The organism is Rhizorhabdus wittichii, assembly GCF_017607425.1.
Classification (GTDB): Bacteria; Pseudomonadota; Alphaproteobacteria; order Sphingomonadales; family Sphingomonadaceae; genus Rhizorhabdus; species Rhizorhabdus wittichii.
Map to the genome: position 1 here is coordinate 112911 of NZ_CP059320.1, position 55275 is coordinate 168185.

General features: G+C 62.1%; 55 protein-coding genes and 4 pseudogenes (2 of these 59 running past the window's edge). 32 read left to right on the plus strand and 27 right to left on the minus strand.

Going from position 1 to position 55275, the window contains the following annotated elements; all coding sequences use genetic code 11:
- The 6 genes from HRJ34_RS27975 to HRJ34_RS28000 all read left to right on the plus strand — a co-directional run.
- Window positions 1-1010: the 3' portion of a DUF5983 family protein gene (locus HRJ34_RS27975; protein ID WP_208634451.1), read on the plus strand. It extends 94 nt beyond the left edge of the window; 1010 of the gene's 1104 nt are visible here — the last part of the coding sequence; the start codon falls outside the window, past its left edge; its stop codon occupies window positions 1008-1010.
- Between the two features lie 179 nt (window positions 1011-1189).
- A complete protein-coding gene (locus HRJ34_RS27980; protein ID WP_208634452.1) occupies window positions 1190-1399 on the plus strand; it encodes a hypothetical protein in 210 nt (69 codons plus the stop codon).
- 111 nt (window positions 1400-1510) lie between these two features.
- Complete coding sequence (locus tag HRJ34_RS27985; RefSeq protein WP_208634453.1) at window positions 1511-2143, plus strand: hypothetical protein; 633 nt, start codon at window positions 1511-1513, stop codon at window positions 2141-2143.
- Between the two features lie 44 nt (window positions 2144-2187).
- Complete coding sequence (locus tag HRJ34_RS27990; protein ID WP_208634454.1) at window positions 2188-2625, plus strand: hypothetical protein; 438 nt, start codon at window positions 2188-2190, stop codon at window positions 2623-2625.
- Entirely contained in the window at window positions 2622-3740 is a 1119-nt protein-coding gene (locus HRJ34_RS27995; protein ID WP_208634455.1) for a hypothetical protein, read from the plus strand. Before HRJ34_RS27990 ends, HRJ34_RS27995 begins: the two co-directional genes overlap by 4 nt.
- 3 nt (window positions 3741-3743) lie before the next feature.
- On the plus strand, window positions 3744-4235 hold the full coding sequence (locus HRJ34_RS28000) for a hypothetical protein (RefSeq protein WP_208634456.1): 492 nt from the start codon (window positions 3744-3746) through the stop codon (window positions 4233-4235).
- Window positions 4236-4262: 27 nt separating this feature from the next.
- On the opposite strand, the gene HRJ34_RS28005 is transcribed toward HRJ34_RS28000, so the two are convergent.
- Window positions 4263-4835 (minus strand): hypothetical protein, encoded by a 573-nt coding sequence (locus HRJ34_RS28005; RefSeq protein ID WP_208634457.1) that lies wholly within the window; start codon window positions 4833-4835, stop codon window positions 4263-4265.
- A gap of 293 nt (window positions 4836-5128) precedes the next feature.
- Here HRJ34_RS28005 and HRJ34_RS28010 point away from each other — a divergent pair, with 293 nt between their 5' ends.
- The 10 genes from HRJ34_RS28010 (at window position 5129) to HRJ34_RS28055 (ending at window position 12467) form a co-directional block, all read left to right on the plus strand.
- Entirely contained in the window at window positions 5129-5605 is a 477-nt protein-coding gene (locus HRJ34_RS28010) for a hypothetical protein (protein WP_208634458.1), read from the plus strand.
- A complete protein-coding gene (locus tag HRJ34_RS28015; RefSeq protein WP_208634459.1) occupies window positions 5602-5907 on the plus strand; it encodes a hypothetical protein in 306 nt (101 codons plus the stop codon). The genes HRJ34_RS28010 and HRJ34_RS28015 overlap by 4 nt, the downstream gene beginning before the upstream one ends.
- Before the next feature lie 94 nt (window positions 5908-6001).
- Window positions 6002-6349 carry a hypothetical protein gene (locus tag HRJ34_RS28020; protein WP_226949229.1) on the plus strand — a complete coding sequence of 116 codons (348 nt, stop codon included), beginning with the start codon at window positions 6002-6004 and terminating at the stop codon, window positions 6347-6349.
- 253 nt (window positions 6350-6602) lie between these two features.
- The gene (locus HRJ34_RS28025; RefSeq protein ID WP_208634460.1) at window positions 6603-7136 is read left to right on the plus strand and encodes a 5' nucleotidase, NT5C type; all 534 of its coding nucleotides are present in this window, start codon (window positions 6603-6605) and stop codon (window positions 7134-7136) included.
- 154 nt (window positions 7137-7290) lie between these two features.
- Complete coding sequence (locus HRJ34_RS28030; RefSeq protein WP_226949230.1) at window positions 7291-7620, plus strand: DUF7673 family protein; 330 nt, start codon at window positions 7291-7293, stop codon at window positions 7618-7620.
- A gap of 337 nt (window positions 7621-7957) precedes the next feature.
- Complete coding sequence (locus tag HRJ34_RS28035; RefSeq protein WP_226949231.1) at window positions 7958-9058, plus strand: hypothetical protein; 1101 nt, start codon at window positions 7958-7960, stop codon at window positions 9056-9058.
- 1076 nt (window positions 9059-10134) lie between these two features.
- Complete coding sequence (locus tag HRJ34_RS28040) at window positions 10135-10638, plus strand: DUF736 domain-containing protein (RefSeq protein ID WP_142639658.1); 504 nt, start codon at window positions 10135-10137, stop codon at window positions 10636-10638.
- Window positions 10639-10710: 72 nt separating this feature from the next.
- Window positions 10711-11745, plus strand: a complete 1035-nt coding sequence (locus HRJ34_RS28045) for a DUF2493 domain-containing protein (RefSeq protein WP_208634461.1) — start codon at window positions 10711-10713, stop codon at window positions 11743-11745.
- Window positions 11746-11855: 110 nt separating this feature from the next.
- Complete coding sequence (locus HRJ34_RS28050) at window positions 11856-12002, plus strand: hypothetical protein (RefSeq protein ID WP_208634462.1); 147 nt, start codon at window positions 11856-11858, stop codon at window positions 12000-12002.
- Between the two features lie 51 nt (window positions 12003-12053).
- The gene (locus HRJ34_RS28055) at window positions 12054-12467 is read left to right on the plus strand and encodes a single-stranded DNA-binding protein (RefSeq protein WP_208634463.1); all 414 of its coding nucleotides are present in this window, start codon (window positions 12054-12056) and stop codon (window positions 12465-12467) included.
- A 255-nt stretch (window positions 12468-12722) separates the two neighbouring features.
- Here HRJ34_RS28055 and HRJ34_RS28060 read toward each other — a convergent pair whose 3' ends face one another.
- On the minus strand, window positions 12723-12947 hold the full coding sequence (locus tag HRJ34_RS28060; RefSeq protein ID WP_208634464.1) for a DUF6437 family protein: 225 nt from the start codon (window positions 12945-12947) through the stop codon (window positions 12723-12725).
- Between the two features lie 515 nt (window positions 12948-13462).
- Between HRJ34_RS28060 and HRJ34_RS28065 the strand changes: the two genes are divergently transcribed.
- From HRJ34_RS28065 to HRJ34_RS28080, 4 genes and pseudogenes are all read left to right on the plus strand, one after another.
- Window positions 13463-13756 carry a ribbon-helix-helix domain-containing protein gene (locus HRJ34_RS28065; RefSeq protein ID WP_037489186.1) on the plus strand — a complete coding sequence of 98 codons (294 nt, stop codon included), beginning with the start codon at window positions 13463-13465 and terminating at the stop codon, window positions 13754-13756.
- Window positions 13743-16048, plus strand: a pseudogene (locus tag HRJ34_RS28070) (type IV secretion system DNA-binding domain-containing protein). The gene HRJ34_RS28065 and the pseudogene HRJ34_RS28070 overlap by 14 nt, the downstream one beginning before the upstream one ends.
- A gap of 3 nt (window positions 16049-16051) precedes the next feature.
- Window positions 16052-19150, plus strand: coding sequence for a MobF family relaxase (gene mobF, locus HRJ34_RS28075; RefSeq protein ID WP_208634465.1), 3099 nt, complete (start codon window positions 16052-16054; stop codon window positions 19148-19150).
- Window positions 19151-19290: 140 nt separating this feature from the next.
- The gene (locus HRJ34_RS28080) at window positions 19291-19695 is read left to right on the plus strand and encodes a thermonuclease family protein (RefSeq protein ID WP_226949232.1); all 405 of its coding nucleotides are present in this window, start codon (window positions 19291-19293) and stop codon (window positions 19693-19695) included.
- Window positions 19696-19738: 43 nt separating this feature from the next.
- Here HRJ34_RS28080 and HRJ34_RS28085 read toward each other — a convergent pair whose 3' ends face one another.
- Window positions 19739-20209 carry a hypothetical protein gene (locus HRJ34_RS28085; protein WP_208634466.1) on the minus strand — a complete coding sequence of 157 codons (471 nt, stop codon included), beginning with the start codon at window positions 20207-20209 and terminating at the stop codon, window positions 19739-19741.
- Window positions 20210-20363: 154 nt separating this feature from the next.
- Here HRJ34_RS28085 and HRJ34_RS28090 point away from each other — a divergent pair, with 154 nt between their 5' ends.
- Window positions 20364-20555, plus strand: a complete 192-nt coding sequence (locus HRJ34_RS28090; RefSeq protein ID WP_208634467.1) for a hypothetical protein — start codon at window positions 20364-20366, stop codon at window positions 20553-20555.
- A gap of 33 nt (window positions 20556-20588) precedes the next feature.
- Here the strand turns inward: HRJ34_RS28090 and HRJ34_RS28095 are convergent, their stop codons facing one another.
- Window positions 20589-21140, minus strand: a complete 552-nt coding sequence (locus HRJ34_RS28095) for a MucR family transcriptional regulator (protein WP_208634468.1) — start codon at window positions 21138-21140, stop codon at window positions 20589-20591.
- Window positions 21141-21414: 274 nt separating this feature from the next.
- Here HRJ34_RS28095 and HRJ34_RS28100 point away from each other — a divergent pair, with 274 nt between their 5' ends.
- The 3 genes from HRJ34_RS28100 (at window position 21415) to HRJ34_RS28110 (ending at window position 23636) form a co-directional block, all read left to right on the plus strand.
- A complete protein-coding gene (locus HRJ34_RS28100) occupies window positions 21415-22017 on the plus strand; it encodes a hypothetical protein (protein ID WP_208634469.1) in 603 nt (200 codons plus the stop codon).
- A gap of 89 nt (window positions 22018-22106) precedes the next feature.
- Window positions 22107-22685: a hypothetical protein gene (locus HRJ34_RS28105; protein ID WP_208634470.1), complete on the plus strand. Its 579-nt coding sequence runs from the start codon at window positions 22107-22109 to the stop codon at window positions 22683-22685.
- Between the two features lie 15 nt (window positions 22686-22700).
- Window positions 22701-23636: a nucleotidyl transferase AbiEii/AbiGii toxin family protein gene (locus tag HRJ34_RS28110; RefSeq protein ID WP_208634471.1), complete on the plus strand. Its 936-nt coding sequence runs from the start codon at window positions 22701-22703 to the stop codon at window positions 23634-23636.
- A 32-nt stretch (window positions 23637-23668) separates the two neighbouring features.
- On the opposite strand, the gene HRJ34_RS28115 is transcribed toward HRJ34_RS28110, so the two are convergent.
- Window positions 23669-24130 carry a DUF1810 domain-containing protein gene (locus tag HRJ34_RS28115; protein WP_208634472.1) on the minus strand — a complete coding sequence of 154 codons (462 nt, stop codon included), beginning with the start codon at window positions 24128-24130 and terminating at the stop codon, window positions 23669-23671.
- A 453-nt stretch (window positions 24131-24583) separates the two neighbouring features.
- Between HRJ34_RS28115 and HRJ34_RS28120 the strand changes: the two genes are divergently transcribed.
- A complete protein-coding gene (locus HRJ34_RS28120; RefSeq protein WP_208634473.1) occupies window positions 24584-25786 on the plus strand; it encodes a tyrosine-type recombinase/integrase in 1203 nt (400 codons plus the stop codon).
- A 16-nt stretch (window positions 25787-25802) separates the two neighbouring features.
- Here the strand turns inward: HRJ34_RS28120 and HRJ34_RS28125 are convergent, their stop codons facing one another.
- The 4 genes and pseudogenes from HRJ34_RS28125 to HRJ34_RS28140 form a co-directional block, all read right to left on the minus strand.
- Complete coding sequence (locus tag HRJ34_RS28125; RefSeq protein WP_404947179.1) at window positions 25803-26162, minus strand: type II toxin-antitoxin system VapC family toxin; 360 nt, start codon at window positions 26160-26162, stop codon at window positions 25803-25805.
- Window positions 26163-26224: 62 nt separating this feature from the next.
- The gene (locus HRJ34_RS28130) at window positions 26225-27598 is read right to left on the minus strand and encodes a hypothetical protein (protein ID WP_127692131.1); all 1374 of its coding nucleotides are present in this window, start codon (window positions 27596-27598) and stop codon (window positions 26225-26227) included.
- Window positions 27599-28069, minus strand: a pseudogene (locus tag HRJ34_RS28135) (recombinase family protein); the annotation flags it as partial. It lies immediately after the preceding gene.
- Between the two features lie 55 nt (window positions 28070-28124).
- The gene (locus HRJ34_RS28140; RefSeq protein WP_001389365.1) at window positions 28125-28889 is read right to left on the minus strand and encodes an IS6-like element IS6100 family transposase; all 765 of its coding nucleotides are present in this window, start codon (window positions 28887-28889) and stop codon (window positions 28125-28127) included.
- 65 nt (window positions 28890-28954) lie between these two features.
- Between HRJ34_RS28140 and HRJ34_RS28145 the strand changes: the two are divergent.
- The 3 genes and pseudogenes from HRJ34_RS28145 to HRJ34_RS28155 form a co-directional block, all read left to right on the plus strand.
- Window positions 28955-29305 (plus strand): annotated as a pseudogene (locus tag HRJ34_RS28145) (recombinase family protein); the annotation flags it as partial.
- Window positions 29306-30679: a hypothetical protein gene (locus tag HRJ34_RS28150; RefSeq protein ID WP_208634475.1), complete on the plus strand. Its 1374-nt coding sequence runs from the start codon at window positions 29306-29308 to the stop codon at window positions 30677-30679.
- A 171-nt stretch (window positions 30680-30850) separates the two neighbouring features.
- Window positions 30851-33364: a TonB-dependent receptor gene (locus HRJ34_RS28155; RefSeq protein WP_208634476.1), complete on the plus strand. Its 2514-nt coding sequence runs from the start codon at window positions 30851-30853 to the stop codon at window positions 33362-33364.
- A gap of 70 nt (window positions 33365-33434) precedes the next feature.
- Here HRJ34_RS28155 and HRJ34_RS28160 read toward each other — a convergent pair whose 3' ends face one another.
- The gene (locus HRJ34_RS28160; RefSeq protein WP_208634605.1) at window positions 33435-34346 is read right to left on the minus strand and encodes a Ppx/GppA phosphatase family protein; all 912 of its coding nucleotides are present in this window, start codon (window positions 34344-34346) and stop codon (window positions 33435-33437) included.
- 44 nt (window positions 34347-34390) lie between these two features.
- On the opposite strand from HRJ34_RS28160, the gene HRJ34_RS28165 reads away from it, so the two are divergent.
- Window positions 34391-35155: an IS6-like element IS6100 family transposase gene (locus HRJ34_RS28165; RefSeq protein WP_001389365.1), complete on the plus strand. Its 765-nt coding sequence runs from the start codon at window positions 34391-34393 to the stop codon at window positions 35153-35155.
- A gap of 36 nt (window positions 35156-35191) precedes the next feature.
- Here the strand turns inward: HRJ34_RS28165 and HRJ34_RS28170 are convergent.
- A pseudogene (locus tag HRJ34_RS28170) lies at window positions 35192-35416 on the minus strand (recombinase family protein); the annotation flags it as partial.
- A 140-nt stretch (window positions 35417-35556) separates the two neighbouring features.
- Between HRJ34_RS28170 and HRJ34_RS28175 the strand changes: the two are divergent.
- Entirely contained in the window at window positions 35557-38526 is a 2970-nt protein-coding gene (locus HRJ34_RS28175; protein WP_007015734.1) for a Tn3 family transposase, read from the plus strand.
- Between the two features lie 95 nt (window positions 38527-38621).
- Here the strand turns inward: HRJ34_RS28175 and HRJ34_RS28180 are convergent, their stop codons facing one another.
- Together HRJ34_RS28180 and HRJ34_RS28185 are read right to left on the minus strand one after the other, a co-directional pair.
- Window positions 38622-38870, minus strand: a complete 249-nt coding sequence (locus HRJ34_RS28180; RefSeq protein ID WP_208634477.1) for an AbrB/MazE/SpoVT family DNA-binding domain-containing protein — start codon at window positions 38868-38870, stop codon at window positions 38622-38624.
- A gap of 742 nt (window positions 38871-39612) precedes the next feature.
- On the minus strand, window positions 39613-40530 hold the full coding sequence (locus tag HRJ34_RS28185) for a GGDEF domain-containing protein (RefSeq protein ID WP_208634478.1): 918 nt from the start codon (window positions 40528-40530) through the stop codon (window positions 39613-39615).
- A gap of 107 nt (window positions 40531-40637) precedes the next feature.
- Here HRJ34_RS28185 and HRJ34_RS28190 point away from each other — a divergent pair, with 107 nt between their 5' ends.
- Complete coding sequence (locus HRJ34_RS28190; RefSeq protein ID WP_208634479.1) at window positions 40638-40871, plus strand: helix-turn-helix domain-containing protein; 234 nt, start codon at window positions 40638-40640, stop codon at window positions 40869-40871.
- Between the two features lie 94 nt (window positions 40872-40965).
- On the opposite strand, the gene HRJ34_RS28195 is transcribed toward HRJ34_RS28190, so the two are convergent.
- Window positions 40966-41235, minus strand: coding sequence for a hypothetical protein (locus HRJ34_RS28195; RefSeq protein ID WP_208634480.1), 270 nt, complete (start codon window positions 41233-41235; stop codon window positions 40966-40968).
- A 63-nt stretch (window positions 41236-41298) separates the two neighbouring features.
- Here HRJ34_RS28195 and HRJ34_RS28200 point away from each other — a divergent pair, with 63 nt between their 5' ends.
- Window positions 41299-41511, plus strand: a complete 213-nt coding sequence (locus HRJ34_RS28200; RefSeq protein ID WP_208634481.1) for a hypothetical protein — start codon at window positions 41299-41301, stop codon at window positions 41509-41511.
- A gap of 9 nt (window positions 41512-41520) precedes the next feature.
- Here the strand turns inward: HRJ34_RS28200 and HRJ34_RS28205 are convergent, their stop codons facing one another.
- The 13 genes from HRJ34_RS28205 to HRJ34_RS28265 all read right to left on the minus strand — a co-directional run.
- Window positions 41521-44322 carry a conjugal transfer protein TraG N-terminal domain-containing protein gene (locus HRJ34_RS28205; protein ID WP_208634482.1) on the minus strand — a complete coding sequence of 934 codons (2802 nt, stop codon included), beginning with the start codon at window positions 44320-44322 and terminating at the stop codon, window positions 41521-41523.
- Between the two features lie 19 nt (window positions 44323-44341).
- Window positions 44342-45796, minus strand: coding sequence for a conjugal transfer protein TraH (locus tag HRJ34_RS28210; protein WP_208634483.1), 1455 nt, complete (start codon window positions 45794-45796; stop codon window positions 44342-44344).
- Complete coding sequence (locus tag HRJ34_RS28215) at window positions 45796-46569, minus strand: conjugal transfer protein TraF (protein ID WP_208634606.1); 774 nt, start codon at window positions 46567-46569, stop codon at window positions 45796-45798. The genes HRJ34_RS28210 and HRJ34_RS28215 overlap by 1 nt, the downstream gene beginning before the upstream one ends.
- Window positions 46570-46684: 115 nt before the next feature.
- Window positions 46685-48526 carry a conjugal transfer protein TraN gene (locus tag HRJ34_RS28220; RefSeq protein WP_208634607.1) on the minus strand — a complete coding sequence of 614 codons (1842 nt, stop codon included), beginning with the start codon at window positions 48524-48526 and terminating at the stop codon, window positions 46685-46687.
- A 29-nt stretch (window positions 48527-48555) separates the two neighbouring features.
- Complete coding sequence (gene trbC, locus HRJ34_RS28225; protein ID WP_208634484.1) at window positions 48556-49305, minus strand: type-F conjugative transfer system pilin assembly protein TrbC; 750 nt, start codon at window positions 49303-49305, stop codon at window positions 48556-48558.
- 10 nt (window positions 49306-49315) lie between these two features.
- On the minus strand, window positions 49316-50329 hold the full coding sequence (gene traU / locus HRJ34_RS28230; protein ID WP_208634485.1) for a conjugal transfer pilus assembly protein TraU: 1014 nt from the start codon (window positions 50327-50329) through the stop codon (window positions 49316-49318).
- Window positions 50326-50601, minus strand: coding sequence for a hypothetical protein (locus tag HRJ34_RS28235; RefSeq protein WP_208634486.1), 276 nt, complete (start codon window positions 50599-50601; stop codon window positions 50326-50328). The genes traU and HRJ34_RS28235 overlap by 4 nt, the downstream gene beginning before the upstream one ends.
- On the minus strand, window positions 50601-51227 hold the full coding sequence (traW, locus tag HRJ34_RS28240) for a type-F conjugative transfer system protein TraW (RefSeq protein WP_208634487.1): 627 nt from the start codon (window positions 51225-51227) through the stop codon (window positions 50601-50603). The genes HRJ34_RS28235 and traW overlap by 1 nt, the downstream gene beginning before the upstream one ends.
- A 17-nt stretch (window positions 51228-51244) precedes the next feature.
- On the minus strand, window positions 51245-51766 hold the full coding sequence (locus HRJ34_RS28245) for a S26 family signal peptidase (protein WP_208634488.1): 522 nt from the start codon (window positions 51764-51766) through the stop codon (window positions 51245-51247).
- Window positions 51750-52319: a type-F conjugative transfer system protein TrbI gene (locus tag HRJ34_RS28250; protein ID WP_208634489.1), complete on the minus strand. Its 570-nt coding sequence runs from the start codon at window positions 52317-52319 to the stop codon at window positions 51750-51752. The genes HRJ34_RS28245 and HRJ34_RS28250 overlap by 17 nt, the downstream gene beginning before the upstream one ends.
- Window positions 52316-52555: a hypothetical protein gene (locus tag HRJ34_RS28255; RefSeq protein WP_006952526.1), complete on the minus strand. Its 240-nt coding sequence runs from the start codon at window positions 52553-52555 to the stop codon at window positions 52316-52318. The genes HRJ34_RS28250 and HRJ34_RS28255 overlap by 4 nt, the downstream gene beginning before the upstream one ends.
- Window positions 52556-52677: 122 nt before the next feature.
- Window positions 52678-55263, minus strand: coding sequence for a type IV secretion system protein TraC (traC, locus tag HRJ34_RS28260; RefSeq protein WP_208634490.1), 2586 nt, complete (start codon window positions 55261-55263; stop codon window positions 52678-52680).
- Window positions 55263-55275: the 3' end of a hypothetical protein gene (locus tag HRJ34_RS28265; protein WP_208634491.1), read on the minus strand. It continues 749 nt past the right edge of the window; the window shows 13 of its 762 coding nt (coding positions 750-762); its start codon lies beyond the right edge, outside the window — the gene reads right to left on this strand; it ends in the stop codon at window positions 55263-55265. The genes traC and HRJ34_RS28265 overlap by 1 nt, the downstream gene beginning before the upstream one ends.

Genomic DNA, 55275 nt, shown 5'->3' on the forward strand with positions numbered 1-55275 from the left:
TTGCAGATCTCGATGAAGACGACTTGGCAGTACGCTACGATGCGATGTCGGACGCCTTCAAGGCGGCTTTCCCGCCACAGCCGGATCGATCGGACAAGCCTGATCAGGCCCCTCCCAATCCGTTCGTATCCTTTCTAAACCTGTTCAGCGATCACGATTTTCCAACCTTCGATTGCGAGTATTTCGGCAGTGCGGAGGTTAACGGCTATCTGATCGCTGGAACTCAGGCAGATCCCCATGCGATCGCCGGCCTGATCCAGAAATGCGCGCCCAGCGTTCTGCCCTTCGGTTTCGAGTGGTCACAGGACTGCGATCGCCTGCGGCCCAGCGAATTCGGGGGCGGTTACTACATCATCACCGACGACGATATCATCGGCGGCAGCACAAGCTGGCTTATGCGCGGGCAGATCGACGCGCTGAAAGAGCCCCCAATCACTCACACAAACAGAGTGACGCTCAAAACAGTCGTCAATGACCCCCAGGCCCTCTGGGATCACACGTTCAAGCTCTTCATCAGCGACCATCTACCTTACAAGGTGTTCGACCCGTCAGAGCCCACCCGGCTCGCCGATGACCTGCTCGACAAGTTCACTGCGCTATGTGGACCACGCGACCATGCCAATCCTGCTGCTTGTCTGCGCATTGGCTTCGATCCACGCAACGATATTCCCGGCGTCGAACTGGCAAGGATCACCGCCGCCGCCGAGGATGATCCCCAATCCCTCGATATCGAGACCTGTCTCGTCCTCACGACCGGACATATCACCCAGGAAACCGCGCAAAAGCTTGACGACTGGGGTTCGCGCGAAAGGCTCGACGTCCCCCTGACCATCGGCAAGACACCCTACGGCTGGTTCATCCCAGTTTCCTGCGCCGACCCCGATACACTCGGAGGCCTGCCGGCCGATCTCCTGGCGGTTATGCGTTTCACCCGGACTCGCGGTTGCCACCATCTCCTGCTCGACTGCGACGGACCGGCCGTCGATGGGCTCGACTCCTATAAGTGGTGAACGGCTGGCCCGCGCCATGCAGCGAACAGTCCGCTTGCCCCCTCAGAGACGACCTATGAACACTCGCCAATGCGGCACAAACCGCTGCACATCACGCGGCACATGCCGCGATCATGACGATTGAGGCAGAGGAAAGGGGAAGGGGGAGGGACCCGCGCCCTAAGCCAGGAGTTCCCCTTATGCCAATCTCCGACAGCGGTCCGCCACGTCATACTGATGGGCGGATAGACCGCCGCTACTGCATCCGGCTTGAATTCTGCGGATATGCCCAACGCCGCTTCGTCGTCCGTTTCTGCGATACCTATGTTGGCAATGCTCCGATGCGCGCCGACGCAAACGCCCTGGCACGGGCCCATTCGAGCGAGCGGCGCCGGATCATGCTCGAATGAGCGCCCCCTATCCGTTTCATCAACAAAAACGGCCAAGATTATGACGGCCTCCCGGCCGACAACAAGGGGAGGGGGAGGAGCAGGTGTGTTCCCATTCATAGGAGACACCCGATGTTCGATCCCGCCGCCCGTCACCATAAGGCTCTAGCCGCCCGCTCTATTGCCACGATCGCGGAAGCGCTCACCACGCTCAACGCCGCAGTCGCGGATTGCGAAAAGTCCCGGCACCGGATCGATCAAGATCCCGCCGTGCTTCTGCTTGCCCGCCACATTGGTTGCCTTGCCCTTGAAGACAGGCCCGAACAAGCCGTGCTGCGCACGGCCTGTATGGAAGCCATCTCCGCCCTCGGGAAAACCCCAATGCTGATTGCACTGGCCAAACGCGGCGTCTCCTACGACGCTGATGCCAAAGCCACCTTCCATGCCGAGGGACGCAAGGCCATCAAACGCCTCGCAGCTGCCCTCGGCCTTGCCCGTGGAAGCCACCAAGTGCGTTCCTGCCAGGGCGGCATCGCTGTCGCCGGTGAAATTATCCTTCACTCCGATCAAATCTATGTCCAGCTCTCCATCGGACTGATGGGTCGTGGCCATGATGTGATGTTCCGGCGTGTCGAGGGCCGAAACGACTATACCGGCGGCCCCAATCATTGGGCTTCGATCGACGAGCTCCTCGATCCTGACACCCTGGCAACCCGCATACGGCATGAATTGCGCCTCGATGGCGCCGCCGATCTCGCCGCCTGACGCGGGACGTTCTCCAACATCCTGATCATATCCGGAGACGCAACATGCGTATCAGCCATCTCCAGGCGCTCGCCGATATCGTGCTCGGCGATCCTGAAGCGCTTGCCCTTGCCTATCATGAGACCATCAACGCCGCCGGGCCAATCTTCGACTGCGATGCGGCGCGCGACCGCTTTGCGGTCGCGCTCAAAGCGGTTGGCATGGCAACAGACGCCGCGCGGTTTCAGGCCGCCTATTCGAAGCTGCAACAGGCCGCAGACCGGAAAATCAAGCCGGTTGAGCCCACCTGCCGCGATTGCGGAAGCATCAACCTGACACGCGACGCCTTCGCGGCCTGGGATAGCGATACCCAACAATGGGTGCTGAGCGCGATCTACCAGTCCACCACGTGCCATGCGTGTGAAGCCGAAAGCGACGATCTCTCTCGTTGGAAACCGATCAAGGATCGCTCTGCCGAGCCACCATTGCAGGCATGGCAATGACCGCCGCCGCCGGTCCACCGGTCATCATCGCCTGGGGAGCCGGCGTGGACTCCACTGCCATGATCCTCGAAATGGCTACACGGGACGAACGCATCGACATGGTGCTGATCGCGCAAATGCCAGAAAAACCCGAGACCCAAGCCTTCATTCCGGCGTTCCGTCGCTGGATGGACGATCGCGACATCCCAAATGAGATCGTCGTCAACAGGCCGCGGCGCTTCCGCACATCCCCGGCCTATTTTGACCTTCTCGAAGCCTGTCTGGTCAACGGCGCTCTCCCATCGATCGCCTTCGGCCGGGGAACCTGTTCGCTCCGCTGGAAGGTCAGCCCACAGGATGCCTGGACCAAAACCTGGCCCCCGGCACAGCACGCTTGGGCTGCCGGTCAGAAGGTGATCCGGCTCATCGGTTTCGACAGCAGCCCGCGTGACAGCCGCCGCTATGCCCACGCCGAAGGATATTCCAGCAGCCTCTACACCTATCGCTACCCGCTGCGTGAATGGGGCTGGGGCCGCGACGCCTGCAATGAACGTATCCGACAAGCCGGGTTCGAGGTGCCGGCAAGCTCGTGCTTCTTTTGCACGGGCATGCAGTGCGACGAGGTTCGCGCTCTGCCCGCATGGTGCCTGAGGCTCATCATCCTCATGGAAGCCCGCGCGAAGCCGCGACTGAGATCCTGCGAAGGACTATGGCGCTCGACCACCAAGGGCTTGCGCGGCCGTGAGGCGCGGCCTGGATCAATGACCCGGTTCATTCGCGACGAAGGGCTGCTCACCGCTCATGAAATCGACTGGATCGTCGGCGAGGCGAACGCAGACCTCGCCGCGTTTCTCAGCCGAGCCGCCGCACTTCCCCTCGAAAGGCGCCCAACCATGCGCAGCTGGATCAACGGGTTCATCGCCCATGAGGTTCGCGCACCCAACAGGCATCCCGAAAAGCAGGAGGATCGAAGGCAATATGATGCTCTGCCGCGCCAGCCATTCCCGATCCCACCACCCTCACAAACGCGGGCGCACAAGACAAGGCCCGATTTCTCCGCCCGCCGATCCGGCGAGGAGCGGAGGGGGAGGGGAGTGTCGGGCTGCGAAGAAGCGACCCCGACACATGGAGACTGACCAATGGCCACACAGAAGATGAACATCGGCCCCGTGCCCTACGACGAAGCCTGCGCCCAGCTCGGCTCGACCCCCGACTTCGCCGAAGTTGCCCGCGCGGAGTGCCATGCCTATCGCGCCGCGCTTATCGCCCACTACGGCTGCCCACCCGAAGGGGCTGAACTGCGCATCATCGGATCACCTCACGACTTCGGGACATATTACGAAGTCTACGTCGTCTACGACGCCGAGATCGGCACCGCACTCGATTATGCCCTCATCGTTGAACAAGGCCTCGCTCGCTGGGAGGACGCCGGCTTTCCCGCCCCATTCACTTATGGCGCGCGCGCCAGCACCGTCGAACGCCATTTCGATAGCCTCACGCAGCTTGTTGCCGCCGTCATCGCCGGCCTCGATGCCGCAGGTGCCGAAAAAGGCGAAGCGCGCGAACGGCTCGCCCAAACATGGCCCGATGCGGCGGCTAACGCCGCCTCGCCTGCCAACACCACTGACTGAGGTTCGAACGCCGGCCGGGGCCGCTTCTCAATTGTCGCGTCGCGGCCCCGGCTCGGCCACGCTCCCGCGGTCCCGGATAATAGCAGCCCAGCGATCGAGCAGCAGTGCCGCTCCCATGTCATGGCGCGCGATATCTAGGCCGCGGGTTTCCATTTCCAGTGCAATCGCCTTGACGCAGCGCGCGCTTTCCTCGCGGACCGCACGTTCACTGATCGCCGCCATCAGCCCAATCGCATGAGCAATGGCATCGCCCGGCAACGCATTACCGGCCCTTTTGTCGCCGTTGCACGGTTCCGGATCCAGCAGCGCCAGCACCGATCTCAAATGATAGGTCGCAGCTGCATCGCTTGCGATGTCGGGCATCCCTAGCGCTTCGCGCACCAACTCCCGCGCAGCCTCGCGATCCTGTCCTATGGTCACCACCGGATCCTTTGGGATACCCAAACATGCACAGCGTTCTATTTCCTCTATCTCAGCACCATCTCGCAAACAGCCGGTAGCGACCGTCCAACTATGGACGTCGCCAGCCCGAAACCGGACATTGGAAACCTGAAAAGAAGCAATCAGGCGCGAACACCTTTGGGCCTGGGCCTTGGACATACGTGTCCGCTGCCCGGTAACCGAAGCTGCCGGCTTGCTTCTTTAGGAAGGTTTCCACGCCTTCACCCGCGTCTCCGCGGGCGGTTTCAAACTATGGCAAAGTCCCCCGGAATACAATCGAACATTGCACCCTCCGATCGCCTGCGGCGGCGAGACGGGGAAAAGAGCTGAGGGGGAGGTGCATCGTTGAGAGCGCTCGTTCGGCTCTTTGCCGCATCAGCCTCGTCGCCCCGCACGACAGGCTGCTGGCCCCCCGAATCCATTCCCGAAACATTGGTGCAGGAGACACCACCATGGTGATTAGCTTTCACTTCGGCGCAGCCGGCCACCCCGTCAGCTGGATCCTCTATGGGGTCTATGGGACTGCCTATGGCGTGGCGCTCGCCGCTGCGCGCACCTGGCATGCTCGCATGCTCGAAGAACGACAAACCAAAACGCCGCCGGGCGGCCAGTTCGTCATTGCCGTCAATGGGGACTCAGTCGTCCGATCCGACCTCTTGTTTGAGGCCGATTATTTTCGCCGCCATCAGGAGCCCGACGACTGCTCGTGGCTGTGCCAGTTCCAGGGATTTCCCCTCGCAATCCCCGAACAGGCCAAGCAGGTCGTAACCGATGAACTGCGGCGACGCCTCATCGACATAGGGTTCCTCATCACTCGCGCCGAATGGGAAAGCCGATACCCTGAGCAGGCCGACCTCTCGCGCCAGTTTCGCGCTCTCATGCAGCGCGGTTCCTCTGCACCTTCCAACGATAGGAGTGACCTGACATGAGCCGATATGAACCCCAAGCGCGTGCTGAAGCCGTTGGCACACATGGCCCCCTGACCATTGCCGTTGGTTGGGACGCCCCCCTCAACACCTATTTCGCGGCCGTCCATAGAGACAACGACAATATCGACGACGAGCATCGCGAGATTCTCTGGATCGGGACCTCTTACGGCGAGATTGCGGACCCGAAGACTGTCATCGACGCCATCGATCCCTTCGCGGATGTCGACGCCGACCTGGCCGCAACCCTTCACGCCGATCGGCTCCGGGAAGGCCACCGCCCGCGCTCGCCGTGGATCCGCTGAAACTTCATGACCACAGGGCGCTTTCGCGCCCGCTGGCAGGTGAGGGGGAGACGGGACTGCGAGCTGCGATGATGCGGCTGCAAAGGAAACCGCGATGATCACCACCGCTCTGACAGAGCCTGCCCCGGCAATCCCGCTGGGCCCCGGACGCTCGCGCCTGCTGACACATGCCGAGCGGGCCAACCCGATCCTTCAACTCCCCGCGATGCACCGGCTCCGGGCCCTTGATCCCGACGTGCAAGCCTGCTTGTGCGACCTGTTGCTCGATCTTCAGTGCGATGCCCGCTTGCGGGCAAAGGCCAGCTGGGACGCTCACAAGCCGCCCATGGCCGCTTACTGGGCCGCAGTGGGCGTCTATTCCGGTCATATAGCCCGGCTGCTCCGTCGAAACGCAAAATCGGATGGCGAGCGCCAACCGGATTTGTTCGGGAAGGCCGCATAATATGTCGTGCGAACGACCAAGCTCCCGCGCGATGGCGACCCCACGCCCACCGGAATGGGATGATCCACCCGGTTACGACACCAAGCTTGGCCGGATCCGCACGCCGAGCGACGATTTCTACGACCACAGATTGCTTGTCCTCCAGCGCATCCGACAATCCCTCGCCACATCGAGGAAATGATCACCTGCGCGCGCCGGCCCCGCTTTCCGGCCGCAGCGATCACATCATCACCGACACATGAACGGAGACATCATGGCCGAACCCATCCACGCCCAGATCGCCGCTTTATCGGCACCCGAAAACGTCGCCGTCCCGCATATTTTCCTCGATTGCGACGGCGTCCTCGCTGATTTCGACACTTACGCCCACTCCTATTTCGGCATGCATCCGCGCGACGCGGAGGCACAACTGGGCTCCAAACGCTTCTGGAAGATGCTCGAAGCCAAGGGCAACTTCTATCGCGATCTCCCACTGATGCACGACGCGCGAACCCTGTTCGACGCTGTTTCCCATCTCAATCCCACGATCCTGACCTGCTGTCCCCGCGGCAACTGGGCAGAAGCGCAGAAGATCGCATGGGCACAGGCCCATTTCCCCGATGTTCCCATCATCACCTGCCGCAGTGCCGACAAGCGGGATCACGCCAGCCCAGGCGATGTGCTGATCAACGACTGGCCGCAATATCGTCACCGCTGGATCGAAATGGGCGGCGTTTTCATCAGCCATTATGACGCCGAATCGTCCCTGGCGGCATTGTGGGCTCACTGTCCGTCGTTACGCCCATGACCTTCGAAAACATGTCCCTCTACGTGCTGTTGCTCTCCATGTCCGCCAAAGCGGATCGGTTCGAAAGGCTGGCGACCGCATCCAGTTGCACTTCGATCCTGCTGCTACGCGCATCGGTTGACTCGCCCAGCGACATCGCTGACGATCCCGTTCCATGAACGTCGCACCCATGATCCATCCCGAAGTCCGACAGGCGGTGGCGCGATTGTTCGACCTAGCACATAGCGACACTGGCCAGGCACGCCGGGTCGCGGATTTTCTCATGGCGTGGTGGAATGCGACGGATCTTGGCGGCTTCGACATCGCCGACCTCTTTTCACTCGACCGTGCCGTCGCCGCCGACATGGCCACCGTCTTCGCCTTCCTCGGCAGCCACCCCGGCGGAATCTATGCTGACGCCTTCGATCTCGAAGACTCGATGAAAGCCCTTATCGCGCTCTGGCGACCCGACATGATCACAGAAGAGCACACCGACAACGCCTGATCGCACCGCAGCTCCAAACGGCGCACCGCGCGCTCCCGCGCTCCGCCCGGCATACTGAACGCCTTCGACCCATCGGGTCATTTCGGCGATCGATAGACCACGCGAATCGTCGTGACGGTCGCGTGACGATCGAACACGCAACCATGCGCTGATTCACCGCGTCACCTCGTAATCCCACCCGTGATGGTCCCATCCGGGCACCCCATGCCATCCCGCCGGTCCCGAAGGGACCGGCGACCGCAAATTGCGGACCTGCGTAAACGAAAACACGCGCGCGAAATCCGGCTTTCTCGCCTCTCATTTTACCGGAAATCGCGCCCTTCCCGGAGATCGATCCATGGCCCGTCGCAAATCTGCGCGCTGGTCCGCGCATGAGCTACGCCTGTTGCGTAGTCATTATCCCGCCGAAGGGAGCACGGTAGCTGCCCGCCTGCCCGCGCGCAGTCGGCATGCGATCCAGGTGATGGCGCACAAACTGGGGCTCGAGACCACCCACCGCAGTCCCGCCCCCGCCACCCGGCTTCAGGGCGCGTCGCTCGACGAGGCAATCCGGCTACGCGAAATCGACAAGCTTTCCTTTGCCGCAATCGGGAGGCATTTCGGGATATGCGAAGCGAGCGCCTGCAACGCCGTAACGATCGCCCTTTGCAAGCGGCGCGGCTATCGTCCTGCCGAGCGAGACGAGCGCGGCCGTCTTGCGCCCGCCGGCATCGATCGGCTGCGCTACGCGCTCAAGAAAGGCCTGAAGGGCATCGATATCCAACAGCGCCTTGGCGTCTCGGCCGCATGCGTTTCGGAGCAGCGGCGGCGCTACAGCCGCGAGCTGCTGGCCCGTGGCAAAGCTCCACTCCCGCCGCCCGGCGGAGGTGCGGCCTATTCGGGCGTCAAATTGACGTCAGCGCAGCGCAAAGCGGTCGAAACGCTGTTCATGGAAGGGTTCGGAACCGCCAAGGTCTCCGAGCGAAGCGGCGTTTCCAAAACCAGCTGTATCCGGATCCGTGCGCGCCTCGTGCAACGTTTGGGCCGTAAGGGACAGGCCCTGCCCGGATGTGACGCGGCCGGCGTTCGGCATATTCATGCCGAAAGCGCACGGTTCGTCACCGACGAGCAGCGGCAATTGCTGCGCGCAATGTTGCTCGACCGCATACCTGTCCGGCGAGCCGCCCATGATCTCGCGATCGGGGGCTCCACTGCCTATCGCATCCGTGACGAACTCGCCGCTGAACTCTCCCGCGCAGGGCAGGCGCTTCCCAAGCCCAATCTTCCCGGTCGGGTCCGATCGCACGCCACCCCGACCCCTTCTGGCCCCGGCGAACCCCAAAGAGATATTCGCCTTCCGCCGTCTACTCCAGACAATGGGCTTTACAGAGGCCAAGAACCATTGGCGGGAGACCCGGCGCGACGCCAGAAAAGCCGAGCGCACCGAAAATGCCCATAGGTCGTTCAGCTTCGACGAGCAGCTTGCCCGCGTCGCCGCCGGCGAAGTTGGGATTACCAGCGCCTTCGTGCGTCACCATCTCCAACCGTTGATCACCCCCTAAAATATTCGCGCACGATGCCGGGCAGCGTCCAGGCTCCGCCCATAGCTTCGATTCCTATGCCGAGCAGATCACCGTTATCGACGCCATTTCGCCTCATCGCCGGACCGGCCCGTACCTACCACGGCCTCGCTGATCGCGAACTGGAGGTTGATGTGAGCGGAGGTGCGGAATCGTCCGGGGCAGCTTCTGGGTCGGACGGAGATGGAAGAGAAAGAGAAGGAGGGGAGGGGGCGTCACCCGATCTGCGATCGGGCCGGGCTCTATTGCGCTAGGCTCCCACGGCCGCTGCGCGGCCGCGCTCGCCAAGCTCCACGGAACCTCGTCCTTCGGCCGAGTTTCCGCCCCTTGCGGGGTCACGATCCCTGACGTGGCCGGCTTCGCCGCCTGACAAGACGACCCTGACGGGTCAGCGTCATGTGCCAGACCGGACGGTTCGAGGACGAACCGCCCGGTATCTGCCTCGCACCAGGTCGTTCATCGCACCCTGCGCCACCCCCGCCAGTGTCCCGGCGTTGCAGACCCCCCCACCGGGGTCGGCGGCAAAGGGGAATCGGCCGCAAGCGGCCGATATTTTTGTTTGTTTGGAAGCCGCCTCAACAGAAATACCGGGCCGCAAGCGGCCCTACGGTTTCCACCGCTGCGCGGCGGAGCCTCCGTCATTTCTGTTGCCCCCGCTGGTGGTGCCTGCGCCTTGGGCCACAGGCGAAGGTGGCTCCGGGTGCGATGAACGACGAAGCCCCCGCTTGTGCTCGACAGATCAGGATGGAGTTGCCCTGACGGGCAACAGTTTTTTCGTGGGCCGCTGCGCGGCCGGTGCAGGCTCAGGTTCACCAGGCACGATGAAATCTGTCAAGAAAACAATGTGTTATGCGTGTGGTTAGGGCTTTGATATAAGGGGATCACCGGACGGGGACGGACCCCGGAAGGCTCAACCACCCGGCGCGGGAACGCCGGACAACTTGGAGTTAAGACTATGAATCTCGGTAATCTCAAGCTGAACGCCAACGGCTTTTTCGTCGGCAAGATCGCCACCGTCTCGGTCGCCATGACCATCTGCCTGCGGCCTTGGGAAGCGCGCAAGGAGAACAGCCCCCGCTTTGAAATCCTCGGCCTCACCCCCGCGCGCACTTGGGTTCGCGTCGGGTTCCTGTTCGAGCAGTCCATGAAGGACACCGGCGAGGCTTTCTTGCAGGGTTCGATTGACGACCCGTCGATGAGCAAGCCGCTCTATATCGCTTGCTTCCGCGAGGATGACGGCAGCTACAATGTGGCATGGAGCCGCCCGCGCCGCGCCCGCAATGATCTGGCCCCGATCGGTGATGCCGCCGATGGCCCCGCCGATGAAGGCGATGGCCTTGGCGAAAGCACCGCCCCGGCTGGCGACCTCGGCTTGCCCCCGGTCGAGCCGTCGAGCCGTCGCGGCCGCCGCGCCGAACAGGCGCAGGAACAGCAGCAGGAGGAAGCCGCCAGCGCATAAGGAAAGGTTGGGCCGGGGCGCGGGAACGCTCCGGCCCGATCCGCGCACGCCATCCAACTTGGAGTTTGAAACATGGCCCACACGAACAAGGGGCGGGTTAGCAGGTTCGCCGACTTTGCGGAAGCCTATGCCGCCATGACCAGCGCGGGGGAGTTTCCCGCCAGCTTCACCGAGACCATTGCCGAATCCCGGCTTTCGATCATCGACGACCCCACCCGCGACCCGATGCCCGACGCCGAACTTGCGCGCGGTTGCGTCGAGGATTTGACCGCGCAAATCTTCCGCTTGCTTGCCGGAACTCGCATGGAAGCTTTCGGCCAGCCGGTTGCATGGGGCATCGTCAACAGCCTGCATTATGTCGCTAAGCGCATCAAGCGGCAGGAAGACGACGCCGCCGCCGAACTTGGCGAAATGGTCCGCGTGTTCGACCCGTCCGAAGTCTATCAATCCCGCATGGAAGAACTGCAACAGCGTTGCCAGTCGCTTGCCGAAGCCCGCGCCGCTTTGGAAACCATGTGCAACCATGCCGCCAACGTCTATTTCGTCGAAACCGGCAAGCCGTTCAACACCATCAGGGGAAGCCGCACCGGCACCGGCTTGACCGCTTCGCAGATCGAGGGCTTCGATTATCTCAAGGCCCGCGAAGCCGAACACAACGCCAAGCATTACCCGGCTCGCCCCGCTGTTCTGGTATCGGGGGGCGGCGACTGGGAAGATGCAGATATGATTTTCCGGCGCATGGACATGGTGCGCGCGCGCATCCCCCACATGATCCTGTTTACCGGCAAACGCTTCAAGGGCGCCGAGCAGATCAGCACTTGCTGGGCCAATGAAAGGGGCGTGCCGATTGTCGGTTTCTCGCTCAACAAGCGCGGCCCTAACGACTTTCGCGCAGCCTATCGCCGCAACAAAGTCTGGGACAGCATCGACGAAATTGCCGAGGCGATGATTTTCGAGCAATCGCAAGTGCAAGTGGACCTTGCCCGCTTGCTTCGCGCCAGAAATGTGCCGCTCCACATCTTCCGCCTTGCCGAGCAGAACAACGGCACTGGCCCGACCGACCTTGCCGCGCTGCGCGCAGAGGAACAGCGCCGCGCGCTCGCCTGACCCGGAAAGCCCGCGCGCAGCAGCGCCGGGCCTTCCCCCCGATCACTCACATAAAGCGCGCCGCCGACCCGCGCCATGCGCTCCGCGCGCGCCGCGAAGGAACCCGAACCATGTATGAACTCACCCCCGAAACCGCCGAAACGCTGAAAGAGCTTCTAGGCGACGAATGCCCGCTACTGATCGAGCAGCGCACGGGCGAAGGCTGGACCGATAGCGATTGGCTCGCCGTCTATCGCGATCAGGGATTTGAAATCTGAACGCTAGCGCGCGCTTCCCGCGCGCGCTATTCTCCACCGAAGGAAACCGCCATGATTGACTTTAGCCGCCTTGGCCGGATGACCCCAGAAGAACGCGCCGCGCGCGACGCCGAACGGCAGCAGGCCGAAATTGACGCCGATAGGAAACGCCGCGACGAATGGTCCGAAAAGACCGTCATGGCGCAACTGACGGACGACGTTGAATTGCGCTCGACGCGAAGCGGCGACCATGTGGCGACCTTCCGTTGCATCGAAGCCGGTAGCCGCGCTTTCACCGCCTCTTATTGGCTTCCGTCGCACAGTCCCAATTCGCGCGAGTTTCTGGCGCGCCATTTTCGCGAAGGCGCAACCGTCGTCTTCAAGGGATACTGGAAACAGCGCGAATGGCGCGATCGCGACGGCCAGCCGCGCGCGTCGAGGGAGTTTCAGGCGCAATACGTCGCGGCAGGCAGGGAGGCATATTGACCCGCCGCCAGCGCCGCCCAGGGGGCGGCGCTGGATTGTCACGCCACGCCGGAACGTCGCGCCCAGGTGCAGGGGTTGCGGCTCTTATTGCGGCCCGCTGCGCGGGCCGCGTTTGCGCGCGCGGGGCCGTCGCTCCGCTTGGCCCGCGCTGTTGATCGGTGGGGTAAATCCCGCTCGATAGGCACAGGCCCGATACGAAAAAGGGGCGCATGGCATAGCTGCCAGGCGCCCCTTTTTCGTGCAGTGCGCCGCCCGTCAGGCAAGCCGCTTCATCGTTTCCGCAATGCCGAGCGTTCCGACCCTTTGCGCCAGCTTCGCAAACTCCGCCTTGCTCAGATCGGCCAGACCCGACGACACCAGCGCGCCGCCGAACTCGCTTGCAATGCGCGTCACCATTTCCTTTTCGCGCGCTTCCAGCGCCGCCCTTTCGTCGGCCAGCGCGCGCAGTTGTTCCGAAGGCTTGAGGCTCTTTCTCGCCATGTCGCATGTCTCCATAGTGCAAAATGGCGTTTGCTGATTTCCCCTATAGCCGACTTCCACCAAGACCGGAACCGCCGCCGGACGGCTACGCCGTCAGAAGCCCGACGCGGGCGCAGGAGCGCCGCGCTTTCCGGCTGGGGTATCATGGCCTGACAGCCCGGAATGGCTCACCACGAAAGCCGGAGACGCTCCAGCGGATAGATCAAGCCCACACCCCCGGCGACGCGAGCGACAACATGGCGCAATTAAGCACACCGAACGCACCTGAAGGTGCATAGGGAATCAAGTAATATCATAGTCTTAGCTGACTGGACTCCCGTATCCCATTGAAACACAAATGCACGGCAATGGGATGTAGCCCAAGAATGGCGCGGATTTCTGCGATTTTGAAGTAACGTCGATGTAATGCAACGCACTGCGTCCACCGGGATGCAAAACCATTGCTCCGGGCCGAAATGTCGCATAATATGAGGCACTTTCTCAGCCCCGACCGGCCTCTGCGCGAAGAGGCTGGCATGAACAACAACGACCCCCAGATAACCCTGCGGCTCGATCATAGCTTGTGTGATCGGATCGACCGCCTGGCTGCCCGCAGCGGGCTGACGCGCTCCGCCATGATCCGACATGCGCTGCGCTTGTTCGCAACCGAAGCGGAGTCCGCCGGTGCCAGCCAAAGGCGCGTGGCGCGCACCATCGAATATGCTCAGCTGGCACTCGACGTCATCATCCGCGACCAATATCCCGATGTGCGCGAAAAGCTCTTGGCCGAAACCGACAAGCGCGTGGAGCAGTATCATGCGGCGCGCTGATATCCGCTTCAGCGGGAAGCCCGTTCACCTGCGCCATCATTCCGCGCGCGGAACCGTCCAGCGCAACAGCGGCAACTTCACGCGCGGCAGCCAGCTCCTCACGCACGAGGTGCTGATGTGGACGTCGGGAGCGAAAATCCCGGTCATCGTCTGGCTGTTCTGCTTTGCCGCCGCATACTCCTTCATCCTCGTTGTCACCCTGCGCGAACACGAGATCGAGCTCATCGGCATGAAGCTCTATTCGCTATTCTGGGACTTCATGGAATTCGATCCGATGAAGCGGGTCAACGTCACTTTGCCCGACGGTTCGATCCGCGCGATCGTGATGGCGCAGGTCGCTGATGTCCCGGCCGTCATCGCCGCCTGGGCGAAGGCCATGCGCGGGCTGGTGGGCGCGATCCTCCTGTCGCTTCTCGCCACTATTCCGCTTGCGCTATGGTTCGTCGACATCTCGCGCAAGCGCGGCAAGTCGATCCTTCAGGAACGTCATGAGCGCGGCGCAATGCTGGTCGAGCGCGAGGTTCTGCATGCCGAGGTGGTTGCCCACAATCTGCGCGAGTTTGAAGCGGAATCCGCCTCGCTATTGCCAGGATCGACCCCCGCCCAGGTGCGCGCAATGCCGTTTGTCGAACGTAAGCGGGCGGGCATTCATCACCCCTATATCCTCGCCGGCATTCCCTATCCGCACCGCCTTGAGCAGTCGCATACGATGCTTATCGGCACCACCGGGGCGGGCAAGACGACTGAACTCCGGAGCCTGGTCGCACAGATGCGCGCACGCCGGGATAGTGCCGTTATCTTCGATCTCACCGGCACCTATGTCGAGAATTTCTATGACCCCGAGACCGACATCATCCTCAACCCGATGGACCAGCGTTGCCCGGCCTGGTCGATCTTCAATGACTGCTCGACCCACTCGGAATTCACAGCCGCGGCCGCCGCGTTGATCCCTTCGGACGGGGGATCGACCGAGCCCTTCTGGGCGATGGCGGCGCGCACGCTGTTTATCGAAATGTGCATCAAGCTTCAGGGACGCGGGCAGACGACCAACGCGGATCTCGCCGACAATCTGATGACCGCTGACCTGAAGCGCGTGCATCGGTTTCTGGCGAACACGATCGCCGATCCGCTTACCGCGCCTGAGGCAGCGCGCATGGCGGAATCGATCCGCGCCGTGTTCAACACCAACGCGCAGGCGCTGCGTTTCCTGCCCGACGAGGGCGAGCAATTCTCCATCCGCGAGTGGATCTGCCGGCCCGAGAAGCCCGGTTCGATCCTGTTCGTAACCTCGCACTATGTCGACCTCGCGATGAACCGTGCGCTGCTCACATTGTGGATGGATATCGCCATCACCCGCATCATGACGCTGCCGCGGACGCGGGGGCTGAGGACCTGGTTCATGTTCGATGAGCTGGGAGCCCTGCACCGGTTGCCGGCGATCGAGAATGGCTTGCAGACGGCGCGCGCTTTCGGCGGCGCGATGGTCCTGGGACTGCACAGTTTCGAGAAGCTGATCGATGTCTACGGCGAACAGGGTGCCAAGAATCTGGCTTCGCTCGCGCGCACCAAGCTTATTCTGGCGACCGCCGATCTCGACACGGCCGAGCAATGCGCGCGCTATATCGGCAACCGCGAAGTGCGCCAGATGGATGAGGCGTACAGCTATGGATACAACCAGACACGTGATGCTTCCACGTTGACTCCGCGCAAGCAGGTCGAGCCGCTGGTGATCGCCGACGACATCACGAACCTTCCGTCCATGCATGGCTTCATCAAATTTCCGGACGGCTTCCCGGCCGCACGGATCAAGCTTGAATGGAGGGATTACCCAACAGTCGCTCCGGGCTTTCTCATCCGCGAGAACATTGCCCCGACGCGCCGACGGCGGGGGTGAACTGGTCGAGGAAGAAGGGGAAGGGGCGGCCGCGATGGCGCCGCCAGGTCATAGAAGAGGTCGATCGGCCCAATGTCGCACGTGACCTCGCCGCAGCAATCCTGTCCGTTCCCCCAGAGGAGATGGGGCGGGACGATGGGCGCGAACGAGGCGATCCGGACCTCGATCGCGCGCGGCCGGGAGGGCAGGGCGCTGCCGGGCCGAACGGTACGCGCGGGCGAGGGCAGGTGCCTGGAGAGCGGGAGGGGCGCGAGGAAAACGACCAGCGGCCGCGCGATCGCGCCGAGCCGGGCAGGACGCGGGGACCCGAGATCGAGGACCAGACGCTGCGCGAATTGCGTGAGGATTATGGTCCAGACAGATCCGCCGATCGTGACGATATGGACATGGGGATTTAGGCGATGCTGTCGATCGCGGCGGTGCGCTCGGCTGGCGGCGCCGCCGGCTATTTCGCCAAGGACAATTACTACACGCTGGAGGAATCCTCCGAGGCGAGCAGCTGGGCGGGCGAGGGCAGTGCCGACCTCGGTCTTTCAGGCGACGTCGGCAAGGAAGGGTTCGAAAAGATACTCAACGGAGAGCTGCCAGATGGCGAGAAGGTCGGCCAGGTCGAGAACCGCAGGCCGGGCCTCGACATGACCTTCTCGATGCCGAAGTCCGCGTCAGTGATGGCCTATATTGCCGGCGATAAGCGTATCCTTGCGGCCCATATGGAGGCGGTCAAGGCGACGATGAGCTGGGTCGAAAAGAACCTCGCCGAGGGCCGCAAAGATATCGACGGGCGCAAGGTGCCGATCCGCACGGGTAATCTCGTCTATGCTCTATTCCAGCACGACACGAGCCGCGCGCTCGACCCGCAGGGCCATATCCATGCTGTCATCGCGAACCTCACGAAGATGCCCGATGGTAAATGGCAGGCGCTCCACAACAGCGCGCTCTGGAAGAACAACAGCGTGATCGGTTCGATCTACCACGCCTTCTTTCGCGATCGGATCGAGAAGCTGGGCTATGAGGTCACTTCGACCGGAAAGCATGGCACCTTCGAGATTGCCGGCGTCGCCAAGGAGGTGCTCGAGCTGTTCAGCCAGCGGCGCACGGTCATTCTCGGCAAGGCGCTTGAGCTCGGCATCAGGACCGCCGAGGGTCTGCGGGAAATCACCAAGAACACGCGAGATCCCAAGCTCAGCGTGGGCGATCGCGAAGCGCTGGGCCGGGAGTGGATCGACAAGGCCGCGATGGTCGGATTCGATGGCAAGGATCTGGCGGCGGCGGCGATCGAGCGCGTGACCCGAAATCCCGACCGTGGCTTCATGGCGCGTGGCTACGAAGCAGTCAGTGAGGCGATCAGTTCCGCGCGCGGCATAGCGGCGAATTTCCTACGTCCGAACGATCCCTTGGTCGACCGCGGTCTTGCGCGCCTGACACAATCGCCCGTCGAGGCGCGTGCGCAGCTTGCGGTTGCCTCGGCGGTCCGGATTCTCTCGCAGCGTGAAGCGGCTTGGGAACTCAACGTGCTGGCGAAGACCGCGCTCGACTTGCGCCTCAAGGGCGTGACGATCACCCATGTCGAGAGTCGGATCGGGAATTTGCTGGAGAAGGGCGCCCTGATCCCGGGCAAATCGCATCGTCATGACGGGATCGTCACCATGGCAACGACGCCCGAAGCAATCCGAACCGAGGAAGCGATCATCTCCGAAATGGAGAAGGGCAAAGGGAAAGTCGAACCGATCATTGCCGCCGCCGACGCGCCCGCGCGCTTGCAGGCAGCCTCGAAGGTGACGCTCAATGCCGGCCAGCTCGCGGCCGGCGCGATGATCGTTTCGTCGCGCGACCGCATTGTCGCCGTCCAGGGTATCGCCGGGGCCGGCAAGTCGACGATGCTGCAAGCGGTGGTCGAGGTAGCGCATGCTGCGGCGAATATTGCAAAAGCCGAGGGGCACAATGTCTTGGGACTGGCGTTTCAGACCAAAATGGTGCGCGATCTTCAGGAGGGGATCGGCGCTCCCAGCCAGACGATCGCTTCCTTCCTCCTGCGCCACCAGCATGTTTTGCACCGGCAGGAGGGGCCACGATATGAGGCCGCGCGCGAAGCGCTGAGGAATACTGTTCTGCTTGTGGATGAGAGTTCCATGGTGTCCAGCGAGCAGACGCTGAAACTGGAGCGGATCGCCAACCTGCTGGGCGTGGAGAAGCTCGCCCTGATCGGTGACCGGCAGCAGATATCCTCGATAGACGCGGGCAAGGCCTTCGCACTGGTACAGGCGGCGGGCGTGACCATCGCCCGAATGGACGAGAATCTTCGCCAACAGGGCGATATCCTGCCTGTCGTCGCAGCGCTCGCCGATCGCGGCCAATCGGGTGAGGCCATCAGGGTCCTTGGCGAGAATGTGATCGAGGATAAGGACCATATCGACCGTGCAGCCGATATGTGGCTGGAGCTGGCGCCCGCGGAACGGGAAAGAACGGCGCTTTTTGCATCCGGCCGCGAGGCGCGAGAGCATATCAACATGCGAATCCAGGAAGGGCTGACCGCGGAGGGGACGCTTGGCAAGGACAGTCTTGCGCTCACGATATTCGAGCGCGTGAACCTCACCCGCGAAGAACTGCGTTACAGTCAGAACTGGCGGGCCGGCCTCAAGCTCGACGTTATGTTCCGGACCGACGAACTTGGGCTCGGTAAGGGCCTTTATGACGTCGTGAAGGTTCAAAAGAACGGGAAGATAGAGCTATCCGACGGAAAACGCCGGTTCCGGATCGACCCGCAAAAGCTCTCGCCGCATGTCAGCGAGGACCGGCTCGGGCTCTCGGAGCCAAAATCAATAGCGATCCACGAAGGGGAGGCAATCCGCTGGACCGCGAACGACAAGGCGCGCGGGCTCGACAACAGCGCGTTGGCGAAGATTATCGGGATCGACGCGGCGGGCGTGACCGTCGAGACGACATCGCGCGAGCAGCTCGTGCTGCCGCACGGCGATCCGATGCTCTCTCGCCTCGATCTTGCCTACGCGCTGAACATGCACATGGCCCAGGGCATCACCGTCGACAAGGCGATCGCGGTCATGTCGTCTTTCGAGCGGTTTCTCTCGAACCAGCGGCTGTTCAACGTCACAGTCACCCGCGTGCGCGATGCGCTGACGCTTGTCGTCGATGACAAGGATCGCCTCATAGCTCAGATCGAGCGCACGCCGGGGAACAAGACGTCCGCGCTGGAAACGACCGGGAAGATCGATGTCGATGGGCGAAGCGAGCAATCGGCCGAGATGCTGGCGGGCATGTTGGGCGAGGCGGTGGATTTCGATCCGGGCGAAATCCCGCTCGACGATCTCGCGGCGCCGATCGAGGGCTGGTCGCCAGACGATCCCAAGGGTGACAAGCCAGCAACCGAAGGGCAGGGGAAGGAGACGAAGCCGGGGAGCGACCTTCGGGCGCCCGATCCTGATCCCATTGATCTCGACAGCTTGCCGCCGCTGCCCGAGCGAACATTGGGGCTCGACCTGTGAGCGGTCGGGGAAGTCCGCACCTCAGGCATGTCGCGCGGCTGAATCTGGCATGTCCCCTCCAGGATTATATGTCCTGGCCCCGCCGAAGTGCTCGCTCTTGCGACCTTCGGTCTCGGTTCGCCGCGACCCTTATGGTAGCGATGGCTACCTTGAGCGGCTGCACTGAGAAGCTGGAAGCTCAAGGAACCGAAGCGGTCCCGTGCGTACAGCCCTATGTCTATGACGGCGACTATATCCGGTGTGCGCCGTTCGGCCGCTCTCGGCTTTACGGCATAGACGCGCCGGAAATGCCGGGGGCCTGCCGGCCCGGCCGGAACTGCGTGCCGGGCGATCCCTACGATAGCCGCGACAATCTGCGCGCGCTGGTTACGAAGGGGGACATCATGTGCCGCCAGCTCGACACCGACCGTTACGGACGACCTGTCCTGCAGTGCTGGAACGAGGCCGGCGATCTCTCCTGCCAACAGGTGGCGGCGGGGCAAGCTGTCCCGCGTTATGGTCGTTTGGAGTGCCCGCCGAGCTATCAATCACGCTCGCCGGAGTAGCAGCGATGCCAGATCGCATGTCGCAGGGCATGTCTCGCTTTGCTTAAAGCTCTCCCACCCACGCGCGTTCGGATGCCGCAAGCCATTCGACGGCCGCCTCAAAAGTTTCGGGAAGATCGTCAAGCGGTTCGGGCCACTTTATACGTTCGCCATTGCGGTAAAGCCCGCTATGTGCTTCGCGCAAGTCCAGCAGGGCCTTGCACACAAGCTTCCTCCATTCACTCCCGTCAGCAAGCTGGTCTTGAGGCAGGAGCAACAGGCGCGCTTCTAAATTCTGCGCAGCTTCCGCAAAGGTTCGACCCGTCTCGACAGGAAGCCAATTTGCGGAAAAGACGTAATCCATTGCTGGGAACAGGATTTGATCCTCGCCATCCCACGACAGGTCGCGCACAATATCCATGTGGTCCTGCCAAAATCCGAGCGTGGCCCACACACCCTTTCCATAGCGGTCCTGCCAACTCTGGAAGGCAAAGCCTTCTTCCGTTACCAGTCTGCCGATGAGTTCACAGTTCATATCGACCTTTCTTGGTGATTGACATATCGCCGATAACGAAGCTGTCACACCCTATATTTCAAGTTTACAATGCCGGCATTCAGCGGCTTCCTTTCCGGAATTTCCGTTCCCTAGATGATCGCATTGTTCGGTCAATTGCGCTATAGTTCGGTCCATGACCGAACTCGATCCTCACACGCTTCGCGTCGCCGCCTCGCTCGTGCGCTCGCGCATAGACAGTCTGAAGCGCGATACGCGGCTGGATGGCCTCCAGCGCTTCGGAGCGCATCGTACGCTTACCCAGCTTGCTGTCGATCTCGAGGTGTCTGCCGAACATGTCGGACCGCGCCGCCGTCGCATGACATGACGCCGACCCGCCTTTTCGGGCTGATCTCCGCGTTTAGCCTGCGTCGGCGTCGTTCGGCGGCGCAAAGGCGGGTGTGAGTACAGAGCGCTTTGCGCGAGGTGTCCGGCCTGAGCCGCGTTGCTGCGTGGGACTGCCGGCTGCTGGCCCCTTTTTGGTTTTGGCCGCTGGAGCAGCCGCTACCTTCGGCTTGCGACCGAGACCGATCTTCTTGGCCAGCGCGCGGCGCTTCTCGGCATAGTCGGGCGCGACCATCGGGTAGTCGGAGGGCAGGTTCCACTTGGTGCGATATTCGGCTGGCGTGAGATGATAGTGCGTCATCAGGTGCCGCTTCAGCATCTTGAGCTTTTTGCCATCCTCCAGGCAGACGATGTAGTCGGGCTTGACCGAAGCCCGGATCGACACCGCAGGTTCCTGCTTCGCTTCCGGCACCGTATCGGCCTTGCCGAGACGGTTGAGCGCATCGTGCACATTCTGGATCAGCGACGGCAGATCGCTCACGGCAACACTGTTGTTTGTGACATGCGCCGCCACGATGTCGGCGGTCAATGTGATGAGTGTGCTGTCGCGTTCGGTTGCTTCGGTCATGATTTGTTGGCTTTCCAGGCTAGGCAGAGAGGATTGGTGAAGCAGTGTGGCTAGTGGGAAGTGGCTTCCTTCGCAACAAGCGTCGCAACGTCCCGCTTCATGGAGAATTGTGCCCGAAGCACCTACTTTTCGAAGGCAGCAGCAAATGCCACCTATGTCACTTTACCCCTCAGGTGCTGAGCTAAAGTGACATAGGTGGCAAAAGCGCGGTTCGCCGGTCTTCATGAGCAATTGGGGGATTCACAAGAGTCCCGCTTTGTGCTTGATTCGTTCCATGTTCCAGCAGGACCTCTTCGCATCGCCGGCGTCCCAGCCAACGACAAGCATGCCGGACATAGTCCGCACGATCGCGGAGCATTCCGCGCGGCCGCGCTATACCTTCATGGTGCTGGACCTTATTGCCCGTGTCGCCCGGCCGAACGGGCAGGCCGGCCCTCTCGTTCGCGACGGCGAGGCGCTGGTACCGATCCGCGAGTGGTTGGCCACAGCGATCGCACCGAGCGGAGCGCGCTATCATCATCGCCGGATGACCGCGGACAAGGTCCGGGCGGCGCTCGAGGCCAAAGGGGAATTGCCGGATGACCGGGATGAGGCTGAGCGTCTTGTTGACGCACAGGTTAGGGAGCGCATCCGGGAGACTGGCATGACGGCGATCAGCCGGGCTGTATCGGAGCTGGTGCGGGCAGGGCTCATCAAGCGTCATTACCAGGGCTGTTGGGTCGACCACGAGAACCGCGGCGCTCAGCGCCATGCGGTCTATACGGTAACGGACCCTGTCCGCGCTGCGCTTCACCCGAACATCGCTACCAGCGAAAACCAGCAGAAACCCTATGTGCGCGGTGCGCACGGTCAACCTCGAACGGCAGCAGCGCGGTAGGGCTTTAGAGGTTTGTGCATGAATTTTTAATAAGATTAGTTGCAAATTCCATGCTGGAAGCATATCTGCGACGCATGGAAACAGGAAGCATGTCCGCCCTTGCGCAACTCAAGCGCCACCTGCGCCCAGGTCAGGTTTACCGCCGCAAGGATCTGGCGCGCTGGTCGAACGCGGTCGATCGTCATGTTCGCCAGCTTGTCGATGAAGGGCGGCTCGAGAAGGTGTCGGCGGGCGTCTATATGGCGCCGCGCAAGACCCGGTTCGGTGTCGCGCCCGCGAAGCCCGAAAAGCTTGTTGAGACATTTCTCGGCGACGATCGGTTCCTGCTGGTATCTCCCAACGCGTTTAACGGACTTGGCGTGGGCACGAGCCAGCTCCACAATGAGCCCGTGGTCTATAATCGCAAACGCCATGGCCGGTTCAAACTGGATGGCCGGATGTATGACTTCCGCCTGCGGTCCGCGGTGCCCAGGCGGCTCTCCAAAGAAGTCCTACTCGTCGATCTCCTGCATAACATCGACAGGCTGCCCGAAGACAAGGCGGCAATCCTTCCCCGTGCGCTGGCGAGGGCAGGGGAAATGGATCGTGGACGGCTCGCGCGCGCGGTGAAGGAATATGGTTCGGCCCGCGCCGAACGGCTCCTCGCGCCCGTGCTGCAGCCGGCCTGAGCGGCTGCGCCCTCCATGTTCCTGCATGAGAGCAAAGACTTTTCCGACCTGCTCGCAGTGGTAGCGCGCGACCAGGCGATCGATCCCGGTCTGGTGGAAAAGGACTATTGGATCATGCACGGCCTATGGGGATTGCAGCAGCTGGGCTTTGTCTTTGAACTCAAGGGCGGCACCTCGCTGTCCAAGGGGTACGGCCTGATTCATCGTTTTTCGGAAGATCTCGACCTCTTGATCCACCCGGACGGGGACTTGCCGACGGGCAGGAACCAAAACAAACCGATCCATGTCGACGCGCGACGGGCCTTCTACGACGGCCTGGTGCCGAAGCTTGCCATCGCCGGATTCGAAGGCGCGGAACGCGATAATGCGTTCGACGACAGCCGGATGCGCAGTGCCGGGATTCGCCTTCACTACCCAAGTGCCTATGCGCTGCCGGAGGGCATCAAGACTGGTATTCTGCTGGAAACCGGTTTCGATCAAGTGGCGCCAAACCGGCCCTGCCTGATCAGTTCATGGGCCTATGACAGGGCTGTTGCATCCGACTTGAAGGGATTGATCGATAACCGGGCCGTCGACGTGCCGTGCTACGAACCTGGATACACGCTCGTCGAGAAGCTGCAGACGATTTCGACGAAGTATCGCAAACATCTCGAAGATGGCCGCATGCCGCAAAATTTCCTGCGCCATTACTATGATGTCTACTGCTTGCTGGCGGACGCTAGCGTCCAGGCGTTCATTGGGTCGCCGGAGTATATCGTTCACAAGGCCGCGCGTTTCCCGGCGGCCGACAACAAGAACATCGTCGAAAATCCGGCCTTTCATCTCGAAGACCCGGAGACCCGCAGGCTGTTCCAACGGGCCTATGAAACCACCCGCGCACTCTATTATCGCGGGCAACCGCCGCTCAGCGATATCCTCGCGAGGATCGGCGAACATGCTGCCCGGCTTTAGAGCCTCAGACTCGACCGTCGCCGGGGTTGCCGTTAGCCTTTGGACTCGCTGGGGCGAACGCGCCGTGAGATCTTCGCCTTGAGAAGCTCCACCGTTTTCTGATCGCGTGCTCCGCCGAACCAGCGCTCGAGTGCTGCCGCGATCAGGGGATGAGCGCTGGCGGCTTCAAATAATGTCAGCGACGACTGAAGTTTCATCGCGTCGACCGGGCCGAACACGGCAATCGGATCATTGGTTGCCAGGTCCTGTAAGGCAGTGACGCATTCGATATAACGTGGCCCCAGGACTGGATGATTGAAATAGGCTTGTGCCTCATCCAACGATTGAATCGCGAACTGCCTCGACGTCGAGCTTTGCCCCAGGCCCGTGAACTGCGGGAAAATCCACCACATCCAATGGGTGACCTTCTTGCCACGGCGGATTTCGGCAAGTGCCGGTGCATAAGTGAGCATCTGCATCTCGGCGAAGCGGTCGAGCGGGTGATCGCTGGTCATAGAAGTTCCAGCGACACCTGGACCGGGAGCGTGAACTTTGGGCCGGAAACAAGCGCTGCGCTGGGCGTGGCCCGTGGATCGCAGGGACTCTCATCGGGAGCATCGAGAATCACCAGTCGAAAAAAGTTCTGCATATTCCCCCTTGATCGATCAACGCTCAGCGTTTGGCCGCGAACGGATCGCTTCCCGCGAGCCATAGACGGGCGGCCGCCAGACACAAACAGGACTCTTCAGTGTCATCCTGCAAGCGAGGGAGAATGCCTAGAAATCCCCCTCCCCGCGCGATTAACTCACTTACCATAATGGGAGATTATGGTAAGTATATAGCCGAGAAACCGGCAGGGAAGGGGCAAAATGACGATCGCGCAGATGTCGGTGAAACCACGCGGCACAGATGTGCCGCGCGTTGTGCCGCATGATCGCAAAGCCCGGCGCGTGGGTCGGTAACAAGCAATGGCCGAAGAACCCGCCAGCTTTCCCGACGCGGAAATCATTGTCGTCAGGACCGACGATGCGGCGCTACCAACGCGCTCGCGGAACGCGGACGCCGAAACTGTCGACATGCGGCTCTTGCGCACGATCGGCGGCATTGTGCCGGCCGACCTGCCCCCGATCAGCCAGCTCGGGCTCGAAACCGCGCTGGCGGCCATGGCTGACGCATCGAAAGCGGCAATAGCCTCCGATCTCGACTGCTGGCGCGACTGGTGCGGCGAGGAAGGCCGGAAACCGCTGCCGGCCGATCCCGAAGATATGGTGCGCTATGTGAACGCGCTCGACGCCAGGGGCAAAAAGCCAGCGACGCTCGCGCGGCGCATCGCGAGCCTTGGCTCTGTCCACCGCATCGTTGGACTGGCTGTCGGCGGTGCCGCGCCTACCGATGCTCCCATCGTACGCGCGGCTCTCAAGGCCGTCCGGCGGCGCAGGGGCACGCTGCAGCGCCAGGCTGCGGCGCTGCGGTTTGGAAAAGCTCTCGACCCGCATGTCGGGAAAGGCTTCACCCTTTCCGCGCTGCTCGATGCCTGTCGCGGCGATCTGCAAGGGCTGCGGGATACGGCGCTGCTCTCGCTCGGCTACGACGCCGGCCTGCGCGTCAGTGAGCTTACCCTGGTGGAAGCAAGGCATATTGAACCGCAGGAAGATGGCTCTGCAACGCTATTCATCCCCTTCTCCAAGACCGACCAGGAGGGGCAAGGCGCCTGGGCCTGGCTGTCGGCTATGACCCTGCGCGCCGTGCGCGCATGGCAGGAGGCAAGCGGCATCGAAAAGGGACCGCTGTTCCGCAGGATCGTGGTCGATCGAAGGCGCGCATCGCAGTCGGACCCGGACGCTGCACTGGCGCGCACGACCTATTCTATCGGGACAGCGCCTCTGACCCGGCAAGGTGTCAACGAGATCTATCGCCGCGTCGCCTACGCTGCCTATGAACAAGGACTGGTGACATTGCCCGCCGGCCGGCTCTCCAGGGCGGTGAAGGCCTTGTCCACCCACTCCTTGCGCGTTGGCCTGACCGAGGATCTCATCGCCGCCGGCGAAGACGGTACGGGCATTGCCAATGCGCTTCGGTGGAGTTCGCCTGCCACAGCCTTGCGTTACGGAAGAAATCTCGCAGTGCGCAGCAATGTCGCTGCACGGATGCTTTCGCGCGTCCGCGGCTGACGCCTCTCTTCGCCCGCTACCGGATCACTATGACGTCAACCTTTGCGGCGTCTGCTACCGTTCGCCAAGCCTTGTCGGCAGTCAACGCCGGAACTCCATCACGTATAGCAAGAGCGAGGCAGAAGCGATCCCCCAGTGAAAGCCCGGCCTCGGCCGTGACCGCCCGGAGCCGGCCTGCCAGCTGTGCCAATGCCTTGTCGGCTGGAATGACCGCCATCGGCAGGGGGTCAAGCATGGCGTCGACGTCCCGTTCCGCCATGCCGAGGCGGATATAGTGGCTTACGACCTCCGCATAGTTCACGGCGCTGATCCGTGTCGACGCTATCGCATCGGCAACCTTGGAACCGCCGGGTTCCTCATTAAGCATTGAGGGCATAGCGTGGGAGGTACGCCAAGCAACGCTAAGGACGAACAATACCGGAACGGCGTGCAAGGGCATCACCTGCGGAGGCCGATGATGCCCAGCTCTTGCCACATCCACGTAAAATCATAGGTAGCCATTGGCTCGCCGACCCCGGATTTTGCTGCGCCTTTCTCTATATATTTGAGCCAGTCGGCCACTTTCGCCCGGCCAGCCTTCGTGCGGGCCAGAGCGCGCGGCGTCTTGTTGCCAAGGGCAGGCACCGCTTCATCAAGCGTTTTGGTATATTCGCGTGTCAGCATATCATGAACGATGCGCTCCATTTCGTCCGGCGGGATATCGAGCGGCTCTTCCTGCGGAGCGCGGGCGGCGTCATCAGCCATGAACTGGGCCAGAGTCCGGATTTCGGTCATAGGTGTGCTCACGCAATCACCAAGCCATTCGCCCATTTGCGCAATCGCTTTCTCCGCACGGGCGGCACTATTGACCTCAACGATCAGTTTGCGTCCCGCCAACTCGACATTGGCGAAGACGGGTGTGCCGTCCTCCATGGTCGTCACAAAAGCCTGCCCGCCTTTGGCCGTTCGTGGTTTTCTCTTCTTCGTCACCGGCACCAGCCAGTTCCAGAATGTGTCGCTGGCAGGCTCCAGCCATTGTGCCGCGTTCAGCCTGCGAACCACGCTCTTGCCGATCACGCCCTTGGCCAGGGGGAAGACGATGCGGTGGAACACAAGATCATCGCCATCGGCGTTGACCATATCCGGCATGGTGCCAGGCATGGCTTTGCCCAGACAATCGAGCAGCCACATGTTCGTGAACATCGGGCCTGATGCCCGTAAAATAGCATCCCGGTCGGTCTGGTTTAGTTCGGAGGTGTCCTTTGCATCGTCCGCAAGCCGGCCAAACGCGTCGATCAGTTGTAGGGCGCCATCAGCGCTGAACGGCAACAGCGCGCCCGAGATGCCATGGCGACCGTTCACATCGACAACCCGTGCAGCGATCTTGTCCCAGTTGACGAGGGTCTGTGTCGCGCCGTGTTCGCGGACCGTGACTGGCGCAACATCCCGCAACAGATCACGCAAGGTCATCGACTGACCGGGGACGACCTCGCTAACCTCATAGAGCGACATCATCGTATCCCGCAGCGCGCGCATATAGGCCTTGTTCGGCGCCTTCTCGTTCCAGCCTCGGCGCTTGAGATAGTCATCGACCAGATTGCGACCGTCAGGTTCCAGTTCCTGTGTCAGCAGATCTTCAAAGGCGCAGCCCCATAGCGGCCCTTGCCAATGATCACCGATGATCTCGAATATGGCGTCGGGTTCGAGGCCGGTCGCTTCACATGCCGGACCGAGATGCGCGGACAGCATTTCATCCATCGCCTCGTCCCACGGAGCACGATCCGCATATTTCATCAGCCCGGACAGATCGTGAGCAGATTTCAATCTGGACATTCAGGCAGGCCTTTCCACGCCAAGGCGGCGCATTTCGCGATAGATGGTGGATCTGCCGATGCCGAGTTGCCGTGCTGCCTCTGTCGGCGAGATACGGGCTTCGACCAGTTTGATGGCCGCATCCACCTTGGACATGTCGAGCGGCTGACGGCCAGGCTGCTTGCCCTTGGCGCGTGCAGCGGCGATCCCATCGCGGGTCCGCTCAGAGATTAGCCGCCGCTCGAAATGGGCGATAGCTCCGAACACATGGAAGATGAGTTCGCCGGCGGCCGACGAGGTGTCGATTTTTTCCTCAAGACTCAGGAGGGCGATGCCTTGGCTGCGCAAAGTTTCGACTGTGGCGAGCAGTTCAGTCAGCGAACGCCCAAGCCGATCGAGGCGGACCACGGCGAGCGTGTCACCCTTGCGGGCATAGGCGATCAGTTCGGCCAGTCCAGGCCGCTCCATGCTTTTTCCCGATATTACATCGGTGGGCTCTGTTGCAAAGATTGGCGGCAGTCAGAGGTAGGCTGTCGCTCTGCGCCGATCAGGCGGCTGCTGCGAAATGGTGGTTGAGCATGCCCATGGCCTCCGTCAGCGCCGAGGGCCCAATGCCAAAAGCTCTCTCCACAAGGCGCACCTCGCCCCTGATGCCGGGCTGCAGGCACCAGGGGCGAGCCTGTCCTTTGCGCAGGGCTCGCATGACTTCGAATCCCTTGATCGTGGCATAGGCCGTGGGGATCGATTTGAAACCGCGCACCGGCTTGATCAGTATCTTGAGCTTTCCGTGATCGGCCTCGATCACGTTATTGAGATACTTCACCTGCCGGTGGGCCGTCTCCCGGTCCAGCTTTCCTTCGCGCTTCAATTCGGTGATCGCTGCACCATAGCTCGGCGCTTTGTCGGTATTGAGCGTGGCAGGCTTTTCCCAGTGCTTCAGGCCTCGCAGGGCCTTGCCCAGGAACCGCTTCGCTGCCTTGGCGCTGCGGGTCGGCGACAGGTAGAAATCGATCGTGTCGCCCCGCTTGTCGACTGCCCGGTACAGGTAGGTCCACTTGCCCCGCACCTTGACGTAGGTTTCATCCAGGCGCCAGCTCGGATCAAAGCCACGCCGCCAGAACCAGCGCAGCCGCTTCTCCATCTCCGGGGCGTAGCACTGGACCCAGCGATAGATCGTCGTATGGTCGACCGAAATGCCGCGTTCCGCCAGCATTTCCTCAAGGTCGCGATAGCTGATCGGATAGCGACAATACCAGCGCACCGCCCACAGGATCACATCACCCTGGAAATGGCGCCACTTGAAATCCGTCATCGTTCCGTCCGTCCAATCTCCGCCAAGCATGCTCAAGCTTCACGATTTTTGCAACAGAGCCGACTGAACTGCTCGCCACAGTCGAAACTTTGCGCAGCCAAGGCATCGCCCTCCTGAGTCTTGAGGAAAAAATCGACACCTCGTCGGCCGCCGGCGAACTCATCTTCCATGTGTTCGGAGCTATCGCCCATTTCGAGCGGCGGCTAATCTCTGAGCGGACCCGCGATGGGATCGCCGCTGCACGCGCCAAGGGCAAGCAGCCTGGCCGTCAGCCGCTCGACATGTCCAAGGTGGATGCGGCCATCAAACTGGTCGAAGCCCGTATCTCGCCGACAGAGGCAGCACGGCAACTCGGCATCGGCAGATCCACCATCTATCGCGAAATGCGCCGCCTTGGCGTGGAAAGGCCTGCCTGAATGTCCAGATTGAAATCTGCTCACGATCTGTCCGGGCTGATGAAATATGCGGATCGTGCTCCGTGGGACGAGGCGATGGATGAAATGCTGTCCGCGCATCTCGGTCCGGCATGTGAAGCGACCGGCCTCGAACCCGACGCCATATTCGAGATCATCGGTGATCATTGGCAAGGGCCGCTATGGGGCTGCGCCTTTGAAGATCTGCTGACACAGGAACTGGAACCTGACGGTCGCAATCTGGTCGATGACTATCTCAAGCGCCGAGGCTGGAACGAGAAGGCGCCGAACAAGGCCTATATGCGCGCGCTGCGGGATACGATGATGTCGCTCTATGAGGTTAGCGAGGTCGTCCCCGGTCAGTCGATGACCTTGCGTGATCTGTTGCGGGATGTTGCGCCAGTCACGGTCCGCGAACACGGCGCGACACAGACCCTCGTCAACTGGGACAAGATCGCTGCACGGGTTGTCGATGTGAACGGTCGCCATGGCATCTCGGGCGCGCTGTTGCCGTTCAGCGCTGATGGCGCCCTACAACTGATCGACGCGTTTGGCCGGCTTGCGGACGATGCAAAGGACACCTCCGAACTAAACCAGACCGACCGGGATGCTATTTTACGGGCATCAGGCCCGATGTTCACGAACATGTGGCTGCTCGATTGTCTGGGCAAAGCCATGCCTGGCACCATGCCGGATATGGTCAACGCCGATGGCGATGATCTTGTGTTCCACCGCATCGTCTTCCCCCTGGCCAAGGGCGTGATCGGCAAGAGCGTGGTTCGCAGGCTGAACGCGGCACAATGGCTGGAGCCTGCCAGCGACACATTCTGGAACTGGCTGGTGCCGGTGACGAAGAAGAGAAAACCACGAACGGCCAAAGGCGGGCAGGCTTTTGTGACGACCATGGAGGACGGCACACCCGTCTTCGCCAATGTCGAGTTGGCGGGACGCAAACTGATCGTTGAGGTCAATAGTGCCGCCCGTGCGGAGAAAGCGATTGCGCAAATGGGCGAATGGCTTGGTGATTGCGTGAGCACACCTATGACCGAAATCCGGACTCTGGCCCAGTTCATGGCTGATGACGCCGCCCGCGCTCCGCAGGAAGAGCCGCTCGATATCCCGCCGGACGAAATGGAGCGCATCGTTCATGATATGCTGACACGCGAATATACCAAAACGCTTGATGAAGCGGTGCCTGCCCTTGGCAACAAGACGCCGCGCGCTCTGGCCCGCACGAAGGCTGGCCGGGCGAAAGTGGCCGACTGGCTCAAATATATAGAGAATGGCGCAGCAAAATCCGGGGTCGGCGAGCCAATGGCTACCTATGATTTTACGTGGATGTGGCAAGAGCTGGGCATCATCGGCCTCCGCAGGTGATGCCCTTGCACGCCGTTCCGGTATTGTTCGTCCTTAGCGTTGCTTGGCGTACCTCCCACGCTATGCCCTCTTGACAGGTGTGGGGGATCTCCCTTAGCCCTAGGGTAATAACAACGCCGCCGAGCCGAATCCTCGTTTCAAACGAGGCTGGGTGGTAAAAGGGAGGGGTCCATGGGGGATCAGAAGGTACTCGTTAATAGCACTCGTTTGCGCGCGGCTTTGCTGGGCGGCTCGATACTGGCCTTGGCCTATATGCCCAGCGGCGCGATGGCGCAGGAAGAGCGGAGCGGCGCCTCTGCGCCCACGCAGTCCGAAATCATCGTCACCGCCCGTAAGCGCGACGAAACCGCGATCGACGTTCCGGCTGCGATCACCGCGCTGGGTGCCGAGGATCTCGACCGCTATGGCACGCGGGACTTCTCCGGCCTGCAGAAGCAGGTTCCGGGCTTGATGATCGCGGACATCCCGTCCAACTCCGGTGGTGCGATCGCGCTGCGCGGCCTTAGCTCCAGCCCGAACAACCCCGCCATCGACCAGACGGTGGCGATCAATATCGACGGCGTGCAGGTCGGCTCGGGCGCGATCATCCGCCTCGGCCAGATCGACATCCAGCAGGTCGAAGTCCTCAAGGGTCCGCAGGCCCTGTTCTTCGGCAAGAACTCCCCCGCCGGCGTGGTTTCGTTCCGTTCGGCCGATCCGGGCGACTCCCTGGAAGTGAAGGGTTCGGTCGATTACGAATTCAATGCCCGCGAATGGGGTGGCCAGGTGGCCGTTGGCGGCCCGCTGACCGAGACGCTGGGCGCGCGCATCGCGATTGCCGGCAACAAAATGAAGGGCTGGATTAAGAACAACGCCCAGGTCATCCCCGGCTTCACCTTTGCGCCGCCCACGAGCCGCAGCCCGGACAAGGAAGAATTCGTCGTTCGCGGCACGCTGGTGTTCAAGCCGACCGCCGAATTCACCGCGCGCCTGAAATACACCTATTCGCACATGACGGCGGATAGCGATATCTTCACCCGCCAGCAGCGCATCGCCTGCCCGTACGGCACACCGCAGGGCAACGGCTATCCCGGCACCATCGATTGCAAGGCGGACGACGTCACCACCAATGGCGGCCAGGATCCGCGCCTGATCGCGCTGGTGACGCCGTTCATCCCGGACTACCTCAATGGCGGCGAGTTCAAGACCACCGGCCAAAAAGCGGTGCAGCACCTCGCCTCTCTGGAACTGAATTACGAGGTCGCGCCGGATATCACGGTCACCTCCGTGTCGGGCTACTACAAGATCGACGACTTCTTCAGCGGCACCGCGATGTATCAGAGCGCCGGCGGCCTGGTGAACATGTTCCCGTCGACGCGCAAGGAACTCTCGCAGGAAATCCGCCTCGTCACCGCCAAGGACGACTGGCCGGTGAACCTGGCGATGGGCGCCTATTACCAGGATACCAAGATCTTCAACGCCATCGTCTCTGCGATTGATCTCTATGGACTGACCAAGGGAGCCTCCAGCTCGCCAGGCGCCGCCTGCGGTGCTTGCTCGGAATCCGACTACAATGTGAACGGCAAGACGCTGTCCGCGTTCGGCCAGGTCATCGTGAAGCCGATCGAGCAGATCGAAATCGCCGGTGGCGTACGCTACACGAACGAGAAGAAGGATGTGTCGGCAAGGCTGAACGGTCTGCCGAAGGCCGACGTGCCGGGATTGGGCGCGCCTTATACGGCTTCGGATGTCGAGTACAGCAACTGGTCGCCCGAAATCACCGTCCGCTACCGTCCGAACCAGGACTGGACCGTTTTCGGCGCGTGGCGCAACGGCTTCAAGTCGGGCGGCTTCAACACCGACAACGGACAGGCCGCGCCGAGCGTCAGGACGATCGATTACCGTCCGGAAAAGACCAAGGGTTTCGAAGCCGGCGTGAAATATTCGAACGGCCGCTTCAGCGCGAACCTGACGGCCTATACCTACAAGTACAAGGATCTGCAGGTCGCGACCTTCGATCCGATCTCGCTGTCGCGGGGCCTGATCAACGCGGCTACCTCGACGATCAAGGGCATCGAAGGCGATTTTCAGTGGCGCACGCCGCTTGACGGGCTCGAACTGCGCGGTTCGTTCAACTACAACAAGGCGCGCTACGGCACCTTCCTGGCGGGCTGCTACGCTGGCCAGCTGGTGAGCGAGGGTTGTAACCTGACGCCGACTGCCGCGCTTGCCGCTGCGATTGCGGGCGGGTTCGATCCGAACGGGGTTGTGCCCTTCCCGGCGGGCGCTCGCTACCAGAACCAGGATCTCGGCGGCAGGCCGCTGGTGCTGGCGCCGGACTGGACCGGCAGTCTGGGCTTCAGCTACACTACCCCGGTCGGCAACAGCCTGGAAATCGGCTTCAGCAGCGACGCAATGTATTCCAGCAGCTTCTTCGGCCAGCTGGAATCGGCACCGCAGGGGAAGCAGGAGAAATACGTCAATCTCGATGGCTCGATCTTCGTCGGTGCGCAGGACGGAACCTGGAGGCTGGCGCTGATGGGCCGCAACCTGACCGAAGTCTATCGCTCGCGCTTCGTCAGCCAGACGCCGCTGACGGGTATCGCGACGCGTGCGGGCACCAACATCCCGGGCGGTCTGCCGGACTTCTCGGGCAATGTGAACCGTGGCCGCGAAATTCGCATCCAAGGGTCGTTCAAGTTCTGATCGTTTGAGGGAGGCCGAGAGGGAATAAAATCCCTCCGGCGGATACAAGGGGGATCACTACGCCGGCACGTCAGTGCCGGCGTATTTGTTCGTCCGGCACCACTTCCAGCGCGGGGTCCAGCGCAAGCCGCGCGGCCAGGTTGGCAAGATCCTTGTCGAGCTGGTAGCCGCGCAACGCGGCGCGGCTTTCCCCCAGCGAGAGCAGCAGGCGGCCGCCCTGCGCGGTAAGCGCGCTGGCTTCGAGGAGCTTGTCCGATCCGCCATCGAGCCGACGGAACAGGCGGATCGCGAGGCCCAGCCGGACGCCTTCTTCCAGCAGGTTCGCATCAGCCAGCATGGCCAGTTCCGGTGGTAGCTCCGTCTCGCCGGAATTGGACAGGACGGTCGCGGCGATCATCGCGCGGCCTTCCGCGCTCAGGCCGACCCAGCGCTTGTGCAACGCCCAGTCGAGGCTCTGGCGGCTGCGTAGGTTCTTCTCGATCGATTGCGACGCCATGGCGAGCATGGTGGCCGCCAGGCGCCAGCGTTCTCGCCCTGGCGTGGCGGAGGATACCGCGCCCACCGTCCAGCCCGCGATCCTGGCCGCCCGCTGCGGCGCGCAGCCGCGCGGCGTGGCGAAAGCGGCCATGCCGGCCAGCAGCGGATCCTGCGTGCGCGCCGCCGGTTCGAGGCGCTTGTAGAGCAGCCCTTCGCGCAGCCCCCAGGAAGAGAAGACCAGCCGGTCGGGCTGGAGCTCCTCGATCAGAATCTGCAACAGCGCGCCGGCATCGGGCAGCGCATCGGCGCGCATGGATGAGATGCCCCGCGCCGTATTCAGCTCGGTCGGGTCCGTCCGTGCCAGCGCCTTGAGGATTTTCGTGGTCTTCGCGGGATCGAGTTCGAAGCCATGCGTATCGTTGAGCGGCCAGTCGATATGCTGCCGCGCGAATTTGGCGAGCGCACGCCAGGTTCCGCCGACGAGATAGGGCTCTGTTGCAAAAATCGTGAAGCTTGAGCATGCTTGGCGGAGATTGGACGGACGGAACGATGACGGATTTCAAGTGGCGCCATTTCCAGGGTGATGTGATCCTGTGGGCGGTGCGCTGGTATTGTCGCTATCCGATCAGCTATCGCGACCTTGAGGAAATGCTGGCGGAACGCGGCATTTCGGTCGACCATACGACGATCTATCGCTGGGTCCAGTGCTACGCCCCGGAGATGGAGAAGCGGCTGCGCTGGTTCTGGCGGCGTGGCTTTGATCCGAGCTGGCGCCTGGATGAAACCTACGTCAAGGTGCGGGGCAAGTGGACCTACCTGTACCGGGCAGTCGACAAGCGGGGCGACACGATCGATTTCTACCTGTCGCCGACCCGCAGCGCCAAGGCAGCGAAGCGGTTCCTGGGCAAGGCCCTGCGAGGCCTGAAGCACTGGGAAAAGCCTGCCACGCTCAATACCGACAAAGCGCCGAGCTATGGTGCAGCGATCACCGAATTGAAGCGCGAAGGAAAGCTGGACCGGGAGACGGCCCACCGGCAGGTGAAGTATCTCAATAACGTGATCGAGGCCGATCACGGAAAGCTCAAGATACTGATCAAGCCGGTGCGCGGTTTCAAATCGATCCCCACGGCCTATGCCACGATCAAGGGATTCGAAGTCATGCGAGCCCTGCGCAAAGGACAGGCTCGCCCCTGGTGCCTGCAGCCCGGCATCAGGGGCGAGGTGCGCCTTGTGGAGAGAGCTTTTGGCATTGGGCCCTCGGCGCTGACGGAGGCCATGGGCATGCTCAACCACCATTTCGCAGCAGCCGCCTGATCGGCGCAGAGCGACAGCCTACCTCTGACTGCCGCCAATCTTTGCAACAGAGCCCCCAAGCCGATCGAGGCGGACCACGGCGAGCGTGTCACCCTTGCGGGCATAGGCGATCAGTTCGGCCAGTCCAGGCCGCTCCATGCTTTTTCCCGATATTACATCGGTGAACACCTTGATGGCGCCGGCATTCTCCAGTCGCATGGTCTGGCCCGCCACATCCTGATCGCCGGTGCTGACGCGGGCGTAGCCCAGAATGCCGCCCATCTATCGTGTCTCCCAAACGGTCGTTCTGTGGACGCTCTGAAGGGCGACCGCTTCACCCCGCCCATAGCCGTCCACATACTATGTCTCTTTACTCATGGCTGTCCATAGGCGCAGTTGACCTTTTGTGGACGGGAATCGGCATGACGAAGCGCAAGCATCAACTCCTGACCGAGAGCGAGCGCAATCAGATCCTTGCCATCCCGACCGATCGCGACCACTTGGCTCGGCTCTACACCTTCGAGCCTGCGGACATCGAGATCATCGGCGCGCGACGGGAACGACGGAACCAGTTGGGCGTCGCGCTGCAACTCGCGCTCTTGCGCCACCCGGGCATCACACTGGCGCAGTTGATACAGAACAGGGGAGCGATGCCCCATGATCTCGCCGCCTTCGTCGCAGAACAGCTTGGCCTGCGCGTCACGGATCTGGCTGACTATGCGGCGAGGGACCAGACCATGACGGACCATGCTCGCGAGCTAGCCGCGCGCTTGGGACTGCGAGGGCCGACGCGTGCCGATATTCCGTTCATGATCGAAGCGGCCACGAAAACGGCATGGGCGACCGACAAGGGGATGACGATAGCGACCGGTGTTGTCACCGCCCTTCGTGAGGCCCGGATTCTGCTGCCGTCCATCTCCACCATCGAGCGTGCCAGCAGCGCGGGGCGCGCGCGTGCCCGCAAGCAAGCCGCCTATGCCCTGATCGACGATCTCAGCGCTGAACAGGTCCACGCCCTCGACCAGCTCTTTGACGACGCCGGGGGCATGAGCCAGCTCGCTTCGCTCAAGACCATTCCCATCGCGGCAAGGCCCGATCATATCCGCCAGATTCTCGACCGCCTGCGGCAAGTGCGGAAGATCGGCATCTCCCCGGACGTGGCTGGCCGCATCCACGCGGACCGCTTCCGGCAATATGTCCGGGAAGGCCGTGCATCGCCTGCCTATATGATCGAGCGATACGTTCCCTCCCGGCGGCGCGCCACGCTGGTTGCCTTCCTGCTCGATCTTGAAGAGCAGCTGACCGACAGCGCTCTGGAGATGGCGGACAAGCTGATCGGCAGCATCTTCACCCGCGCGAAGAATGCCCAGGCGCGTAGCTATGCCGCCACATCGAAGAACGTGGCGCGGCTGATGCTGATCTTTCGCAGAACGATCGATGCGCTGACCGATGCGGTCGATACTGGCGAAGATCCAATTGAGGTCCTGGACGCATCGGTCGGGTGGAACACCCTGATGAAGGCGAGGCCGGAAGTGGCGAGCATCGCGGAAACCGCCAACCTCGATCCGCTGACGGTCGCGGCCGACCGCTATGCGACGTTACGCAAGTTCGCCCCCGACCTGCTTGAGACGCTCCAGTTCAGGGCCGGAAAGGGCAGTGCGAAAACGATCGCTGCCATCGAAATGCTGCGCGACCTCAACAGGTCGGGCAAACGCGATCTTCCTACCGACGCTCCGATGCCCTTCCGTAAAGAATGGCGAAAAATCGTCGTTGGCGATAACGGCAAGATCAACCGGCGGCTCTGGGAAATCGCAACGATCGCGCATCTGCGCAACAAGTTGCGTTCGGGGGATGTCTGGGTGGAGCGATCGGCGGGATACCGCCAGTTCGACAGCTACCTGCTCAGCGAACCGAAGGCGAAGCCAATCGTGTCGGCTCTTGGTCTGCCACCCACAGCCAGCGAATGGCTCGAACAACGGGGCCGCGAACTGGACTGGCGACTGAAGAAATTTGCCCAGCGCCTGAAGCGCGACGCTCTGGAGGGTGTGCGGTTCCGCGACGGCCGCCTCCAGATATCCCCGGTTCGCACGATCGCGATGCCCGATGCCGAAGCGCTGGCTGACCGGCTCGATGCGATGATGCCCCGCATCCGCATCACCGAGCTGCTGCATGAAGTGGCGCAGGAAACCGGCTTTCTTGCTGCATTCACGAACCTGCGCACCGGCGAAGCGTGCCCCAACGAAAACGCGCTGCTCGCCACCATCCTTGCGGATGCCACCAATCTCGGCCTGTCGCGCATGGCTGCCGCGAGCCAGGGCGTGACGCGCGACCAGCTCCTGTGGACCCATGACGCCTATATCCGCGACGACAGCTACTGCGCGGCGCTGGCCGTGCTCATCAACGCGCATCACCGCCTGCCATTCTCGCGCGTATGGGGCGACGGCACAACGTCCAGTTCCGATGGCCAGTTCTTCAGGGGCGCGAAGCGCGGTGCATCGGGCGGCGATATCAACGCCCGCTATGGCGTCGATCATGGCTTCAGCTTCTACACTCATGTTTCCGACCAGCGTGCGCCTTACCACGTCAACGTGATCTCTGCCGCGACGCATGAGGCACCCTATGTTCTCGACGGCCTCACCAGCCACGGCACCGATCTGAAAATCGTCGAGCATTACACCGACACTGGCGGGGCGACCGATCATGTCTTCGCCCTGTGCGCGATGCTGGGATTTCGCTTCTGCCCGCGCCTGCGCGACTTTCCAGACCGGCGCCTCGCGCCGATCGCGCCGGTTAAGGCCTATCCGGCCATCGCCCCGCTAATGGGCAAGCGTATCCGCACCGACATCATCGCTGAACAATGGGATGACGTGCTGCGCCTCGTCGGCTCGATCAAGGCCGGCCATGTCGCGCCATCGGTCATGCTGCGAAAGCTCGCCGCGTACGAACGGCAGAACCAACTCGACGTCGCGCTACAGGAAATCGGCAAGATCGAGCGAACCCTGTTCATGCTGGACTGGCTGGAAAATCCCGATCTGCGCCAGCGATGCCATGCTGGTCTCAACAACAGCGAACAACGCCATGCCCTGACGCAGGCAATCTACACCTTCCGCCAAGGCCGGATCATCGACCGCAGCCATGAGGCGCAACAATATCGGGCATCCGGCCTCAATCTAGTCATCGCCGCGATCGTCTACTGGAACACGATCTACATGGATGCTGCCGCCCAGCATCTACGATCAACCTCGGTCGCGGTGCCTGATTATCTGCTCGCCCATACGTCCCCCGTGGGTTGGGAGCATATTGCCTTCTCCGGCGATTTCCTCTGGGATCGCGCAGCCGCTTCCGCTGGCCGCAAGGCCCTCAATCTCCCGCCGGATAGCCGCGTCGCATAAGCGTTCGCTGATTGTTCGCCCTTAGCGTTGTTTAGCGTACCATCCACGCTATGCCCTCATTGCCAGGAGCGCCGAAGCGTCCAGAACGATATCGCTCATTCGCCGCTTTCCACGCGGCGGTTGGCTAGGAATGCGTCAACAGATGCGTCGTCCTTCCTGGACGTTGCGAACCGTTTGGCAATCGCCTGCGCGTGTGCGACCGCTTGCGCGGCGGTACGGAGAACGACACCGTCCTCCGTTTCCTCGAGAAATACCGCGCCGCCATCAGCAAGGCCGAGGCGCTTGCGAAGATCGGCAGGAAGGCTCATCCGCCCATTCGGTGTTATAGTAACCTGAATTGTCATGGTTGGGTCCGTTATGCACAGTATGGACTGTATAGGCATAGGCGGTCGAATCTGCAACAGATTGTCTTGCATGGTGCAAGTGACATATTGTGGCAAACAACTACAATCTTGGCTTGCCGCTGAATGATGGGTGGCGGCGAACTCACCACTAGGCAGAACCCCCTCCAACGCGAAACAGGCCGCCCCAAGGGCCTTTGAGATCGCGGCCGTTCAACACAATTTCGAGACGGCTCGAGAAGAAATACGGTGTGGAAACGATCGCGCGCGTATGGGCCTCCTGCGAAAGGAGAAGCACGGCAATTCTCGAATGGAACAGAGAACGCGGAACCTGCAATCCGTTTGCATAGTAGGCTCGGACCCGCCCTGATGCGAGGCGCTCGAGAAAGTCCCGCATCGTCGAGCCTGTCTCGTTGTCTGGCAGATCATAAGCGGGAGGGAAACGCAGATATCGGCAAACGCGCTCGTCAAATCGCAGCATATGACGGTGGAAGATACGGCGTACCTTTCCGGCGGGGCGCAGACGCGTAGCCGCACCAGCGTTCAATTCATCGGTCGCGGAAGGTGGAAATGAGGACGGCATGCTTGAATTTCTCCGGAATGACTTTGCCTATCGCTCTGCTTCCACATCGATAGTGCGGGGATCGCAATCGTCCGGCCTCCGATGCTCTTATCGTCAGCCTTCGGCATTTTTCGACGCGATCGAGGAACTCCCGTCGATTCACAGCGCTAGGGGCAAGATATTTCAGGCAAGGCTCTGCCTGTGCCGACCGTGACGGCGGATACGTGCGTTCGGCTGCGGCTCCTCGACCGTGGCGATCTCGACCGCGTTCTTGCCAGTTTGCTTGGCGCGGTACATCGCGAGATCAGCCGCATGCATCAGTTCGCTGGCATTTCGCGCATCCTCGGGTGGAATCAGTAGCGCGCCCATGCTGCATGTTACTTGATGAGGGGATGACGCGAGCAGCGCCGAGAGGCGCGCATGGAGATCTAATGCGAAAACTTGCCCTTCTGTCATCGACGGCACACGAACGAGCAAGGCGAATTCGTCGCCGCCGATCCGGCCTACCAGGTCTTCCCGTCGCATGATCGACGATACGCCATTTGCGAAGGCGCGCAGAACCTCGTCTCCCGCGCGATGGCCTTCACGGCTATTCACAGCCTTAAAATCATCCAGATCGAGGATAAGGAGGAGCAGAGTTTGATCCTTATGCTTCGCATCCTCCATCATCTTGGCGGACCGGCGGTGAAAGACCTCCTTGTTCAGCGTCCCGGTCATTCGGTCCTGATGGGCATGAAACAACTCGCGGTCATAGGAATAACGAAAGCTGGTGACGGTCGCAGCGAGGAACACGAACATGACGATCCTGATCCCCACGCGAATTACCAGCATCGCAGGGGAAGCGGCCGGGGCAGCTTCCAGCGAGGGTGCCACCGCCAGGAATGCCGCAACAATGGCGACAAAATAGCCAGAACGCGGCCCCAGCCTCCAGCAAGCGGCGCAGATGACGGTCATGTACACCGGTGCAAAGCCAATCCCCGGCAAGGCGCGGTCGACGAAAGCGATTCCGCCTGTTACGATGACGATCGCCAGCCAGACTTGTTCTCTTGAGAGGGCTTCAAGTCGCTCGGCCAGTCGGCCCACAGGCAAATGGCTGTTCACGCAAGCATCACTCCTTGGTTCCCCTGAAACCCACCGTAAGCACGAGGCGGTGAATTGATGCTTAAAACCCGTCGCCTTATAAGCATCTTGCTGGTGAAAAATGAAGGGTGAAACGCACCCATCCTGGAAAACTGCGACAGATCGTGGCCGCCAATATTCGCCGCTTCCGGAAGGAGCGTGGGCTCAGCCAGCAAGATTTCGCATATGATATAGAGATGGACAGGACGTATTTCGGCGGCATCGAACGGGGCGAGCGCAACGTGTCCATTGATAACATTGAAAGAATAGCCAAGGGTCTGAATATCAGCCCGCATTTGTTGCTCCAAGAGCCCGAGAACTGATCGAGGACGCCCGGGATATTCCAACTGACGCGTTCGATGTGAATGCCGACAACGTCTGGTCGGCGGTTTTCCCGCGTGAGCGAACAGGCGTGTCTCACCCATCGCGATCGGCTCTCACATTGCCCCGCACGTGAGGGCAAGCCTGCATCGGCGTGACCTCGCCCGTCAGCGCCTGTTCGGCCCGACAGCGCAATACGAGATAAAGCGTTCCGGCATCCCGCTCAGCATCCAGGGGATCCCGTGTCAGCGCGGAACGCAGCGCGGCCTTGAGCCAGAAACTTGTCGCTGGATCGGACAGCAGCTTCTCGAGTTCTGATCTCTTCCGGTCTTTCACATTTCCTCCGGTCCAGATAAAGCGCTTCACGTGTGCCCCAATTGCTTTGAAAGCATCCTTGTTCGTGCTATGTTCAAGCTAGGAGGCAGTTCGATGAGCCGGTTCGATTGGGACACTTACAACGCAACTAAGGACTCACCTGCGGGTGCAGTGCATGCTACAAAAGTTGACTGGACTGAGTACCTCCCAGCGGATGATTCCGTGGATGTGCCTAGTGCCGTGCCGACGACTTGGCAGGTCGTCCTCGGACTCGCTTTTGCTGTCGGCATTCTTGCCTTTTTTGCGTTCGTCTCGACTATCATTTGAGTGCATTCGTTAGTCGCGTAGTTTAGGATCGTTGAAAAAGCCGACATTGTGACTGTCCGACACTTCCGACCTTGCACGCGAACCTCCTTGCCTGTTGACCGCCCTTCCTGTCTGTGCGGCGGCGCGACCTTCATCGATCTCCTTGCGACCTTGATCGATGATCGCCGCAGCCGCACCGGGATCGTTTCCGCCTCCCGGGCCCGAGGGTCGCCGGCCACCTCCTGAAGGTGTGTAGTGACCGCGAACATCGCTTTCTAACGCGACATCGGGACGCTGAACGGACACCAAGTTCGGCTCCTGAATCTCTGACCGAATCTCCTCACGAATGGTCTCGAGGCGATCGTCCATCCACCTTTCGATCATCGCGCCGCGCGTCGCGCGATCGTGCGCTGACAAGTCAGTGGCCCAGAGGTCAGGGACATTGATCGCCGGATTGCGCGCCTGCTCTGCGCGATACCATTGGGCCAGATCCTGGCTCAGGTTCTCGCTGAGATTGAGCCCATGCGACTCCGCGTAGCTGGCGTCACGCGACAGCGACTGGGCGATCTCGTCGAGCTTCTCGGCCGACCGCTGGTAGGACTGGGCCAGGGCAAGGCTCTCTTCGGAAATCCTCGCGCTTGAGTCCGTGATCGAAGACCGACTGAAACTGCCCGATCGATCGTAGGTGCCGACGGACTCGCTGGCGCTGTTCCCACTCGCATGATCATCACGGAAGCTGCTGGATGCCGAGCTACGATCCTCGCTGGAGATATTGCGGTTGGTCGAGTGGCTCAAATCTGATTGCTGCGTTCCGCGCGCGGAGGTGCTCGCTCCCAACGAGCCAGAAAACGGACCACCGCTACCGCCACCAGCCCGCCCGCGCCCCCCTAGTCCAGCACCGGCCTGACCTTCGACCGATTGCTGAACTATGGCTTGCCGCCCCCTGTTGTTCGCCACCGAGAAGCGATCGCTATCTGTGTTAGACTGCTCGATGCCTTCCGACGTATTCGCGGTTCGGCGATCGAAACGATCGACGGATGTGGCAGACTGCGACCCGCTGGCACTTTCAACGCCGGAGGTCGTTTCGCTGGAGCGCGTGTGAACCGATGCGTCCCGATCGGTGGCGGTGAGGAGAGTGCTTGCGGTATTGCGATAAGACTCCGCCTGCCGCCTTGCCTCGGAGGCAACTTCGCGCATCTCGGCGACGCTGTTCGTCGACATGGTCGGCGTGAACGCGAGCCGCGAGATTGCCCCTGTCGTGTCGATGACTTCCTGGCCGTTGCCATAGCTCGAGATGATCGCTCCGTTGTCGGCGCGGTAATCCAATCTCGGAATGCCGGCCATGTAGCTCGGCGCCGTCGACCACTGATCGGACTGACGCATATTGGCCGAGCTGTTGGCGTAGCTGACATTTCCGTATGAGTAGTTCCCTGTCGTCTGCTCAAGCGCCGACGCTTCGGCCGCATTTTGAGCGGGGGCCAGCATCGCCATCGAATGGCTCGCGATCCCCATCGCGCCGCGTGCCATTCCCGCCGCGAGGAATGGCACGCTCATCAGGAGGAATCCCGCGATCGTCGCAGTTTCCTCATTGACCGCTCCGATGCCGGCATAAGTCGAGAGCGTCACGCCGCTGGGCGCCATCGCCGTGGCCGAGCCGGTTGCACGGCTCATGATGATCATGTGCAGCACGACATAGAGTGGACCCCAGGCGGCGAGATAGAAGAATCCCGCCGTGTATCCTTTGAGGGTCGGCACGCCGGTTCGCGGCATGAGGAACAGCGGAAAGATGACCGGGAACATCGCGAAGAAGACGACGGTCAGCACGATGTTGAGAATAGGAACCCAGCTCATTGCCTGCTGCGCGATCGAGCCATAGGTGTTTCGCGCCTGGATATCGGCTCGTGTCATGGCGAAGGTGTCAATCGCCGCCGCGCCGGTACTCCCCGACATCGAATTGCGCGCCTGCATGAAAGCGTTGATCGCAGTGCTCTGCCGCAGGATGCTCACATGACCGCCCGCGGTTCCGGTGAATGCGTGGTTGATCACCGGCACGTCGTCGCGCAGCTTCTGGGCGGCCAGCGCATTGCTGAGCTTGGGGTAGAGTTCCTTGCCCCAGATCGGCAGGTTGGCCTCGATCATCGGCGTCCACTGCGCGTCAAGTGCCGCATAGGCGTCGCTGCAGGTGCGAATGTGGCTCTCGACGCCGCCGCCGGAAATACGTGTAATCCAGATCTGCGACCGCGCGGGCGAACCGGGTCCGATCGCCGCCCACAGGTCCGGCGCATTGGCAAGGTCGGTCATCGACTTGAAGCCGAGCATCACGTCATAGAAGACGCATGCCTTGAAATGCTCCTCAAGGTTGGTCGAAAACTCGGCATCGCGGATACGCAGGTTGCGCGTCGCATCGAACAGCCGCGCGCCATAGACCATGCCGTTGGTCGTATAATTAAGCGATGTCGGCATGACGAACACCGTCTCGGCGGTGCGGGTCAAATAGTCGCCTACCTGGCTTGTGAAGCTGGCGATCACCCCGAGCCCGATTGGAACATTGTCGATCGTCGCCGGAGCCAGCGAGGGATTGAGGCGGTCCGTCACCTTGATGCCGACGGTGGGCACCATCAGGCACATGTAGATCGCGGTGGCCTGCAGGAACCAGTTCAGCCAGGCGCGCCAGTCGAGGTTGAACGCCACCACCAGCAGGGAATAGATGAGGCCCATCACCATGACGACGCGCAGCATTGACCGGTAGCCGCCTCCTCCAGCCCAGGCCGCAACCGCGTTGAACGTGTTGACGATGTATTCGCCGCCGCCGATCGTGAAGACCTCGAGCATGGCCGGCCTTCCTTTCCCGCTATTGGAGACCCTGCGCGCTGAGCCCGCGGGAGAAGTTGAGCGCCGCCGACATCCCCGGCGTCATTGTGTTCTGCAGCGTCGATTCCAGCATGATCGAGCGGTCGATGATCTGCATGGTCACCTGCAGTTTCTGATCGAGCCGCACGCCGCGCTGCTGAAACTTCTGGCGCGTGGCCGCGATCTGCTGGCGCCACTGTGCCGCGGTTTCCTGATCGAAGGTCTGATAGTGGATTTTCGCCTGCTCGACGCGATCGAGCATGTTGTCGATCATGGCATTGAGGATGTCGACCGATACGATCTCGGCGAGCGTCTGGATCTCACCATCGGTCAGCGTGTAGCGCGCGGCCGACTGCACCGCGAGGATCTTGAAGAGTGGGATGCTCGACATATTGAGCAATTGCTTCTCGGCTGCATCGATCGCCACATCCGTGCGAATCTTCGTCGCGATATCCTTGATCATTGCGGCGATGCGCGGGCGCAACGCAGCACTTTCGGGGATCGTGAGGGTCTGGGTCGAGATGTTGAGACATAGCGTCTCTTCATCGCAGCGCAGGATGTTGACCGTCGCGCCGCCCGCGGTGCCGTCGAGCAGGGCCGTGACCACGGCCTCCTCTGCCGGCCCCATCATCGTCACCTGACCGCCAACGCTCGGATCGGTCGAGGGCCGCGTCACGACCGTGCCGACGAGCGTCATGATATATTCGCTGAATTCCTTGTCGAACGCGCCGAACTTTTGCGACTTGCGGAGCGCCTCCCAGGTATAATTGTGCGGCTCACCGACCAATTGATCCTTCATCGCAGGATCGTTGTTCGCCGCGATTGTCGAATCCCGACGATTGCCGTTGTTGCAATTCTGCCGGGCCGATGCCCAATCCGAGAAGATGCCCTGGCTGTTCCCAACAGCTTCACAGATCGTCGCGCGCGTCGTGTCCATCTGCGGCCAAATCCCGCCGACGAGCGCCTGCGCGGTTTCGCACGAGCTGATGTTCATCTGGTTGAGGAGCTGCGCCTTCTGCGCGAACTCATCCATGACCTTGCCGATTTCCGGGCTGATGGAATCGATCGCCAACTTGAACGCAAAGCCCAGCGCATTGTTGGCCGTCGCCTTCAGCATCGCGACGATCTCGGCGGTGTTGATGAAGGAGAAACTGCCCGAGAACAGGTCGATGCCGCCGCAACCCGCCCTTGCCGAGGGCAGCTGGAGATTGAACGGCGACACCGATTTCTGAGGAAAGCGTGTCCAGAGATTCCCTAGCGAGTAGTAACCCGCCGACTGGCCCTCGAAGGCGCTGGGGCCAGTGACGTTGGCGGCGCCGCCCGCGTCGTTGAAGAAAGCGTTCATTTCGCTCGCGACGCCCGCCTGCGCTGATGGCGTGATCGCGAGGTTGAGCGTAGCGAGCAGGGCGACCGTGGACGTGGCGGAGCGGATTGCCGATCGAATGGAGCGTCGCATCAGAAGTCACTCCCGACTGCGGTGTTGGTAAGGGTGAAGATACGGTCCATGATCTCGTCGGCCGACAAGATGCCGTAGCCCACCGGAAGCGTTCGCTTCGTCACGGTATCGAACAGCACCAGAGCCGGCGTTTCCCGACCGGGAATCCCCATGCGCTCGCGCTGGCCGCTGTCGACGAGATAGTTGGGGAAATCCTTTGAAGGACCGCCATCCATCGAAACGGCCATCACCGTCAGGCGATGGCTATCCGCAACCGAACGCAGGATCGGGCCGGCGACGTCGCACGCCGCGCAGCTCTGCGCATAGAAGTAGAAGAGGCCATAACGCTCGCCGAGGCGAGTGAGCACTGCGTCCCGGTCCGCCTTGCGATTGTCGATCCACAGCCGCTTGCCCAGGGTCGATACCGGGCGTTGCAAGGTGTAGTCCATATCCGGATTTTGCCAGAGCGCGCGCTGCCACACGTCGGAAAAGGTCGAGGCCCGATCAAGCTGTTCGCGCTGGAAACGGACATAGGCGATCACATTCTCTTCGCTGGGATCGAGAATCGCCCGCGCCTTGAGCTCATTGAGCGTGGCCCTGACCGCCGCGAGCCGCTGCGTCGCGGGCTCGGCAGGCGGCGGAGAGTTTTCCTTCGGGATGCGGCGCGAAGGATCGCAATAGAACCAGGTGCCAAGGCGCCGCTCTCCGCAATAGAAGGGATCGCCTGCTGCCTGGCCCGCCCCCTCCTGCGCGTCCGCTGACGACGATATGAGCGAAAGTGCCGCGGCCGCCATCGCGAGCGCCGCCAGCACGAACGGCGTGCTGCGTCTCGTATGCCTTTTCGCTTCACGAGAGACGGAACCACGGCGCCAGAGGGACACCGGGTTGAACGCGGGCCGATGCGGCACGTCAGCCGCCGCCGGGAGCGGATCGGGCATAATATTCCTCTATCTTCTTTTGGATGTCGGACATCGTCTGCACTTCATCGGGCAGTTTCGCGGCGTCGATGAACTCGGCGTAGACTTCGGTGAAATCCATCTTGGACAGGTCGAGACTAGCGAATTCGTGGATCGAGAATCCCCGGCATTGCTCCGTCTTCGGCTTGCCCCAAGGCTTGCCGAGCTGGATGCGGCCTTGCTCCTGGATGATCCGCGAAAGCTTGCTCTCGAAGCAACAATAGGCCGTTCGCCTGGTCTTGCAGATGCCGAGAAAGCTGCTCGAACAGTAAGTTCCGACCTTGTGGCAGAAACCCATGCGGTCCTTGATGTCGAGCATCTTCTCGGAGGTTGAACAGGCGAAGAGCGTGAGGAACGGCGTCGCCAGAGCGGCAATGGCAGCCGGTCCACCGGCGAGCGCGGCCGCTCCGGCGCCAACCGTGAGCAGGCCCGACACCTTGCCGGCGCAGCAATTGATGAGCCCAAACACCGGCTTATGGCAGGTGTCGCGCTCGCCGCTGAACACTGTCAGCTCATCGGGATTGAACTCGTTATTCGCCTGGCCGAGCGCATGGAGCGCGACCAGCGCGTCCTTCAGCTCGGTCGAAGCCTCGCGCTGGATTGTCTCGCACTCGCCATTGAGGCAGTAAACGTCGTCACCGCAGATATATTGCTTTTCGTCGGCGTCGCCGCCCGAACCCGGCACCGGACAGCGGTAAACGCGTTCGCGCACCTCGCAGCCCGGAGAGCTGTCGTCGTCGTCCAGGCATTCCTCGCGCACGAAGCTGCATTGGGCATTGGCCTCGAGAGACGAACAGTCGTTGCCCGCGGAAGCAGTGTGGCAGAGGTAACTCCGCGTCCACGCCCAGCACGGTTGCGTCACCGGCACCCCGTCGATGATCCGCGTCACCGGATCGCTCGAGGTGCAGGCCTCTTCCGGTTCGATGCACATCCTGTCACCAGCCAGTGAGGCACAGGCCGATTCATTGCGTGTTGACGTTACCGTGGACGCCTCTACATCCTTCGACAGCCAGTATTCGCCCGTGGCGAGAACAATGCCCGGGTGGTAGTAGCCCGGTATGATGCCTTGTGCCGGCCTACTGCATTTCAGCTCGTAGGCCGTATGGCCCAGTGAGGGGCATGAGGGCGCTGGCGTAAAGCCGAACGGCCCGAAATTGCTGCAATAGTCGATCGCCCGCGTTTCCTGGCAGATTCCGCTCGCGACCTCGTCGTCGAACGCGGCCCGCGCGGGATAGACGCCGCCGTCCGTTGGCATCGTGCTCATGCGTCCGGCCCAATAGGTATAGGTCTCGCGCTTCTCGACCACGACGTTCAGGGGAATCGTGCAGGAGCGCCTTTGCTCCGTGAGCTTGGTGCCGACATTGCAGCTGGTTTCATACCAGCCCTCGGGCATCTGGCTCGGTGGCAGCGGCATGCAGCTCCCCTGCCCCCCGCTGATGTCCTCGCCGTCGAGATAGGCTTGGGGATCATCCTCGATCGCACGCCCGCGTGCGATGTCGGCCTTGATTTCGGCCGCATCGAATTTGGGCCGGACACGATCCCCCTCGACGATCGTATTATAGCCTTCATGCGATGAGGTCTGCGCCGATGCATCGGACACCATCTTGTCCGGATCGTTGAAATAGGTGGACTGCGGAAGCGTCGTTCCCTGATAGCCCGGCACCTCAAAAGCCTGGCCATCCGTGGTCGGAACCAGCGTTCCGTCCTGACGGAACGCCTCGGCCATTGCCTTGCCCTCAGCTCGCGCATCAGCCGTCGTCTCCTGCGCCAGCGCCGATTGGGCGCTCACGAGCATGGCCACCGCAAATATGGCGAGGCCGCGCCTCACGGCTGCGTCTTCCGAAGATTACCGAGCGCGACCGCCGCGACCTTCGCCCCGGGGCCGCTGCCATCGGCGAATGAAGCGAGCGCATATTCCACCGTGACATTGCCGGTCAGCCGGTCATTGGGCGGAACCACCGTCTTGCAGCGGAAGCCTTCACAGAGGTCGAAATCTGAGCCGACCACGATATAGGTCGGGACGGCCTGGATCTCGAATGCCCGGAACAGACGCGGATCGATCCCAATGCTGGCATAATCCGCCTTGTCCTCGACAAGCCGCGCGATCGCGGATTGGAACGCTTTCATCGAATTGTCCGGAAAGCCCCGGAACACCACGACACCGCCTGCGCGTGAGACGTCAGCGATCATCCGCTTCAAGGATTCCTCAGGCATCGACAGGCTCGCAAAGGCGATGAACTGCGGCGCCTGCCCGCGCGGCGCGTCGAGATTGCCGACCGCGCCCGCCACCAGTTCGTCAAAATCGACAACACCTTTGGGCCCGGTGGGCAGAGCGGCGGGCGAGAGGCGCTTCAGGTTATTGCGCCCCCCATCGGCCGTCTTTGTCGCTTCCTCGCGCAGCGCGTCGCCGCGATCCTTTACATGCGCGACGAAGGCCTCGGCATCATCGGCCATGGCGGCAGCCCGAGCCTTGATCGCCTGAACGTCGATATCGTCGGCCGACTGCGCCCACAGCGCGGCGCCGCCGGCGAGGCTTGCCAGAGCGATCGATGCGATCAGGATGGCGCGACGCATCGTTTCCTCCCTACAACATGCAGCAGTTGCGTTTGCGCCAGACCAGGTAACCCATGTCCTCGCCTGCGGCGGGGTAGGCGCGTCCGGCGTCGGGCGGCATGGTCGAGGCCCCTACGGCCGAGCAGGCGTACCGTCCCGAGACTGTCGGGATCGGATTCGTCATCTGGAACCGGTATTGCTGCTTGCGCATGATCGGCATCAGATATTTGTTGCACAGGCCCTTCGAGCCCATCGTGCCCCAGGCAAGCCCCATGCGGTGCATCTTGTAGGCGAAGCGCGAGAGCGCGAGCCGCGAGGACTGCACATGGCCGATATGCGAAGGGATATTGCCGTTAAGCGGGTACATCGTACCCTGGCATCCCGCGCACCAGAATAGCGAGTCCAGCGGGAGGCCGACCGTCCCCGTCACGCAATCGCCAGCGCAGGCAGCGACCGCGAGCGGATTGGCGAACACCACCGCCTCGGGGTTGATGAGCGCGGTCAGCGTATCGTCCTGCCACAGCGGATCGATCTCGGTCATATAGGCGATATCGAATGACGCCTGCTCGAAGCAAAGGAAATCGGTGAGGATCTCCATCCAGTAGAGCAAGGGATAGACATACCAGTGGACATGCCACTTGGCGGTGTTCTGGCTCTTGCCTCCCACTTGGCTCGGCCCTGCCAGCATGCCTTGGCCGATGTCGAAGCCGGGGGCGATCTTCTTGCCGCCGAGATTGACGAAGCACCACGGCTTCATCGTCACGTCCGCGAGCCGGACCGGCTCCCAGAAGCCGACCGCAATGCCGATGCGCGGGAGCGGGTCTGCGCAAGCGCAGATTGGCGACGCTGGATTGTTCGTATCAGGGCGGCCGCTCGGCCAGATCTTGAGGCCTCCCACCGACAGCGGGAACAGGCACGACCAGCAGACGTCGGTTACCGGATTGACGAATTTGCCCGAGCATCCGACTGCCTCCGCGCGGCCCGGAAGGAGCGCGAGCGAGCCGAACAGCGCAAGCACAGCGGCGAGAAGGCGGAGCGGCCTCATGGTTCGCCCTCCCCTTGCCGCCCGACAATCCACGCGTCATCGGCCGCATTTTTCGCCCGGAAATAGCGGATGCCGCAGACGAGCACGGCCAACAGCAATGCGGCGCACAGCAGTCCGACGCTGGGTCCAAAGGCGGCGCGCAACGGTTGCAGGCAGAAAATCGAGACTGCGAGTGCAACGCACAGGAACTGCCAGAGGTGACGCTTGCGGCGAAGCCCTTTCGTCTCGGGGGCCGCCATGGGCGTGCGCAGCATGTCGAACCAAAGGGGCATCATTTTGCCTCCCGACGGGGCAGAACATGCTCGCTCACCTGCATGACCTTGCCAGCCTGGTTCACGACCGCCGGCGTATGGCGAATGCCGAACCTCTCGGTCAGCACACCATTCTGATCGAAATAAAAGCGGCGCTTGCGGTTGGTCATCTCGTCGATCGGCGAGCCCGCGACGAGGATGATCTTGGCGTCCGTCGCGCTCCACCGCCCGGTCGCCCATGCCATCTGCCTGGCGTCGTCGCCGTCGACGAAAACAAGTGCTTGGCGCACCGTCACGAAATCGAGAGGGTTCACGCGCTGCCCTGCGGCTGCGATGAGATTGCCCTTCTGGTCACGGATGTCGCGCTCGACGACCATCGCCGGATCAAATTGCCAGCTTCTCTCGCGGGTCGCGGGTGTGATGCCGGCGACCGGCTTCGGCCGACGCACGGATTGCTCGACGCGGCGCGCGAACTGTTGATTGAGCGCGTCGATCTGGCCCGATGACTGGAGCCGGGCCAAGCGGGCCTCGATCGTCGCCAGCAGGTCGGGTTCGATGATCGGAAAGGCTTGCGCCTGCGTTCCATAGTCGCGCGCCTGGGTGGACGCTGTGGCGCCGACGGCGATGAGAAGGCCTGTCCCGACCATGCGAAGGACGGGAGCCCTCACAGCACCGCCTCCCCGGTGCCGAGAATTTGCGGGCCGCAGATGAACCCGATTTCACCGTAGCGGCTATCAAAGCTGTCGGGATGCGGAGTACCCACGAAATAGCAGCCCTCCGGCACCGTGCCGATCGGCCCGGGTGTCAGCTTCTCGCCCCGCCGCGTCACTTGCTTCATCGTGCCCACGAGGCGCCCGTTCACCAGCACTTCTGCGCCTCGATGTTCGACGGTGTCGCCGGCCATGCCATAGACGATCTTGCCGAACGCGCCTGGGTTCTCGCCGAAATGCGCGCGCACGAGCGCGTTCGCGGGCGGGACGAAGAAGAGATAATCGCCGCGCTTGGGTGCCCTGCCCCGATCGATGGTGAAGGCCCAGTTGGGCAGGGATTCAGAAGCGTTGATGAATAGTGCGTGGTCCTCACGCCAGGACGACAGCGCGCTCGCGGCGATGCCGCCAATCCCAATGAGGCCGAGCAGCAGCCAGCGCTGCCTGACCGGTCCGCGGGTTTCAGTTGGCCGGGCCATCGGGCGCGCTCCCGAAAGGTGAGGCCGTTGTGGGTCCGGTTTGCGGTGCAGCCGGTCCGGGAGCGGGAGAGCCACCACCTATCCTGGCCTGGAGTTCGGCGGGAGAGGCAGGACGCGGAATTGCGATGCCGCTCGCATAAACCGCCCTTCGCACTTCATCGGTGATATCCGGGACATTGCGCGTGAGGACCGCTTCCGCGACCAGAACCGTCTCACCCTTGGCGGCGCGCGCAGCCATCTGGCCATCGAGCGATGCCATGAAGGCACGCATCTCGTGCTCGACCTGCTCGGGCGGCGACGCGCTACGGGCCTGCGCCTGGATATACTCGCCGACAAGACCGGACAGCTTTACCGCCACGATGCGCTGTTGCGCTGGCGGTGAGAGCAAGGAGCGCGTTACCCACATACCCCAGGCGAGAGTGGCAAGGAGGATCGCCAGGGCTGCGAGCTGCAGCACCGAAAGACCTGCAAACGCGGCTCGGCGCTTGCGCGGCTGCTCAGTGCCGGCAGGGCGTGGGAGATCGAGCTCAGGTTCGCGTGAAAGATCGGTCATGTTGTCTCTCCCCCCGACGACCCGGATTGCCGCAGGTTATGCCAGCGGAGCACGCCCACGATCAGGAACAGAACGGCAGTCAGGCCGACCAGCAGCAGTTGGAACGAGCCTTGCCGCCGTGCACCGGCCTCGAGATAGCGCGCCGAAAGATTGTTCAGCTGGAGGAAGAAACCATCGAAGCTGAGATTGCCGAGCAAAGCCAGGAAGCAGATGAACAGGCCGAGGACGACGAGCATGTTGGTCGCAGCCCATCCCGCTGTGCGAAGCCCATGATAAATCAGCGCTTGCCAGTTCAATGCACGGCGACGCCGCGGAGGACGGTGGCGGTGCAGCACGATGCGTCCGGGGACAGGCATGGCTATTCCGCTGCGAGCGGAACCCCGCCGCTCGCCTCCTGTCCGTTTGCTTCGGTCGCCGGTTCTAGCAACCGTTCGATTGCTTCCTCGATCGTGAGGCCATCGCGCACGCCTGCCTCGATCGCCGCGAAGGTGCGGGGGCTCGACGAATAGACCGCGGCCGAGAAGGGATCGAGTACGAGCCGGCCCAGCGCCAGCGTGTCCGGGCCTTTGATCATGATGTCGGAATATTCCGTGCCGTTGCGTTTCAACGAGCGGAGCAGCGCGTCAGTATGGCCATCCATGTCGAAGCGGTCGTGCTTCTTGAAATCGGCGATGGTTTCCGGCTTCTGCTGAAGGATGACGAACCAGTCGCTGTTTTCGAGCGCGGCCTTTGATCCGTCCGACTTGTAATAGTCGTTGAGCGATTGGGTCGCGGTGATGAGCGACGCGCCATATTTACGGCACGTCCGGCTGTAGGTCTCGATGAAATCGGCCATGGCGCCGCCACGCAGCATCTGCCAGGCTTCGTCGAGGAGCAGCGCCTTGGGGATCGCGCGGTCGATCCGGCGCATCGCCTGGGAAGACATGAACATGATCGCGGTCAGCACGACCGAACGCAGCTCCTCGCGCGACGCGAGGTCGGAAAGCTCGAATACGGTGAAATCGGCCTCGAGCTGGAAGCTCACATCGCCACTGAAAAAGCGGCCATAGGTGCCTGCGCTCGAGAATGGGCGCATGGCGATGGCGAGATCTCCGGCAAGCATGTTGCCGGTGGCATCGAGCGCGGCGATCACATCGTCGATGCTGCCCGCCCTGCCCTTCTCGTTCCAGATCTGGTTGACCGCCCCATCGATCAGCCCCCGCTCGGTATCGTTCAGCCGGTCCATGTGGCGGGCCATCTGCGCGACGATCGCCTTCAGCATCGCCATGCAATCGAGCAGATAGTCCTCGTCCTCCTCCGCCCGCGCGCCGTCGATCATGGCAAAGGGATTGAGGCAGAAGCCCGAGCCAAGCGTGAACTCGACGAACGCCCCGCCCTGGAGTCTCGCAGAATGTTCGAACGAACGTCCGTCGTCGATCACCACCACTTTCGCCCCGGCGCCGCATAGCGATGCGCACAGTTCCTGAAGCGCAACCGACTTGCCCGAGCCCGACTTGCCGAACACTGCGACATTATGATTGCCGGCGGCGTTCTCGAAAGGTGACCAGAAGAAGGGCTGTCCGCGCCGGCCGACCAGCAGGAGATGCGGGATCGGACCGCCCAGATACTCCCCCTGCAGCGGTGCAAGATTGCAGGCCGTGGTCGTAAGCATGGTGCGCATGCGCTTCATGCGTTCGAGATCGCGGGCGAGACCGTCGGCAAGCGTGAACGGCATAGCGCAGAGCAGGCCCATGATCTGCAGGTAGCGATCGTCGTGGAGATCCCAGCCCGCTGCCCGATAAACGGACTTCACAATACGCTCATGAGCGTCGCCTTGCCCCTTGGGCGAGAACGAGGTCAGCGAGTAGAAGCAACGCACGAGCTTGCGACCCTGGCGGAGCTCATCCTGGACATACTGCCATTCGCGCGACTGCTCGCGCAGCTGCGGCAGGAAGCGTGCTGACTTGGAATCGGCGAGGCTGGTGGTCCGCATGAACTTGTAGCCCGCCTTGCTCGCGGACGCCTGTTCATCGGGATATTGAAGACAAAGCACGGTTGCGACCGGACAGGGCATGCGCAGCTTGTCCGTGAACAGGTCGCCGATCAGTCTCGCCACGTCCCACGGCGCCCAGCGGTTCGGCAGGTTGCGAACGGAGAAGGAGCGCAGGTCGAACGTGTCGGGATAGATTTCGCCGATCTCGGGCGCGCCATCGACATCCGCACCCGTCGGACGGAAGCGCTCGGTACGCAGCAGGAGCCGGTCGGGTTCGATCCTGAGTTCGATGTCGCGCCGGACGGCTTGGTCCGCGATCGGGTCGAACGGACTGTAGCTGGTCGGATCGTCACCCGCCGCCGTTGTCGGAGATGTCATGTCGTCAATGAGCGCGATGAGCGCGACGGGATCGAACACGCGGGTTGGCACGTCGATCGACTGGAGCGTCGAGACGAGGCCCTCTCGTACCGAAACCAGTGCGTCGGTTGTTACCGATGCGGTATCGGGGACGCTCACCGAAATCACGATACGATGATTGCGAAGATGGAAGGGGGCGTCGGCCGACAGCGACCGCCACACCCCGGCGCTCAGATAATCGGCGCGGTGTCGCGCCATGCGCTCGTAGATGCCACGCGCCCGGTAGCGGGGCACGAACCATTGCGAGACCCGGTCCCCGATCCGGGGAGACATCCAGTGTAGAATCTGGACGCAGCATTGCGCTGGGATGGCCTCCGAGAGGAACTGGGTCAGGATCTCGGCCGTCCGCTCATCTCCGCCGACCAGCGGTGCCGCCTCGATTGCGAAACCCCGCGACCCGCTATTGAAGAAAAGCGACGTTTTCTGGTCGAAGCTGCGATAGGGCAACCAGTGGGCCAGCATCGGCACGCCGAGACCCGGCGGAGGTGCATCAGGCCGCCCGTTTGCACCAAGAACGCGATCGACGATCCCGCCGAAGAGGCCCGACGCGCCCATCAATCTTCCTCC

What these genes read in the sequence shown, in the direction of transcription:
- HRJ34_RS28035 (WP_226949231.1), top strand. Translation starts at nt 7,958, where the DNA reads ATGGCCCGTCGCAAATCTGCGCGCTGGTCCGCGCATGAGCTACGCCTG.
- HRJ34_RS28060 (WP_208634464.1), bottom strand. Translation starts at nt 12,947, where the DNA reads ATGGCGAGAAAGAGCCTCAAGCCTTCGGAACAACTGCGCGCGCTGGCC.
- HRJ34_RS28140 (WP_001389365.1), bottom strand. Translation starts at nt 28,889, where the DNA reads ATGACGGATTTCAAGTGGCGCCATTTCCAGGGTGATGTGATCCTGTGG.
- HRJ34_RS28115 (WP_208634472.1), bottom strand. Translation starts at nt 24,130, where the DNA reads ATGACCAGCGATCACCCGCTCGACCGCTTCGCCGAGATGCAGATGCTC.
- HRJ34_RS28055 (WP_208634463.1), top strand. Translation starts at nt 12,054, where the DNA reads ATGATTGACTTTAGCCGCCTTGGCCGGATGACCCCAGAAGAACGCGCC.
- HRJ34_RS28085 (WP_208634466.1), bottom strand. Translation starts at nt 20,209, where the DNA reads ATGAACTGTGAACTCATCGGCAGACTGGTAACGGAAGAAGGCTTTGCC.
- HRJ34_RS28250 (WP_208634489.1), bottom strand. Translation starts at nt 52,319, where the DNA reads ATGACCGATCTTTCACGCGAACCTGAGCTCGATCTCCCACGCCCTGCC.
- HRJ34_RS27995 (WP_208634455.1), top strand. Translation starts at nt 2,622, where the DNA reads ATGACCGCCGCCGCCGGTCCACCGGTCATCATCGCCTGGGGAGCCGGC.
- HRJ34_RS28120 (WP_208634473.1), top strand. Translation starts at nt 24,584, where the DNA reads ATGGCCGAAGAACCCGCCAGCTTTCCCGACGCGGAAATCATTGTCGTC.
- HRJ34_RS28005 (WP_208634457.1), bottom strand. Translation starts at nt 4,835, where the DNA reads ATGTCCAAGGCCCAGGCCCAAAGGTGTTCGCGCCTGATTGCTTCTTTT.
- HRJ34_RS28180 (WP_208634477.1), bottom strand. Translation starts at nt 38,870, where the DNA reads ATGACAATTCAGGTTACTATAACACCGAATGGGCGGATGAGCCTTCCT.
- HRJ34_RS27990 (WP_208634454.1), top strand. Translation starts at nt 2,188, where the DNA reads ATGCGTATCAGCCATCTCCAGGCGCTCGCCGATATCGTGCTCGGCGAT.
- HRJ34_RS28235 (WP_208634486.1), bottom strand. Translation starts at nt 50,601, where the DNA reads ATGCCCCTTTGGTTCGACATGCTGCGCACGCCCATGGCGGCCCCCGAG.
- traU (WP_208634485.1), bottom strand. Translation starts at nt 50,329, where the DNA reads ATGAGGCCGCTCCGCCTTCTCGCCGCTGTGCTTGCGCTGTTCGGCTCG.
- HRJ34_RS28245 (WP_208634488.1), bottom strand. Translation starts at nt 51,766, where the DNA reads ATGGCCCGGCCAACTGAAACCCGCGGACCGGTCAGGCAGCGCTGGCTG.
- mobF (WP_208634465.1), top strand. Translation starts at nt 16,052, where the DNA reads ATGCTGTCGATCGCGGCGGTGCGCTCGGCTGGCGGCGCCGCCGGCTAT.
- HRJ34_RS28025 (WP_208634460.1), top strand. Translation starts at nt 6,603, where the DNA reads ATGGCCGAACCCATCCACGCCCAGATCGCCGCTTTATCGGCACCCGAA.
- HRJ34_RS28175 (WP_007015734.1), top strand. Translation starts at nt 35,557, where the DNA reads ATGACGAAGCGCAAGCATCAACTCCTGACCGAGAGCGAGCGCAATCAG.
- HRJ34_RS28125 (WP_404947179.1), bottom strand. Translation starts at nt 26,162, where the DNA reads ATGCCCTCAATGCTTAATGAGGAACCCGGCGGTTCCAAGGTTGCCGAT.
- HRJ34_RS28130 (WP_127692131.1), bottom strand. Translation starts at nt 27,598, where the DNA reads ATGTCCAGATTGAAATCTGCTCACGATCTGTCCGGGCTGATGAAATAT.
- HRJ34_RS28050 (WP_208634462.1), top strand. Translation starts at nt 11,856, where the DNA reads ATGTATGAACTCACCCCCGAAACCGCCGAAACGCTGAAAGAGCTTCTA.
- HRJ34_RS28150 (WP_208634475.1), top strand. Translation starts at nt 29,306, where the DNA reads ATGTCCAGATTGAAATCTGCTCACGATCTGTCCGGGCTGATGAAATAT.
- HRJ34_RS28045 (WP_208634461.1), top strand. Translation starts at nt 10,711, where the DNA reads ATGGCCCACACGAACAAGGGGCGGGTTAGCAGGTTCGCCGACTTTGCG.
- HRJ34_RS28095 (WP_208634468.1), bottom strand. Translation starts at nt 21,140, where the DNA reads ATGACCGAAGCAACCGAACGCGACAGCACACTCATCACATTGACCGCC.
- HRJ34_RS28080 (WP_226949232.1), top strand. Translation starts at nt 19,291, where the DNA reads ATGGCTACCTTGAGCGGCTGCACTGAGAAGCTGGAAGCTCAAGGAACC.
- HRJ34_RS28200 (WP_208634481.1), top strand. Translation starts at nt 41,299, where the DNA reads ATGAGCCGGTTCGATTGGGACACTTACAACGCAACTAAGGACTCACCT.
- HRJ34_RS28105 (WP_208634470.1), top strand. Translation starts at nt 22,107, where the DNA reads ATGTCCGCCCTTGCGCAACTCAAGCGCCACCTGCGCCCAGGTCAGGTT.
- HRJ34_RS28220 (WP_208634607.1), bottom strand. Translation starts at nt 48,526, where the DNA reads ATGCTCGTGAGCGCCCAATCGGCGCTGGCGCAGGAGACGACGGCTGAT.
- HRJ34_RS27985 (WP_208634453.1), top strand. Translation starts at nt 1,511, where the DNA reads ATGTTCGATCCCGCCGCCCGTCACCATAAGGCTCTAGCCGCCCGCTCT.
- HRJ34_RS28040 (WP_142639658.1), top strand. Translation starts at nt 10,135, where the DNA reads ATGAATCTCGGTAATCTCAAGCTGAACGCCAACGGCTTTTTCGTCGGC.
- HRJ34_RS28165 (WP_001389365.1), top strand. Translation starts at nt 34,391, where the DNA reads ATGACGGATTTCAAGTGGCGCCATTTCCAGGGTGATGTGATCCTGTGG.
- HRJ34_RS28090 (WP_208634467.1), top strand. Translation starts at nt 20,364, where the DNA reads ATGACCGAACTCGATCCTCACACGCTTCGCGTCGCCGCCTCGCTCGTG.
- HRJ34_RS27980 (WP_208634452.1), top strand. Translation starts at nt 1,190, where the DNA reads ATGCCAATCTCCGACAGCGGTCCGCCACGTCATACTGATGGGCGGATA.
- trbC (WP_208634484.1), bottom strand. Translation starts at nt 49,305, where the DNA reads ATGCGTCGCGCCATCCTGATCGCATCGATCGCTCTGGCAAGCCTCGCC.
- HRJ34_RS28065 (WP_037489186.1), top strand. Translation starts at nt 13,463, where the DNA reads ATGAACAACAACGACCCCCAGATAACCCTGCGGCTCGATCATAGCTTG.
- HRJ34_RS28010 (WP_208634458.1), top strand. Translation starts at nt 5,129, where the DNA reads ATGGTGATTAGCTTTCACTTCGGCGCAGCCGGCCACCCCGTCAGCTGG.
- HRJ34_RS28030 (WP_226949230.1), top strand. Translation starts at nt 7,291, where the DNA reads ATGAACGTCGCACCCATGATCCATCCCGAAGTCCGACAGGCGGTGGCG.
- HRJ34_RS28000 (WP_208634456.1), top strand. Translation starts at nt 3,744, where the DNA reads ATGGCCACACAGAAGATGAACATCGGCCCCGTGCCCTACGACGAAGCC.
- HRJ34_RS28215 (WP_208634606.1), bottom strand. Translation starts at nt 46,569, where the DNA reads ATGGCGGCCGCGGCACTTTCGCTCATATCGTCGTCAGCGGACGCGCAG.
- HRJ34_RS28100 (WP_208634469.1), top strand. Translation starts at nt 21,415, where the DNA reads ATGTTCCAGCAGGACCTCTTCGCATCGCCGGCGTCCCAGCCAACGACA.
- HRJ34_RS28255 (WP_006952526.1), bottom strand. Translation starts at nt 52,555, where the DNA reads ATGCTCGTCGTCCTCGGCCTGTTCATCTGCTTCCTGGCTTTGCTCGGC.
- traC (WP_208634490.1), bottom strand. Translation starts at nt 55,263, where the DNA reads ATGGGCGCGTCGGGCCTCTTCGGCGGGATCGTCGATCGCGTTCTTGGT.
- HRJ34_RS28020 (WP_226949229.1), top strand. Translation starts at nt 6,002, where the DNA reads ATGATCACCACCGCTCTGACAGAGCCTGCCCCGGCAATCCCGCTGGGC.
- HRJ34_RS28110 (WP_208634471.1), top strand. Translation starts at nt 22,701, where the DNA reads ATGTTCCTGCATGAGAGCAAAGACTTTTCCGACCTGCTCGCAGTGGTA.
- HRJ34_RS28015 (WP_208634459.1), top strand. Translation starts at nt 5,602, where the DNA reads ATGAGCCGATATGAACCCCAAGCGCGTGCTGAAGCCGTTGGCACACAT.
- HRJ34_RS28205 (WP_208634482.1), bottom strand. Translation starts at nt 44,322, where the DNA reads ATGCTCGAGGTCTTCACGATCGGCGGCGGCGAATACATCGTCAACACG.
- HRJ34_RS28210 (WP_208634483.1), bottom strand. Translation starts at nt 45,796, where the DNA reads ATGCGACGCTCCATTCGATCGGCAATCCGCTCCGCCACGTCCACGGTC.
- traW (WP_208634487.1), bottom strand. Translation starts at nt 51,227, where the DNA reads ATGGTCGGGACAGGCCTTCTCATCGCCGTCGGCGCCACAGCGTCCACC.
- HRJ34_RS28155 (WP_208634476.1), top strand. Translation starts at nt 30,851, where the DNA reads ATGGGGGATCAGAAGGTACTCGTTAATAGCACTCGTTTGCGCGCGGCT.